The organism is Dactylosporangium sp. NPDC005572 (assembly GCF_040605515.1).
Lineage (GTDB): Bacteria > Actinomycetota > Actinomycetes > Mycobacteriales > Micromonosporaceae > Dactylosporangium.
This window is the reverse complement of the sequence record NZ_JBEXCY010000001.1, coordinates 115343-173013: the sequence shown is the minus strand read 5'-3', so window position 1 is coordinate 173013 and position 57671 is coordinate 115343. Positions and strand designations below refer to the sequence as shown.

Below are 57671 nucleotides of genomic sequence, written 5' to 3'. Positions count from 1 at the left end.
TCTTCGAGGACGTGCCGTGGCGTGAGGCGCAGGAGGCCGGGCTGATGTGGGTCCCGGTGCGCAAGCCGCACGAGAACGCCTACGACGAGCACTGGCTCCAGCGCGGCACGTACGGCGAGGTGGAGCACGCCGATCTCGGCCGTTCCCTGCGCTACCCGTCCAGCAAGTGGGTCGCGACCGGGACCGCCTGGGGCGCCCACCGGCCCGCGCCGCGGCTGGACCAGGACCGGGACCTGCGCCTGAGCGTGCGCCCACGGGTGATCGAGCGCGTGGCGTCCACCGGACCGCAGCCGCGCTCCGTGCACGGGCTGCCATGGGCCCTGCAGGGCATCCGGATCCTCGACTTCACCTGGATGCTGGCGTCGGCGGGCGCGACCCGCTTCCTGGCCTCGCTCGGCGCGGACGTCATCAAGGTCGAGTGGCACAAGAACCTCGACCCGCGCCGGGGAGGTGCCCCGGTCGGTGGCCGCGAGGCGCGGGAGAAGGCGACCGGTCCGGTGCCGTCCCGCTGGCCTGCCGACCTCGGCGGTCCGGTCGGGGCACAGTACAACAACAAGAACCCCGGCAAGCGCGGCATCTCGATCAACGTCAAGCACCCCAAAGGCCTGGAGCTCGCGCGCCGGCTCGTCGGCGAGAGCACGGTCGTCGCCGAGGGCTTCTCGCCCGGCGTGATGGAGAGCTGGGGGCTCGGCTACGACGAGCTACGCAAGATCAAGCACGACATCATCTACGCGAAGCAGTCGGGGATGGGCACGAAGGGCGTGTACGGCCGGTTCCGCACGATCGGCCCCGTCGCCCAGGCCTTCGCGGGCACCTCGGAGATGAGCGGCCTGCCCGACCCGTTCCCGCCGGCCGGCTGGGGTTACTCCTACCTCGACTGGTTCGGCGCCTACAGTTTCGCGCTCGCGATCCTGAGCGCGGTGTACCACCATGACGTCACGGGGCAGGGCCAGGCCATCGACGCCTCGCAGAGCGAGGTGGGCCTGTTCATGACCGCCGTCCCGACGCTCGACTTCCAGGTCAACGGCCGCGAGTGGCGCCGCGCGGGCAACCGCTCGCCGTACGGGCAGGCCGCACCCGAGGGGCTCTACCGCACCAGGGGCGAGGACCGCTGGATCGCGATCACCTGCCAGAGCGACGACGACTGGGTGGCCCTCGCCAAGGAGGCCGGCCATCCCGAATGGCTCGACCACACGGACTTCCGTACCCTCGAGGCGCGCCAGGCGCACCGTACCGCGCTGGACAAGCTGGTCGAGTCGTGGACCACCGGCGAAGAGTCCTTCGACCTGATGGAACGGCTGCAGGCCGTCGGCGTCGCGGCCGGGGTCGCGCAGACGACCAGGGACCGGGTCGAGAACGACCCGCAACTGGCGGCACTGGAGTGGCTCACCGAGCTCGACGCGACGAACTTCGGCCACTGGCCCGTTGCCGCACCCTCGGTGAAGATGGGCGACACCCCGCAGTACGCGGGCGGTCGGGTCGGCCGGGGCGCACCGACGTACGGCGAGCACAACTACGAGGTGTACGCCGAGCTGCTCGGTCTGTCCACGGACGAGGTCGACGAGCTCGCGGCGCAGGAAGCGATCTGATGGGCGGCGCGGCGCTCGGGGGCGCCATCCGTGGCCGGACCGCGATCGTCGCCGCGGGGAACTCGGCACAGGGAACGATCCCTGGCCTCTCCGCGGACGAGCTTGCCGTCGAGGGCCTGTGCATCACCCTGGCGGAGTCCGGCATCGACAAGTCGGCGATCGACGGCCTGATCACCTGCAAGTCGTACGGCGGCTTCGGTATCGACACCGAGATCGGACGGCTCGCCGGGCTGAACCCGGCGTACAGCGCGACGCTCGACTACGGAACCTGCAACTTCTCGCTGCACCTGGCGTGTGCGGTCATCGACGCGGGGCTCGCGAGCGTGGTGGCGATCGTCTACGGCACCAACCAGCGCAGCGCCGGCAACAGGTTCAGCCACCCGCTCGGGCGCCAGGACGAGGCGTCGGTCTACGGGTTCCTCAACGTCGCCGGCCCGGCCGCGATGGCCTTCCGCCGGCACCAGCACCTGTACGGCACGACCGAGGCCGACCTCGCACGGATCGCGGTATCGCAACGGGCGTACGCGGTCGACAACCCGCTCGCGATCTTCCGTGACCCGCTGACGGTGGAGGACTACCTGGAGATGCCGTACCTGGTCGCGCCCCTGCGCCGGCCGGACGTCTGCATGATCTCCGACGGTGCCGCGTGCCTGATCGTCGCGCGGGCCGACCGGGCCAGGGAGCTGACCGGCCGGCCGGTGCACGTCATGGGCATCGCCCAGCAGACCGGCCTGCGGGACCGGCAGAACGCCGACCAGTGGATGCGTCCCTGGATCCGGCAGGTGGCCGAGCGCGTGTACCCGGCCGCCGGCATCGGACGGGACGGCATCGATGCCCTCTACATCCAGGACCCGACCAGCGTCTGGGTGCTGCAGATGCTCGAGTACTACGGCTTCGTCGAGGCCGGCGGCGTCGGGGAGGCGTTCGCCCGCGGCGACGTCGGGTTCGGCGGGAAACTGCCGCTCAACACCAACGGTGGACAGCTGTCCGAGGCCTACATGTGGGGCTTCCTGCATCTCTGCGAAGCGGTCCGCCAGCTCCGCGGCGATGCCGGCCCACGCCAGATCGAGGGGCTGCGCACGGCGCAGTACTGCTCGACGTTCGGCTTCATGAAAGCCGCGAGCACGATCCTGAGTACGGAGGTGGCCTGACCATGCACGGCACGCCCGAGGTACCGCACGACTCGCGCTTCTGGTCCGAGGCGGCCGAGGGCCGGCTCGTGTTCCAGCGGTGCGACCGCTGTGCGTACCTGCGCTGGCCGGCCGCCGGCGTCTGCCCGGAGTGCCTGGACCGGGGATTCCGCTGGGAGGAGGTGGAGCCGGCGGGCACCGTGTGGTCCTATGCGGTCTACCACCGCGCGTACTCGCCGGCTCACAAGGACCGCCTGCCCTACAACGTCGCATTGGTCGAGCTGACGTGCGGTGTGCGGTTGCTGAGCACCCTGGTCGGGTTCGACCAGGACGACGACCCGATGGGTGCCGCCGTGACGGCGAGGTTCGAGGCCGTGGGCGACCATCCAGCCGTGCCGGTCTTCGGGCCGGCTGGGTCCGGCGGCTCGGGAGGTGCCGGTCGGACCGGCACCACGCTCAGCCGAAGGTGAACCCCTCGTAGCCGCGCTCCACGGCGGCCTCGCAGTGCGCGCGGTATGCGGGAATGCCGCCGGCATACAGCTGGTACGCCCGCGCCTTGCCGGGGATGTTGGAGCCGAACGCCCACGATGTCGCGTTCTCCAGCGCGGTGCCACGGACCGTGGAGGACACGTGGCTCAGCCACGCCGCTTCGGCCGCGGCGGTGGGTTCCACCCACCGGCGACCGTGCTCGGCCATGTGCCGCAGGCACGCGGTGACCCAGTCGACCTGGATCTCGGTGGCCCGCGGGATGTTCCCGGTGGTGCTCTGCGGGCCGCCGACGAAGAACAGGTTGGGAAAGCCGGCACTCTGCAGCCCGAGGTGGGTGCGCGGACCGGCCGCCCAGTGGTGGGCGAGCCGCGCTCCCCCGCGCCCGCGGATGTCGATTCGGGTGATGGCGCCGGTCACGGCGTCGAAGCCGGTCGCGAAGACGGCGACGTCCACCGGGTAGGTGCGTTTCGTCGTCGCGATCCCGTGCCGGGTGAAGGCCTGGATCGGCTCGCGTGCCAGCGGTACCAGCGTGACGTGATCCTGGTTGAACACCTCGTAGTAGCCGTCCTCCAGCGGCGGACGCTTCATGCCGAACGTGTGGTCGTCGGGGATGAGCAGTTCGGCCACGGCCGGGTCGGTCACCCGGTCGCGGATCTTCCCGCGCAGGAACGCTGTGACCGCCGCGTTGGCGTTCTGGTCGGTCGTGATGTCGCGGAAGTTCGCCAGAAGCATCGTCAGGCCCGGGCTGTCGTAGAGGTGCTGGAAGTGCGCCAGCCGCTCGCCGGGGTCGACCTCCAGTGCGGACAGGGGCAGCGGCCGGTGCACGAACCCGCCCGGTGACGCATGGCAGGCGCGGTAGATGTCGTGGAACGACCGCCGTACCTCCCGGTGCCGCGACGCCGGCAGCGGCCGGTTGTTCAGCGGTGTGCACCAGTTGGCCGTGCGTTGGAACACCACCAGTTCGGCCGCGACGCGGGCGGCGTGCGGGATCAGCTGCACGCCGCTCGATCCGGTGCCGATCACCGCGACCCGCCGGCCGCTCAGCTCGACGGCTTCGGGTGGCCAGCGCGCGGTGTGGTGCCACACGCCGGCGAAGTCCGCCAGCCCGGGGATCGCCGGCAGGTACGGCTCCGAGAGCAGGCCGACGGCGCTCACCAGGAACCGTGCCCGCAGCTCTTCGCCGTTCGCCGTCGTCACGAGCCAGGCCGCGTCGGCCTCGTCGTACGCCGCCCCGGTGATCCGCGTCGCGAGGTGGATGTCGCGGCGCAGGTCGAACCGGTCCACGACGTGGTTGAGGTAGCGCTCGGTCTCGGGCTGGGCGGCGAACTCCTCGCTCCAGCGCCACTCCTCGAACAGCTCGCGGGAGAAGAAGTAGCCGTAGCTGTAGCTCTCGGAGTCGAAGCGAGCCCCCGGGTACCGGTTCCAGTACCAGGTGCCGCCCACCCCGGAGCCGGCCTCGCAGAGGCATACCGACAGGCCGGCCTCCCGGAGCCGGTAGAGCTGGTAGATGCCGCTGATGCCTGCCCCAACCACGATCGCGTCGTACATCCGGCCGCCCACCCGACCCCAAGTATGGAATTTCTTGTCACTACTATGTTAGACGATTATTGTAACATGCTATGGACATTGGTGTGTCCCTGCTGTGGTGGCGTAGCCGACGAGGACCCGGCGATCACCGAACGCTGAGAGGTGTGCAATGAGCCGACCTGATCCCATGCTCCTGCCCGATCCGGAACCGCGTGAGCGCGTCTACCCGGTCATCTCCGTCGACGACCATCTGCACGAGCCGCCGGACCTGTTCGACGGTCGCCTGCCGAGCCACCTGCAGGAGCGGGCACCGGCGCGGATCGAGGACGCGTCCGGTGCCCAGTGGTGGTCGTACGAGGGCAACCTGCTTGCTGAGAGCGGCCTGGAGAACGTCGCCGGTCGCGACCCGTCCAGCTGGACACGGGCGCCGTTGCGTGACGACGAGATGCGCCGTGGTTCGTGGGACATCAATGCCCGCGTGGCGGACATGGACATCGACGGCGTCTATGCGCACACATGCTTCCCCTCCGGCGTGTTCGGTTTCGCCGGTCGCGTCCTGTCGATGAGCAAGGACCGGGAGCTCGGTCTGGCGACGCTCCGCGCATACAACGACTGGCATCTGGAGTACCTCGCCGGCACCCACCCGGGCCGGATCATCCCGATGCAGCTGGTGTGGGTCACCGATCCAGCGGTCGCCGCCGCTGACATCCGAAGGAACGCCGAGCGCGGCTTCAAGGCCGCGACACTGCCCGACCTGCCGCAGCACCTCGGGCTTCCGCGCATCGGTGACCCGTACTGGTACCCGGTGCTCGAGGCGCTCGAGGAGACCGAGACGGTCGTGTGCATCCACCTCGGCGCGGCCGGCTGGGTGCTGGATCCCCTCCCGAACCGGGAGCGGAACCTCGACCCGAAGCTCGACTACACGCTGGCCGCGCTGTTCCCGGCGTCGTCGATGGTCACCGGCATCGAGTGGACCTTCTCCGGCGTGCCGGCCCGGTTCCCGAACCTGAAGGTGGCGCTCTCAGAGGGCGGGATCGGCTGGGTTCCGATGGCGGTCGACCGGCTGGACTACATGATGGACCACTCGGGCGCCCAGCTGCACAGCGAGTGGAAGTCCGAGCTCAGTCCGAGCGAGACGCTGCTGCACCACTTCTACTTCTGCATGATCGACAATCCGTCGAACCTCGACGCGTACAAGATGATCGGCAGCGACCACATCATGGTCGAGACGGACTACCCACACTCGGACTCGACCTGGCCCGACACGCAGAAGCTGCTGTCCGACCGCTTCTCCGCACTGCCGGGGGACGACGCCATCAACATGGCGTACCGTACGGCCTCGCAGTTGTTCGGTCATCCCGTGCCCGAGTCGTGGCTCGCGACCACCGCGGTCCACGGCTGAACCGCACGTGATGGTGTGATGGCCGGGGTGATCTGGCCAGGACCGGAGAGCGACAGGATGTGATGGACTTGTTCACGGCACCCATCGAGACCGTCATCGTCGATGGGTGCCCGATCCGCTTCCGGCAACTGGGGTCACGGGAGGGGGAGCCGGTCGTCCTCGTCCACGGCGGCGCGGCGCACCATGGCTGGTGGAGTGCAGTAGCGCCGCGGCTCGCGCGCCGCCGCCACGTCATCGTTCCGGACCTCAGCGGTCACGGGGACAGCGGCCACCGGGGGAGCTACACCGGTGAGGCCTGGGCGGACGACATCATCGGAGTCCTCGACGCGACGGCAGCCGGGCCGGCGACACTGGTGGGGCACAGCATGGGTGGCCTTGTGGCGATCTGTACGGCGGCGCGTGCACCTGACCGGATCCTGAGCCTGGTGCTCGTCGACACCCGGATACCACTCCGCCGGCTGCCTCCTCCGAACCGTCTGCCGCGGTGGTATGCCAGCGAAGAGGAGGCACTGGGCAGTTTCCGGCTGCGTCCCGCGGGGTCCGTCGCCGACCCCACGCTCCTGCGCCGGGTGGCGAGGGCCGGTCTTCGCCACGACGAGCAGGGCTGGCGCTGGAAGCTCGACCCCAAGACTCGGCGACTCTTCACCGACGACATTGTGGAGGCTGCCCTCCTGTCGTTGCGCTGTCCCGTCGGCTACGTCTACGGCGAGCACAGTGAGCTGGTCGACGAGGAGGTGGTCGACCACGTCGCGAGCAAGCTGCGGACGGCGGTGCCGCGGGTGCGGGTACCGCGCGCCTTCCACCACGTGCCGCTCGACGACCCCGACGCGTGCACTGCAGCGATCGAGGAGCTGGCCGCTCCGCGCCGGCTCCGGCATGAGGGTCAGCGAGGGACGACGGCCTGACCGAGCTCGTCCCAGTTCGCCCTGACGGCGGAGACGACCTCGTCGCTGCCCAGCCACTCGGGACTGCGCAGCAGCTGGGTGGTCTCCCGGTATCGGATGTAGCGCTCCGGGTCCTGCGCCATGTACGCGGCGAGGCGGTCGGAGAAGTCCGACGAGCTCGGGTCGACCTGGCGCGCTTCGCCGTCCACGGTGTACTCGACGCCCGGGATCCGGTGGTCGAGCGTGTTCGAGCTGTTCCAGCAGTACTTGATCAGGGCGTCGGCCTTCGCGTAGAAGCGCGCCGGCAGCCCGGTCAGGTCGCCGGCGGTCGCGCCCAGGTGGGCGCTCAACTCGTCGCGAAGATCTCGAGTTTCGAGCGCGGCGGCGGTCATGCCCTGGCCGTAGACCGGGTTGAAGCCCATCCAGGCGTCCCCCACGACCAGGAAGCCCTCGGGGCGGTTCGGCTGCCCGGCGAAGTCCCGGAGCCGGCTGCGGGTGTCGCGCCACATCGAGATGGGTTCGGGAAACTCGACGTCGGCCAGGGCCTTGTCGAGTTCGGGGACCCCGATCGAGGAGACGAACTCGCGCAGCGCCGCCTCCTTGCGCGGCGGGTTGTCACCGGCCGATCCCTGCACCGTGAGGATCCACCGGCGTTCGCCCTCCACCACCCACATCGCCATCGCGCGGGAGGCTGAGGCGGCGCTCAGTGCGCCCTCCCCGAAGGGCGTGACGGCCAGGGCCTGGAAGCCGGGTGACCAGTTCTCGGGCACCCGCAGGAAGGTCGACGAGTAGCCCCAGTGGGCGTTGACGATCTCCTCGGTCGGAGCCGGGTACCCCAGCTCTTTCAGCCACTCCACCGCCTGCGAGAAGCGGCCACTGGCGTCGATGACCAGATCGGCGCCGACCTCACGGCCGTTCCTGGTGCGGACCCCGGTGACCCGTCCGCCCCGCGCCACCAGGCCGGTGACCTCGACGCCGGACTCGTAACGAACTCCGGGCAGCGCGTCCGCCTTGTCCCGCAGCGCCTTTTCGATCAACGGCCGGCTGGCCATGAGGAACTCGAGCGTGGACGTGAAGCGCGGGGACCAGCCGACGCGGTCCAGCCGCATTACGTCCCCGGCGGAGTCCAGCCGGGCCGCGCCCATCGCGAAGGCGTGTTCGGAGAAGCCCGGCAGGAGCTCGTCCATCGCTTGCCGCCCGGCCGCCAGCAAGGCGTGGAAGTGGGCGCCCTGCGGTACACCCTTCCGGAACACGGGTTCATCAGGCAGCTGGTCCCGGTCGAGCAGCAGCACCTCGGCGAAGTGTGGTGCCACCGCGGCGGCGGCCAGGGTGCCGGCGATGCTGCCGCCGATCACCAGGGCGCGCCCAAGGGGTCCCTCGCTGGTAGTCATCGGACGCTCCCGCTATTAGGTATCGACAACGCTGCGAGCATAACAAGCGAGCATTACAAGCGACAGGGCGACCGGGTGGTGGCACCGATGCTCGACGATCAGCTCGCCCGGCTCAGGGGGAGCTGGACCACCAGAGGTTCGAACGGCTCACCTTCGGCGTAGACGTCGTTGAACAGCGCGACGCCTTCGGCCGTCAGCGCAACGTCGTCGCTGCCCCAGATCTCGGTGCCGTCGTGGTCGCCGAGACGCTGCAGCGTTCCCGTCACCAGCGGGACGCGCGGTGCGCCCTCCCGAGCCTGCGGATCCTCGATGCTCAGCACCGCGCTGCTCCCGTCGATCTCCAGCCAGGGATTGGCGACGCGGACGAACAGCATGCCGAAGTGCCCACTGAACCGGACGTCGCCGCGGAATGCCCACACCCCGGCACCGCTCCTGCCGGCGTCGTGCTCGTAGAAGAGGTCCCCGGTCCCGACCGGCGCCGCGCCGTCACCTACCGACCCCTTGCCGTCGGGCATCCGGCGGACGTAGTCCACGAAGGACCTCTTCAGTCCCCACCGCAGGCCGTGCACAAGCCCCTGACGCTCTTCCTTGCCGGCTTCCATGGATGCTCCCCTAATCGAGTTCGGCTACCATGTTGGCACGACCACAGACGGCCCGGGAAGGCTCATTGGGATCACCCCGCCGCCGGGTGCGTCGTCGTCGGCCCGGCCAGACCGGCGTCGCTGACCACCGGGTCCGGTTCCAGACCGGGGGTCTGAGCACCGTCGTGGGGGATCAGCAGGGCCGCCCCGGCGGAGAGCGCCATGGCTGCCGCCAGCACAACGAAGACGGCGACGTAACCCACCCCGTCGAGACCGGCCGGCCCCGCGTACGCCGTCAGGATGGCTACCGTGGTGGCCGCCCCGAGTGAGCCACCGAGCGTCCTGATGTTCGTGTTCATGCCGTTCGCCACTCCGGTCTGACCAGCGGGTACCGAGGCCACGACCACGGCCGCGACAGTGGAGAGGATCAGCCCGTTGCCGACGCCCTGAACGACGCACCAGCTGACGATCATCCACCACTCGCCGTTCCAGGCAGCCATTGCGGCGAACGACGCGCTGCTGATCAGGCCACCCGCAACGAGCAGGCTGCGGGAGGAGAACAGGCGGTAGAGCCGAGCGGTGCACAGGCTGGTGAGGAAGGCCGCGAGCGCGATGGGCGACATCAGCAGGCCCACCTCCGAGAGCCTCGCACCGATCCCGACGCCGCTGTCCGGCGGTGCCTGGATCAGCCGCGGGAGCCCGGCCGCACACCCGAACAGCCCGACCCCGGCGAGGAACGCCACCAGGTTCGCGGTCCAGACGCCTCGAAGGCGCATCATGCGCAGGTCCACGAACGGCACCCGCGCCCGCCGCTCCTGAGCAGACCAGCCCAGGCCGAGGATGAGACCTGCGCCGACCAGGGCCAGAACCATCGGCGACGTCCATCCCAGGAAGCTGCTCCGGCTGATCGCCAGCAACGCGCAGACCAGGGCGCCGGCGAAGAGGATCACCGGCAGGACGCCGAACCGGCCGGTGCCCGGAGCTTGCGAACCGGACGGTGGCAGCACCAGCAGCACGCCGACCAGGGCGACCATCGCCAGACCCATCGGGAGGAGGAACAGCGCCGTCCGACCCATCCCGACCAGGATCGGGCCGGCCAGCACGATCCCGACCGAGAACGCGATGGAACCCACCGTCGCCAGGACCGCCGCTGCGTAGCTGAGTCGATCCGGGGGCACTCCCGCCCGCAGCGCCGAGAAGGCGACTGGAACGGCGCCGCCGCTGATCCCCTGCACGACCCGCATGGCGATCTGCCACCCGATGGTGGGCGCCAGGGCGGAGCCGAGGCAGCCGAGCGCAAGCACCAGGAGCACCACAGCGAGGATCCGGCGTTGACCGTAGCTGTCGCCGAGCCGCCCGAGCAGGGGAGTCGCCACGCCTGAGGAGAGCAGGAAGCCGGTGATCAGCCAGGTCGCGGTGACCTGGTCGGTGTCGTAGCCGGACTGCAGTCCCGACAGCACGGGAACGACGACAGACTGCGGCAGGTTCACCGCGATCACGACGAGCGCGAGCACAGGGAAGACCGCACGGGAGCGGGACCGTGGGTCGGTGGTCCTGAGCAGGACTCCTCCAAGAGTTGAAGTGAGCTACTACACCACAATAAGACCACAACAGTGATGTAGCGTAGCGGTCATGCTCGACACCCGACCGCTTGCTGGCGTCACCGTCGTCGGCCTGGAACAAGCCGTGGCGGCTCCGTTCGCGACACGGCAGCTGGCCGATCTCGGCGCCCGGGTGATCAAGATCGAACGGCCCGGAGGTGGCGACTTCGCCCGCGGGTATGACCGAGCCGTCCACGGGCTGTCCAGCTACTTCGTCTGGCTCAACCGTGGCAAGGAGTCACTCACCCTCGACGTCAAGGCTCCTGAGGGCCGCGAGGTGTTGCGACACCTGCTCGCCCGGGCTGATGTCTTCGTGCACAATTTGGGTCCGGGCGCGGTGGACCGGCTCGGCTTCGGCGTCGACGCACTGGCCGCGCTCAATCCGAGATTGATCGGCTGCGCCGTCAACGGATACGGAAGCACCGGGTCGTGGGCCGACCGAAAGGCCTACGACCTGCTCATGCAGTGCCAGACCGGCCTGGTCTCGATCACGGGTGTCCCGGACTCGGGAGCACGGGTCGGCATTTCCGTGGCTGACATCGCGGCCGGGATGTACGCCTTCTCGGGCGTTCTCACGGCGCTGCTGGCCCGGGCTACCACCGGCGCGGTGCAGCCGGTCGAGGTCTCGCTGTTCGACTCGCTGGCCGAGTGGATGAGCCAGCCGGCCTACTACACGGGGTTCACCGGGTCCCAGCCGCCTCGACTCGGCACGCACCACGCCACCATCGCGCCGTACGGCGCCTACACGGCCATGGACGGACGGGAGATCCTGTTCTCGATCCAGAACGACGTCGAGTGGCGGGCGCTCTGCGCGCAGTTCCTCGACGATCCCGCGCTGGCCGATGACCCCAGGTTCCGCACCGGTGCCGACCGTGTCGCGCACCGTGCCGAGCTCGACGGGTACATCGCCGATGCCTTCGCCCGGCGCACCAGCGAGGAGGCGGCCGAGCGCCTGGACCAGCTGCGTATCGCCAACGCGCCGATCAACCAGGTCGCCGACTTCCTGGAGCATCCGGTGCTGCGGGAACGGGACCGGTGGCGCAAGGTGCAGGCCCCCGGTGGGGAGTTCCAGGCGCTGCTGCCCCCGATCGGGCTGGCCGGGAGCGAGCCGGTGATGGGCAACGTGCCCGACCTGGGCCAGCACACCGACGCCCTGCTCGCCGAGCTCGGCCTTGGCCCCGATGCGATCGCCCGCCTGCACGGCGCCGGCGTTGTCTGAACCGACACCGTCAGGAGGAGAACAGACCCATGGGTCGCCTGGAAGCACTCGACGAGCACGAGCGCGCCGTCGTCAGCACCGTCGCCGATTTCGTCGACAAGCAGGTCAAGCCGGTGGTGCAGCAGCTGGAGCACGACAACGTGTACCCCGAGGCGCTGATCGAGCAGATGAAGGCGCTCGGTGTCTACGGGCTCGCGGTGCCCGAGGAGTACGGCGGCGTCGCGGTCAGCATGCAGTGCTACGTCCTGGTCACCGAGGAGCTGGCCCGTGGCTGGATGAGCCTGGCCGGCGCGATGGGCGGCCATACGGTGGTCTGCAAGCTCCTCAACCAGTTCGGTACACAGGAGCAGCAGGACACCTGGCTCCCGCGCCTGGCCACGGGGGAGGTCCGAGCGACGATGGCGCTCACCGAACCGCACGGCGGATCTGACCTGCAGGCACTGCGGACAAGTGCCAAAGAGGTCGACGGCGAGTACCGCGTCAACGGCGCCAAGACCTGGATCAGCAACGCCCGCCGGGCCGGGCTGACCGCGTTGCTGTGCAAGACCGACCTGACCGCGCAGCCGGCCTCGAAGGGCATCTCGGTGCTGCTCGTCGAGCCTGGGGAGGGGATGACCGTCTCGCGGGACCTTCCCAAGCTCGGCTACAAGGGCGTTGAGAGCTGCGAGGTGGTCTTCGACGACTACCGGGCTCCGCTGAGCAACATCCTGGGAGGCGTGCCCGGCCTCGGGTTCGCACAGATGATGAAGGGCCTGGAGACGGGTCGGTTGCAGGTCGCGGCGCGGGCGCTCGGTGTCGGTCGGGCGGCTTACGAGGATGCCCTGTCCTATGCGCAGACGCGCGAGTCCTTCGGCAAGCCGATCTGGAAGCACCAGTCGGTCGGGAACCTGCTGGCCGACATGGCCACCAGCCTGGAGGCCGCGCGTCAGTTGACGCTCTATGCAGCGCGTGAGTTCGACGCCGGCCGCCGGGTCGACATGGAGGCCGGGATGGCCAAACTGTTCGCGTCCGAGACGGCGATGAAGATCGCCCTCGACGCCGTGCGCGTGCACGGCGGATACGGCTACTCGACCGAGTACGACGTCGAGCGCTACTTCCGTGACGCGCCCCTGATGATCGTCGGCGAGGGCACCAATGAGATCCAGCGCAACGTGATCGTGGGCCAGCTGGTCTCACGGGCGCGAAAGGGCTGAGGCGATGGTCGCCGACGACGCTGGAATCGTCGTGGTCGGGGCCGGCCTGGCCGGCCTGCGCACGGCTGAGGGGCTGCGCCGTCACGGGTGGGAGGGTCTGGTGACCATCGTCGGCGACGAGGTTCACCTGCCGTACACACGTCCTCCGCTGTCGAAGAAACTGCTGCTCGAGGGCGGTGACCACGCCAGCGTCGAACTCCGTCGGCGCGACTCCGAACATCCTGTGCAGTGGCGGCTGGGGCGTCGGGCTGTCGCCTCCGACCTCGACGGGTGCTCGGTCACCCTCGACGATGGGGCCGTGCTTCGATATCAAGGGCTGGTGGCCGCCACCGGTGTCCGCGCGCGGCGCCTGCCGGAATCCCTTGGTGGCCGCAGGGCCGTACTGCGCACGCTGGACGATGCCCAGGCGCTCAGCGGACGACTGCGTCCGGGCGCCCGGGTGGTCGTGATCGGTGCCGGGTTCATCGGCTGCGAGGTAGCGGGTACCGCGCTCTCCCGCGGCTGCGCCGTCTCGGTGGTGGCGATCGACGAGCTGCCCATGGTGGCTCCGCTCGGGCCGCTCGTCGGCGCGGAGCTGCGGCGTCGGCACGCCGCCGCCGGTGTGAACTTCCATCTCGGCACCGGCATCATCTCGGTCGACGAGGGCGGCGTCGTGCTGTCGGACGGCACCCGGCTTGAGGCAGACGTCGTCGTCGAAGCGATCGGGTCGCGGCCGGCCACCGAATGGCTCGCCGGTAACGGACTCGACCTGGCCGACGGCGTCGTCTGCGACGAGTTCCTCCGGCTCGGCGGCCGCAAGGGCACGGTCGGCGTCGGTGACGTCGCGCGGTTCCCCAACGCGTGCTACGACGCAACGCCTCGGCGCATCGAGCACTGGCAGGTCGCCGTCGACACCAGCCTGTACGCCGCGGCCGCACTGGTCGGCGACCTCACCGGCCGTCCTCCGGAGAAGCCGTTCGGCACCGTGCCCACGTTCTGGTCCGATCAGGCCTCCGTGAGCATCCGTGCCCTGGGCCAACCCGCCCTGGCCACCGACGTCGAGGTGCTGGAAGGAGATCTCTCCGGTGAGGCCGCGATCGGCTACCGCAGGGACGGCCGGCTGGTCGGCGTCCTCCTCCTGGGCCTGCCGAAGCGGATGGGCTTCTACCTGAAGCACCTCACCGACGACCTGGCCGCCACTCCGACCCGCTGAACCGAACTCACGCAGAAGAAGGGCCCGGTGGTCACCGCCGGGCCCTTCGTCTCTGTGCTGTGGTTCAGAACTCGATGACGCCGCGGATGTTCTTGCCCGCGTGCATGTCGGCGTAACCCTCGTTGATCTGGTCCAGGGTGTAGGTCCTGGTGATCAGCTCGTCGAGCTTCAGGTGGCCCTGGCGGTAGAGGTCGAGCAGCAGCGGGATGTCCCGGTGCACCTGGACGCCACCGTAGACGTTGCCGCGCAGGGTCTTCTGGCTCAGCGTGAACAGCGCGAGGTTGAGCTCGACGGTGGTGGAGGCGAACGGCGAGACCGACGTGACCACCGTGGTGCCCGCCGGACCGGTGAGGTCGACGATCTGCCCCAGCTTGCTGGCGTCGCCGACGCCCACCGAGAGGATCGCCGCGTCAGCCATGCGGCCGTTGGTGTTCTCGGCCAGCAGTTCCTTGGCCTCCTCGACCGAAGCGACCGCGTGGGTGGCGCCGAACTCGAGGGCCTTCTGACGCTTCAGCTCGACGGTGTCGACCGCGACGATGAGGTTGGCGCCGGCGTTCTTCGCGCCCTGCACGGAGTTGATGCCGACACCCCCGCTGCCGATCACCACGACGTTGTCGCCGGGCTGGACCTCAGCCAGGTACACGGCTGCGCCCCAACCGGTGGTGACGGCACAGCCAAGCAGGGAGGCCACGTTGAACGGGATGTCCTTGCCCATCTTCACGACACAGCGCTCGGAGACGACCGTGACGTCGGCGAAGGTGCCCAGGTCGCCGGTGGCGGCGATCTCCTGGCCGCGGGCCTTGAACGGCTTGGCGGCGCCGTAGTCCTGCAGCGAGGCGTTGAGGCACAGGTTGGACCGCCCGCGGGCGCAGTTGCGGCAGTAGCCGCAGGGCGGCTGGAAGATCAGGACGACGTGGTCGCCGGGCGCCACGCGGGTGACGCCGGGCCCGACCGCCTCGACGACGCCGGCACCTTCGTGCCCGCCGACCAGGGGGAGCGGGGTCGGCATGTCGCCGGTGACCGCGTGGTCGTCGGAGTGGCACAGGCCGGTCGCGTGGACCTTGACCCGCACCTGCCCGAACCCGGGCTCCGCGAGCTCGACGTCCTCGACGCTCCACTGCTCCCCGATGCCCCAAAGGATCGCTGCCCTGGTGCTCATCTAGTGCCTCTCCATTCGTCGTTGACCGGATCAGGATGAGAACTTGAAGCCGCGGTAGCCGTCGGCGGTGGCCGCCTTGACCCGCTCGCGGTACTGGGGGAGACCTCCGGCGTAGAGCAGGTAGGCGCGCTTGCGGCCCGGCACGTTGGAACCGAACGCCCAGGACTCGGCGGTCTCCTGCATCGTGCCGACGATCCCGGCGTTGACGTGGTCGATCCACTCGTCCTCGGCGGCCTCGGCCGGTTCCACGACGGTCTCGCCGCGCTCCCGCATCCCGGCCACCGTGGCGGCCACCCAGTCGGCCTGGAAATCCGTGGCCCGGGGGATCACGCCGGTGACGCTCTGCGGTCCGCCGACCAGGAACAGGTTGGGGAAGCCGGCCACGGTGAGGCCGAGATAGGTGCGGGGGCCTGCCTCCCAGTGGTCGCGCAGGGCCACGCCGTCGCGACCGCGGATGTCGATGCGGTTGTAGGAGCCGACCACCGCCTCGAAGCCGGTGGCGAAGACGATGACGTCCAGGTCGTAGTGACCGTGGACGGTCTCGATCCCGGTCTCGGTGAACCGGACGATCGGTTCCTCGCCGGTGGAGACCAGCGAGACGTGGGGCTCGTTGAAGACCTCGTAGTAGCCGTTCTCCAGCGGCGGCCGCTTCTGCCCGAAGCCGTGGTCCTTCGGGATCAGTCGCTCCGCCAGCTCGGGGTCGTGGACCCGGGCCCGGATCCGCTCGGCGATGTAGGCGGTGACGTTGTCGTTGGCCCGCTTGTCCAGGGCCACGTCGCGGAAGTTGCCCAGCGCCATGATCAGGCCGGGGGAGTCGTAGAGGCGGTCGAAGTGGGCCCGCCGCTGGTCGGCCGCCATCTCCAGCGAGGACTCCATGATCGGCCGGTGCATCGAGCCGGACGGCGACAGCTGGGTGGCGTCCCAGATCTCGCCGATCCGGCTGCGGATGTCGGCCATCCGCTCCGGGGTGATCGCGAAGTTGTTGATGGGCGTGCACCAGTTGGGGCTGCGCTGGAACACCACCAGCTGCCCGGCGTCCCTGGCCACCAGCGGGACGATCTGGACCCCGCTGGAGCCGGTGCCGATCACCGCCACCTTCTTGCCGGTGAAGTCGATGCCCTCGTCCGGCCAGAGCCCGGTGTGGGCCCATTCGCCGCGGAAGTCCGCCAGCCCCGGGGCGCTGGGGAAGGCCGGCGCGGACAGGATCCCGAGCGCGGTGACGAGGTGGCGGGGCCTCCAGACGTCACCGGAGGACGTCGTCACCGTCCACCGTGCTGCCTCGCTGTCCCACACGGCCGAGACCACCCGCTGTTCGAAGGTGATCAACCGGCGAAGGTCGAACCGGTCCACGACGTGGTTGAGGTAGCGCTCGGTCTCCGGCTGACCGGCGTACTCCTCGCTCCAGTCCCATTCCTCGATCAGTTCGGGGGAGAAGAAGTAGCCGTAGGTGTAGCTCTCGGAGTCGAAGCGAGCACCGGGGTAGCGGTTCCAGAACCAGACGCCGCCCGCCCCGGTACCCGCTTCGACCATCCGCACGTCCACGCCCTGCTGGTTGAGCGCGTAGAGCTGATAGATGCCGGAGATGCCGGCCCCCACGACCAGGGCATCCAGCGTGGTGACGGCGGACTGCGACTTCGACACGAAGGTCCTCCTGCACTGGCACCAATGTTGCTTTAGTGTTCTTGGTATCGCGCAATTATGGTAACACCATAAGAGGAACCGCCAGGCCGTCCAGCCGGGTCCGCATCGGCACGTCTGCGTATGGGGGCTAGTCCCGGCGCAGCCGCTCCCGGGTGTCCTGGATCGGCTTCCCGGCCGGGGCACTCACGACAGTTCCCGCGGACCAGGAGCGAAGCGCAGGTGGACGTCGTTGACGCCCCAGGCCAGACCGAGGTGCTCATGCGGCGCGGGTGCGTCGGGGTCGAGCTCGAACCGGGGGATTCGGCGGTGCAGCTCTTCGAACGCGATCCGCAGCTCCAGCCGGGCCAGGTGCAGCCCGACGCATCGGTGGGTACCGACGCCGAAGGCCAGGTGCGGCTTGGCCGGGCGGTCGAAGATCACCGCATCCGGGTCGGGGTAGTACTTCGGATCGCGGTTGGCCGAGCCCAGCGGCGCGTGCACCCGCTCGCCCTTGGGAATCCTGATGCCGCGGATCTCCAGGTGCTCGTCCGTGATCGTGCGGGTCGGTACCGGCGGGGTGGCCCAGCGCAGCAGCTCCTCCACCGCGGTCGGTACCTGCTCCGCGTCCTCGAACATGCGGTCCCACTGGTCCGGGCGCTGCGCGAAGTAGCGCGCGCAGCGGGCCAGGACGCTCTGCACCGTGTCCAGACCGGCCATCATCATCAGCACGGAGAAGTCGAAGAGCTGGTCGTCGGTGAGCTTCTGCCCGCCGATCTCGGCGTCGAGCATGACCGACATGACGTCGTCGTTGCGAGGGGCGGCCCGCCACTGCGGGATCTTCTCCGCCATGTAGGCGGCGAACTCCTGGTGCGTTCGGCCGCGGGCGGCGTTGTTCTCCTCCTCGGTACCCCCGGGGACGCCATGCAGCAGGACGTCGGCCCAGCCGTTCATCATTTCCAGGTCCTCGCCCGGCCAACCCATGATGGCCAGGACGGTCGCGCCCGGGAACGGCACCGCGAACATCTTGACGAAGTCCACCTTGCCATCCTCGATGAAGGCGTCGATCAGGCGGTTGCACTGCTCGCGCAGATGGTCCTCGAGCTCGGCGACCTTCTTGGGGGCGAACTGCGGGTCGAGCACCTGGCGGACCTGACGGTGCTCAGGGCCGTCGAGTTCGATCGGGATCTGAGCTTTGCGCGCGCCGGAGAGATTCAGCCCGTCGGGCTCGTTGGGGAAGCTGACCACACCGCGGTTGTTGCGGCGCAGCAGATCGGAGACGTCGTCGTAGTCGGTCAGCACCCAGCAGCCGTTGCCGCGGGCGGAGTAGCTGACCGGCTTGTCGGTCCGGCGGTCGGCCAGCTCGGTGAGCTGCTCGTCGATGGACCTGTTGGCGTAGGGGTCGTAGTCACGTCGGTAACGGGCCCGCAGGTCGTCCAGGGCGAGGTCGGTCATCGGACTCCCAATCATGTTGCCGATGTGGATCAAACCGCATTGTAAGTATGGTGACGCACAACACGCGACACGACAAGAAGACGAAAGACGGGTCAGTGGCCGGCGCCCCGGGCGTCCCCGCGGTCGGCGCGATGGCGGCGACCCGCGCCACCAGGTCGGCCGCCCGGCGCGGGGCCGGGCCGATCGAGGCGTGGTGCGAGGAGGCCGACGGGGCGGAACAGCGGCCGTGTCCGGCGTCGAGCCGGGTGCGACGGGTCATCTGATCGCGGAGCTGCTGACCACCGGCGGGAGCGGCCGGGAGATCCCGCGGACGGTCGACACGCACGTCCAGCGGATCCTCGCTGAGCTGGACCTCACCTTCCGCAGCCAGGTGGTGGCCCTGGTCGCCGGCGGAGTCCGCGGGCGCTGAGCGAGAAACATCATAGTACTCCACAGTGATCACTGCGGGTCGGCGGCCAAATGGGCCAGGTGTGCGCCGTGACCTGGCACTTCGCTGGTCGGCGTTACAAGGCCTTAATGATGCTGCAAAGAAGCTTGCAGTTGTGTTTTAGTTCGGAACGTCTTATCGTCCTCTCATCATGAGTGTGCCATCGGAAGTCCCGAACACCCGGCCGTCCACGCCTCTTTCCGGACTGCGGGTCCTCGACCTGTGCCGCGTCGTCTCCGGTCCCTTCGGCTCGCTCCTGCTGGCCGATCTCGGTGCGGAGGTGATCCGCGTCGAGTCGTTGCCGGACGGCGTGCCGAGGGCGGAGATCGACCCGACCCGCCTCAGCGAGGACGAGGCCTTCAACTGGGGTCTGTCCCGCAACAAGCACTCGGTGAGCCTGAACCTGAAGACCGGCGAAGGCCGCGACCTGGTCCACCGGCTGGTGGCGCAAGCGGACGTCGTCGTCGACAACTTCCGGCCCGGCGTCACCAAGCGGCTCGGGATCGACCGGGAGTCGTTGCTGCCGTTCAACCCGTCGATCATCACCTGCTCGTTGACCGGCTTCGGCGGCGACGGGCCATGGGCCACGATGCCCGCGTACGACCCGATCGTGCAGGCCATGTGCGGCACGATGAACTACACCCGGCTGGACCCGGACCGCCCCCCGGTGCGCTGGGGCATTCCGATCGGGGACCTGTTCGCCGGCGTCTTCAGCGCGATCGGCGTCACCGCGGCGGTGATCCACCGTGACCGGACGGGGGCGGGCCAGCACGTCGACGTCTCGATGCTCGACGTGATGCTCGCCCTCAACACCTACCGGGTGCCGCAGGCCCTGAGCTTCGGCCAGGAGCCGCTGCCGTCGCCGTTCGAGGGTGGCCAGGGCACCGTGCCGTTCGGCAACTTCGAGTGCGCCGAGGGCTGGGTCGCGATCTGCATCAGTCAGCGGATGTGGCCGGCCGCGGCCCGGATCATGGAGCGGCCGGACCTGCTGACCGACGATCGGTTCAGCACCGGGCCGGCGCGGCACGCCCACCGTGAGGAGCTCGTCGAGCTCCTGCAGGGGGTGTTCCGTACCCGCACCGCGGACTGGTGGCAGGAGCACCTCATGGACGCCGGCGTCGTATGCGGCAAGGTCACCCGGGTCGCCGACGTCTTCAAGCACCCGCAGGTACGGGCCCGCGGCATGTCGGTGGAGGTCACCGACGAGTTCGGCCGCACCGCCACCGTCGCGGGCGACGCCCTCAAGTTCAGCGACTCCACCACCTGGCGGGCCCCCCGGCAGACCGGGGCGGACACTGCGATGGTGCTCAGCTCGCTGCTGGGACTCGACGCGGCGGAGCTGGGGCGCCTCGCCGCAGCCGACGTGATCCACTGCGGCGACGACCGTGGTGGTGTGCCGCTGGTCGAGCGCTGGGCGCCAGAAGCCGAGGTGGACGTCTCCCGTCAGATCGGGCGGGCCCTGGAGGGCACGATCGTCCTGGAGATGAACGGCGACGAGCCCAGCAAGGGCTTCGCCGCCCAACTCCTGGCCGACCTGGGGGCCGACGTGATCCGCGTCGATCGGCCGTTCGGCCAGGTGATGGAGCCCTACCCGGATGTGACCCGCGAGGCGTCATTCCGGGCCGGCTTGAACCGGGGCAAGCGCAGCGTCGTGGCCGACCTGAAGACCGCCGAGGGGCGCCAGTTCCTGCTCGGCCTGGCCTCCCGGGCCGACGTCATGCTCGACAACTACCGGCCGGGAGTGCTCCACCGGCTCGGCCTGGACTTCGAGTCGCTGCAGAGCAAGAACGACCAGCTCATCCAGACCTCGATCACGGGGTTCGGCCACACCGGCCCGTGGAGCGCCTTCCCGGCCTTCGACAACGCGATTCAGGCACTCGGTGGTGGCATGAGCATCACCGTCGACCACACCAGCCCGGACGTCCCGATCCGCTGGGGCAACCCGATCGGCGGCCTGACCGGCGCGCTGTTCGCCGCGCTGGGCACGTTGGGCGCCTTGCGGCTGCGCTCGCTGCGGGGGCACGGCCAGCGCTTGGACGTCAGCCTGCTGGACGCCCAGGTGGCCCTGCTCTCGTACCGGGCGCCGCAAGCGGTCACCGTGGGCAAGGAGTTCCTCCCCGAGCCACGGCGGGGCGGCAGCGGTTCGCTGCCGTTCGGGGTGTTCCGCACTGCCGACGACCGCTGGTTCACGATCTGCATCACTCAGCAGTTCTGGGCCCGGTTCTGCCAGGCCGCGGACCACCCTGAGTGGATCGACGACCCCCGGTTCGCCACCGAGCCGTTGCGGCGGGAGCACGAGGAAGCCCTGTACGCGGCGGTCGAGCCGAGCTTCCTGAGGCGGTCGGCGGCCGAATGGGAGGCGCTGTACTTCTCGCTCAGGCTGCCGGGGGCCATGGTGCTGTCGATCAACGAGGCCTTCTCGCACTCCCAGGCGGTGGCCAGGAGAATGCGGATCCGGATTTCCGACCCGGACGTGGCCGCGGGCATCGAGGTGGCCGCCGCGGCCGTGAAGTTCGGGGCCGCCCCGGAGCCGGCCCCGGCCGGCGCGCCCATCCCGGGCGGCGACACCGCCCTTGTGGCGGCCGAGTTCGGCCTCGACGCGCCCGCAGCAGACGTCAAGGCTCCGTCGCAGCGTTGGAACGACGCCGCCCGGGAGTCCATCGCCACCGTCTGATCCGCCCCTGACCGAGCCCGGTTCCGCCGCCCGGTGGGACCGGGCTTTGGCGTGCGGGTGGTGAATGAATGCGACCTGTGGACGGCACGCGCCGAAGGAGTTGCGTTGCCGTGTGGAAGGACACCTTCACGTGAAGGACGAGGTCAAGCGCGACTGAGGATGCCACGCGCCCGGGTCACCACGGGTGCGTCGACCATCGCGCCGTCGACGACGACAACTCCCGAGGACGAGGCCTCGGCCGCCACGACGATCCGCTCGGCCCAGGCCAGCTCGGCGGCCGAGGGCGAGAACGCGGCGTTGACGGCGGCGACCTGCTTGGGGTGGATGCACAGCTTGGCGCCCAGGCCCAGCTCCCGGGCATGGGCGAGGTCGACGTCGAGCACCGCCGGGTCGTCGAGGCGGACGGTGACGCCGTCGACCGGGCCGGGCAGGCCCGCGGCGGCTGAGGCCATCACCAGCCGGCCGCGACTGTAGGCGAACGCAGACGGCGAGGCCGGGTCCACGCCCAGCTCGGCAGCCAGGTCGACGGTCCCGAGCGCCAGCCGGACCACACCCGCGGCGGCGATCTCGTCGGCTGCGGTCACGCCCCGCGGCGTCTCCACCAGGGCCAGTACCTCGCCGACGCGTGCACGGACCGCGGCGACCTGGGCGGCCGAGTCGGTCTTGGGCAGCATGACGACGGCGCCGGTGCCGGCCAGAGCGGCCAGCTCGGCGTCGTGTGTCGGAGTCCCGGCGGCGTTCACGCGGACGACGGCGGTGTTCCCCGCGCCCAGCCACGCGACGACGTGCTCCAGCGCAGCCGCCTTGACCGCGGGCGCGACGGCGTCCTCCAGGTCCAGCACGACGGCGTCCGCCCCGCTCCCGGTGGCCTTGGCGAACCGCTCCGGACGGTCGCCCGGCACGAACAGGAAGCTGCGGGCCGAGCCGGCGTTCACGCCAGCACCGCGGTGAACCGCCAGTCGAGCACCGGCCGAACCTCGCCGCCGGGGCCGCGGGAGTCCACCAGGCACCGCAGGTCGGCCAGCCCGCCACCGCCCGGCAGCGGCTCCAGGCCGGTGACGGACACCGTGGCGGCGAGCGCGTCGTCCTCGTGCACCGGGCCGACGTGGTCGCAGCCGTCCCAGCCGGTCACGGCGACCAGCGCCGGCAGCGCCCGCGTCACCTGATGCAGCGCCAGTGCGATGGTGTGCCCGCCGTAGACCAGCCGCCGCCCGCCGGCGGCCACGGCGTCGTGGTGCACCGCAGCCAGGTTGCCGGTCAGCCGGGCCAGCTCGGGCGCGCTGGAGACGACGTCGCACCCCTCAACCGTCCAGCGTGCGCCCGGTTCCAGGTCGGCGAAGTGCGGCCCCGGCACGCGCGCGCGGAAGGCCGCCAGCTTCCAACCGGCCACGGGCGCGCCCAGCTCGGCGCGGGACGGCGTCCGCCCGACGGCGTCGAGGTTGTCCTGGCGCTCGACCCGGGCGTCGGCCGAGGAGAGCGGCAGCATCGCGCAGCGCCAGTAGTCGAGCACCGTACGGCCGGCCTGGTCGGTGGTGACGATGTGCAGAGCGGCGACGCCGGTGGGCGCTCGCCCCTCGCGACGGCGATTCTCCCGCAGCCCCTCGACCGTGGTCACCGTGGACAGGGTGTCGCCCACCGCGGGGAACCGGCGGAAACACAGCCCCCGGTAGAACAGGTTGGCCTTGACGTGCTGCGTCACAGCGGTGGACTGCCCGATCGAGACGTCCCACACCAGGGCCGGTGGCGCCAGCGCGCGGACGCCCGCCACGGCCACGGCCAGCCCCTGATCGAGGCTGATCCGCAGCCGGTTCCCCACGATCGCGCGGTGCGCGGCGACCAGTCCGTCGGTCAGCGTGAGCGCGGGGGCGTCGTCGAAGACCTGGCCGATCCGCAGCTCGTCGGCGTAGGGACCGCGGACCGCCGTCACGCGTCCTCCAGGATCAGCGACGCCGCGTGCCAGGCCAGCGCCTGCGTCGGTGCCGAGGTGTTGCCCGAGGGCTGGTGCGGGAACACCGACGCGTCGACCACCCGCAGCCCGGTCGTGCCCCGCACGCGCAAGCGCTCGTCGACGACGTCGTCTGAGCCCGGGCCCATCGCGCAGCTACCCAGCGGGTGGTAGCCGGAGGCGCCCTGGAACAGGCCGACCTGCTCGAAGTCGGCCTCGGTCCGAACGCCGGGGCCGGGGATGCGCTCCTCGGTGATCAGGTCGGCCACCGGGCCGTTGCCGAACAGCTCGCGCACGCGCCCGCCGACCTTGGACAGGATCCGGCGGTCCGCCTCGGTGTCGAGGAAGTTGGGCTGGATCGCCACCGGGTCCTCGGGGTCCGGGCCGGTGATGTGGATGTGGCCGCGGCTGGTCGGGCGGAGCGGGTATGCGGCCAGCATCAGGCCCGGCTCGTCGTCGACGGCGAGCTTGTCGTTGTGCATCGTCTTCCCCTTCATCGAGAGGGGATTGAAGAAGCCGCAGGTGTCCGGACGCTCGGACGTGGGGTCTGCCTTGAAGTAGACCAGGCAGGTGGCTGAGCCGGCGGCGATGATCCCGTCCCGGCGGACCAGGTACTTCGCCCCCTGGTACATCCGCTTGGCCCGGGTGTTCACGAGCGGGTTGAACCCGCCGGCGGCGCCCGGCCGGATCCTGTACATGAACCGCAGTCCGCGGTGCTCGTTGAGCTTCTCGCCGACGTTCGGGCTGTCCACGACGAGCTTCACGCCGGCCCGCGCGAGCACGTCCGCCCGCCCCACACCGGAGCGCTCCAGGAGCGTCGGGGTGTCCAGCGAGCCGCCGCAGACCAGGACCTCCTTACGGGCCCGGATCTCGATCTGCTGCCCTTTGTGCCGGGCGAGTACGCCGACCGCGCGGGTGCCGTCGAAGCGGATCCGCCCCACCTCCGTTGCGGTGGCCAGCGTGACGTTGCCGCGTTTGAGCGCCGGCCGCAGGAAGGCGCTGGCGGCGGTGACGCGCAGCCCGCGCCTGGTGGAGAACTGCGTGTAGCCGGTGCGCTCGTCGTCGGAGCCGTTGATGTCGAGCACGCGCTGCACTCCGGCCGCGGCGCAGGAGGCCATGAACGCCTCGGACACCGGCTCGGTCGGTGCGGTGAGCTCGACGCTCACCGGGCCGCTGCCGCCGTGCAGGTCGGAGGCGCCGAGCTGGAAGGACTCCAGGTGCTTGTAGGCGTCCAGGAAGGTGTCCCAGCCCCAGCCGGGGTTCCCCTCCTCGACCAGGCGGTCGAAGTCGCCGGCCCAGCCGCGGTTCCAGACCAGACCGTTGATGGTGGTCGACCCGCCGACGACGCGGCCGCGCCACCAGGCGTCGGTGACGTTCTCGGGCCCGAACGGCCCGGCGGTGAACTTCTTGGCGTAGCGGTCGGAGTGCATCGTGAAGAAGAAGCCCTTGGGCACCAGGTGCATCGGGTTGCGGTCGTGCCCGCCGGCCTCGATCACCAGAACGGTGGCTCGGGACCCGGCCGAGATCCGCTCGGCCAGGACCGAGCCGCCCGCGCCGGAGCCGATGATGACGTAGTCGAACTCCATGGCTCCTCCGAACTCAGGCCGGGACTGCGTCGAGGGTCAGGGCTGCGACCCGGTCGAGGTGCTGCGTGGCGGTGCCCAGCGTCAGACCGTTGGTGCTGGCCCGCTTGAAGTACAAGTGGGGCGAGCCCTCCCAGGTGAAGCCGAGGCCGCCGTGGAGTTGGATCGCCCCGGCGCTGACCGCCTGGTAGGACTCGCTCGCCACGGCCTTGGCCAGCCCGGCCGCGAGCTGCGGGTCGTCGTTGCCGTCCTGCAGTGCCCAGGCGCCGTGGTAGGCCGCCGACCGGGCGGCCTCGACCGCGATCAGCAGGTTCGCGCAGCGGTGCTTGACCGCCTGGAACGCGCCGACCGGCTGGCCGAACTGCTTGCGCGTGCTGACGTGCGCGACGGTGACGTCGAGCATCCGCTGCGACCCGCCGACCGACTCGACGGCCAGCAGCACCGAGGCCACCAGCGCGGCCCGCTCGACGGCGCCGACCGCCTCGGTGCCGGAGGCCAGCAGCCGTGCCGGCGTCGCGGCGAAGGAGACCGCGGCCTGCCGGCGTGTGAGGTCGAGTGTGGTCAGCGCGGTGCGGGTCAGGCCCTCGGCGCCTCCCGCCACGGCGAACAGCGCCAGGCCGGCTGAGGTGCGGGCCAGCACCAGCAGTGTGTCGGCGGCGGCGCCGTCGGGGACCTGGGCCACGTTGCCGGTGAGCCGCCAGCCGCCGTTCTCGGTGGCCTCGACGGTGACGGCATCCTCGTCCAGGACTCCGGTGGCGAGCGGCGCGACCAGCGTGGCCACGCGCTCGCCGGAGCACAGCGACGGCAGCAGCTCGCGTTTGGCGTCCTCGTCGGACAGCGCCACCAGCGTCGGCATGGCCAGGGCGAGGGTGCCGAGCACCGGCCCGCAGACCAGGGCCGCGCCGAGCTCCTCGACGACGACAGCCTGGGCGACCAGTCCGACGTCGTCGCCGCCGTACGCCTCGGGGACCGCCAGGCCGAGGACGCCGATGTCGGTGCCCAGCCGGCGCCAGAGCGCCGGGTCGTGGCCGAGCTCGGACTCCATGTGCTCGCGGACCAGGACCTCGGGGGAGACCTCGGCGCAGAACTCGCGCACCGTCGAGCGCAGCTCGACGATCTCGTCGTCGAACTCGAACTCCTGCGTCATCGGGGGATGTCCTTCCAGGCGACGCCCTTGTCGGCGCGCAGTTCCTGCGGCAGCTTGAGGACGCGTTCGCCGATGACGTTGCGCATGATCTCCGAGGTGCCGCCCTCGAGCGTGGTGGCGCGGGAACGCAGGTACTTGCGCTGGATCGCGGCCGGGCCGGACTCGTCGTCCGGAGCGTCGAGCGAGTAGGTGTCGATCAGGGTGCCCTCGGGGCCGAGCAGTTCCAGGCAGAACTCGTAGACCGCCTGGGTCAGTTCGGAGTTGAGCAGCTTGATGATCGCGCTCTCGGCACCGACCACCCCCTTGCTGGCCGCCACCCGGGCCCGGTCGCCGGTCAGCCGCTGCGTCTCCGCCCGGACCCAGAGCCGGACCAGCCGGTCCCGCAGCACCGGGTCGTGGCGCTCGGGGTGAGCCGCCCACAGGGCCAGGGCGTCGGCGATCACGCCGCTGCCGCGGGCCGCCACGCGGTCGCCGAGCGAGGTCCGTTCGTCGCCGAGGGTGCTGTTGGCGACGATCCAGCCGTCACCGACCTCGCCGAACCGCTGGCTGTCAGGGATGAACACGTTGTCGAGGAACACCTCGTTGAACGCGGCCCGCCCGGTGATCTGGCGCAGCGGCCGCACGGTGATTCCCGCGGACCGCATGTCGACCACGAAGTAGGTCAGGCCCTTGTGTTTCGGCACGTCGGGATCGGTGCGGGCCAGCAGGATCGCCCAGCGGGAGAGGTGGGCCAGGCTGTTCCAGACCTTCTGGCCGTTCACCTGCCAGCCGTCGCCGTGGCGGACCGCACGGGTGGCCAGGCCGGCCAGGTCGGACCCGGCGCCCGGCTCGCTGAACAGCTGGCACCACTTCTCCTCGCCGGTGGCCAGCGGGCGCAGCCGGCGCGCGGCGAACTCCCGGTCCGCGTAGCGGCGGATCGTGCCGGCCACGATGCCGTAGCCGATGGTGTTCACCGTCCGGGGCTCGGGCCCGCCGGCCTCCCGCATCACCCGGTTGGCCAGCGGCTGCAGGGCGCGGGGTGCGTCCAGGCCGCCGAGCCCGACCGGGAAGTGGACCCAGGTCAGCCCGGCGTCGTACCAGGCGCCCATCAGCTCCGGGAGCGGCGTCGAGGTGGGCGGGTGCTCGGCCACCACCCGGCGGGCGGTGGCCTCGACCAGCTCGGCGTCGGGCGTGGTCGCCGGCGATGCGGTCATCGGGCTCCTAGGTAGCGACAAGGGCGACGTTGAAGAACTACTTCAACATAACATGAGAATCATATGCTGGGTTCAGGCGAGGTCGGTGTCCCCGACCCGCTCGCCCGGGGTGAAACGGACCGGGATCTCGAACGGCCCCACCACCGAGGGGGTCTGCGGGTGCTGGTGCCACGCCACCTCGCCGGCCGGGCGCAGGTCGGGCAGCCGCGTGACCAGCGCCGTGAACATGGTCACCAGTTCGGCCCGGGCCAGGTACGAGCCGAGGCAGAAGTGCCGCCCGGCGCCGAACGCGAGGTGCGGGTTGGGAGAACGGTGGATGTCGAAGGTGTCCGGGTCGGCGAACATCTCCGGGTCCCGGTTGGCCGCGCCGTAGTAGCTGACCAGCTTGGTCCCCTTGGTCACGGCGACACCGGCGAACTCGGCGTCGCGCGTGGCGGTGCGGCGCTGGAACACGATGGGCGGGTCGAACCGCAGCATCTCCTCCACCGCCTGCGGCACCAGCGACGGGTCCTCGACGAGCGCGCGGTGCGCCTCGGGGTGCTGGAACAGTCGGTTCATGCCGGTGGCGAGCACGTTGCGCGAGGTGTCGCTGCCGGCCGAGACCAGCAGCTGGAAGTCCAGCTGGAACTGGTGCTCGTCGAACGGGATGTCCAGGACCTCCGCGTGGGCGATCTTGGTCAGCATGTCCTCGCGGGGCTCAGCCATCCGCTCCCGGTAGGCGTCGCTGGCCCAGGAGTAGAGCGTCGAGATGGCCTCGGCACCGATGCCGTAGGACGGATCGGTGCCCCGGGCCAGGGTGGCCGCGGCGTCGAACATCACCAGCGACTGCTCGCGCGGGAGGCCGATCAGGTCCGCCATGACGAAGCTGGCCATCCGGCCCGCGATGTCGTCGACGAAGTTGCACTCCCCCTTCTCGATGACGCGGTCGATGATGTCGTTGACCAGCCCTTCCAGCACGTCCTGCTGGGACCGGACCGCCATCACGCCGAGCTCTGGGCTGAGCAGCTTGCGGTGCGGGGTGTGGTGCGGCGGGTCGGAGAAGATCAGGTGCTGGTGGGTCGCGTCCCCCTGCACGGCCGTGTCGCTGATCAGCGTGGTCGGGGCGTTGCCATAGGTGTCCGAGTCCGTCTCCAACGCCTTGACGTCCGCGTACCGGGTGAGGGCGTAGAAGCCGGGGCCGCCGTCGTGCTCCGCGTGCCAGTGCACCGGGTCGTTCTCACGCAGCCATTTGTAGAGCTCGTAGGGCTGTCCCACGACGTAGTGGGCGGGGTCGAGCAGGTCGATCTCCATGCGGCACCTCGATGGCGGGTCGGACGCACACAACTGTGGTTCTACTTATCCTGTAACCATCATGGTCTGGCCGCAAGAGCAAGGCTGCATTATGGTTTGCTTCGAATAGAGCTGCCTTCGACCATCACAGCGACGTGCCCGCCAGGAGGACTCCGGTGACCGCAACGATCCCCACGACCCGTACGTACCGGACGCACAACCCCGCCACCGGTGAGACGCTGCGCGAGTACCCGTTCCTGAGCGGCGATGAGCTGGAGGCCAAGCTGGCCCTGGCCCACCAGGCCTATCTGACCTGGCGCGAGGTGCCGATCGCCGAGCGCGTCGCGCTGTTCGTCAAGGTGGCCGACCTGATCGAGGCCAGGCTCCCGGAGCTGGCCCGGCAGGCCACGCTGGAGATGGGCAAGATCCTCCCGTACTCCCTGGGCGAGGGGGCCGGTGCGGTGAGCATGTTCCGCTACTACGCCGAGCACGGCGAGGCCCAGCTCGCCGACGAGGTGATCGAGTCGGCCGGCTTCTCGAAGCTGGTGCTGCGCCGCGAGCCGGTCGGCGTCGTCCTCGGGATCGAGCCGTGGAACGCGCCGCTCTACCAGGCGATGCGGGCCACTGCCCCCAACCTGATCCTCGGCAACACCGTGATGGTGAAGCCGGCCGAGATCTGCCCCGGCTCGACGCTGATGTTCGACGAGATCTTCCGCGAGGCCGGCTTCCCCGAGGGCTGCTACCAGACCATCCTGGTCTCGACCGACCAGGTTTCGACGCTGATCGCCGACGACCGTGTCCGGGCCGTGACGCTGACCGGCTCCGACCGTGCGGGCTCGGCCGTCGGCGAGCAGGCCAGCCGGCACATCAAGCCGGTGGTCCTGGAGCTGGGCGGCTCCGACGCCTTCATCGTGCTGGACTCGGCTGACGTCGACCTCGCCGCCGGCACCGCCGCCACCTGCCGTCTCGTGCTGGGTGGGCAGGCGTGCGCGCTGCCCAAGCGGGTCATCGCCACCGAGGGCGTCGCCGACGCCTTCACCGAGCAGTACGTCGCCGCGTTCGCTGCTCAGGTGGTGGGCGACCCGTTCGACGAGACGGTGACCGTCGGCCCGATGTCCAGCCAGGCCGCGGCCGACCTGCTGCAGGAGCAGCTCGACGACGCCGTTGCCAAGGGCGCCACGGTACTGCTGGAGGGCGGCAGGATCGACGGGCCGGGGTCGTTCTTCAAGCCCGCGGTGATCACCGGCGTCACCCCGGAGATGCGGCTCTACCGGGAGGAGGCGTTCGGCCCGCTCGGCGTGGTCTACCGGGTGGCGGACACCGAGGCCGCGGTGCGGCTCGCCAACGACAGCCCCTACGGCCTCGGCGGTGCTGTCTTCGGTGAGGCCGAGGAAGCGCTGGCGGTGGCCGGCCGGCTCGACACCGGCGGCGTCGGGGTGAACACCTTCCTGGGCTCGCCGACCGAGGCGCCGTTCGGCGGCACCAAGCGCTCCGGCGTCGGTCGCGAGCTGGGCGGCCGCACCGGCATCGACATGTTCGCGAACCTCAAGACGTACGGCTTCCCCGCCTGAACCCCGTCTGAACCCGGCCCGCCCGGCCCACCGACGAGACGGGCCGGGCGGGCCGACCCGATCCACTGCCGCAGCAGGCCCTGCGCACCGAGGAGCGTTCCGATCAGCACCCGTCGCACCGTCTCACCCCGTCGCCGGTACACCAAGGCCGAGCTCGACGCGCTTGCGCTGCACTACCGCACCTGGGGCAGGTGGGGGGCCGGCGACGAGGCCGGCGCGCTCAACCACATTACTGCCGAACGGGTGGCTGCGGCGGCCGCGCTGGTGCGCACGGGCAGGACGTTCTCCCTGGCCATCCCGCTCGACCGCAACGGACCCATGCCCTCCCGGACAGCACGCGTGAACCCTCAGCACCAGATGTACAAGCACGGGGGTGACCTGCTGGCCGACTGGGAGAACGCCCGGCACGGCATGCAGTCCACCGACGACGGCATCTACATGCCGTTGCAGTGCGCCACCCAGTGGGACGCCTTCTGTCACGTCTTCTACGACGGCGTCACCTACAACGGGCACGGTCCCGAGAGCGTGACCAGCCAGGGCGCGGTCCACAACAGCATCTCCCAGGTGGCCGACCGGGTGGTCGGCCGCGGTGTCCTGCTCGACTTCCCACGGTTCTACGCCGTCGACTGGCTGGAGCCCGGCGACGCCATCCAGGACGTCGACCTCGAGGCGTGCGCGAAGGCCCAGGGCGTCGAGATCGGCCCGGGCGACATCGTCCTGATCCGCACCGGCCACATGCGCCGGCGCAGGGCCGAGGGGCAGGAGCACTGGGGCGACTACGCCGCCGGTCCCGCGCCCGGCCTCGGTGTCAGCAGCGCCGACTACCTGCTGCCGCGGGAGATCGCCGCGGTCGCGGGTGACACCTGGGGACTGGAGAGCGTGCCGAGCGAGTCCCTGCCCGAGGCCAAGTTCGCCCTGCACGTGATCTTCCTGGTCAACGCCGGTGTGCTGATCGGGGAGATCTGGGACCTCGAGGAACTGGCCGCGGACTGTGCTGCCGACGGCGTCTACGAGTTCTTCCTGAGCGCACAGCCGCTCACCGTGACGGGGGCGGTCGGATCGCCGCTCAACCCGATCGCTGTCAAGTGACCGACCCCCCAGGAGGGACCACTATGCCGGACTACCGGTTCATCACCTACGAACTGCTCGACGAGGGGACCATCGCCCGGATCACGCTGAACCGGCCGCGCTACCGCAACGCCCAGAGCCGCAGCCTGCTCGTCGAGCTGGACGAGGCGATGCTCCGGGCGGAGGCGGACGACACGGTGCGCGTGGTGATCCTCGCCGGCAACGGCATGACATTCTCCTCCGGCCACGACATGGGCACGCCGGAGCGGGCGGTGGAGCGGGCCGAGGGACCGCAGCAGCACCCGACGTTCCAGCTCAACGGGGCCACCAAGGTCAGCGCCGAGAAGCGCATGGTCCAGGAGTGGCACTACTACTACCAGAACTCGCTCCGGTGGCGGAACCTGCGCAAGATCACCGTCTGCTCGGTGCAAGGGCCTGTCCACGCGGCCGGCTTGACCTTCGCGTGGTCCTGCGACCTGATCGTCGGTGCCGAGGGCACGACGTTCTCCGACCCCGTCGGCACGCGGCTGGGCATGTGCGGTGTCGAGTACTTCGCCCACCCGTGGGAGTTCGGCCTGCGGCGAACCAAGGAGCTGATGCTCACCGGCGGGAGCGTCAGCATCGACGAGGCCCATCGGATCGGCATGGTCAGCCAGATCTTCCCGGCCGGCGAGCTGGTCGAGCGGACCCTGGAGTACGCCCGCGAGATCGCCAAGAGGCCGACCATGACCGCCTTGATGATCAAGGAGGCGGTCAACCAGACCCAGGACAACATGGGCTTCTACAACTCGCTCCAGGCCTGCTTCAGCCTGCACCAGATCAACCACGCGCACTGGGCCGAGATCCACGGCGGGCGGGTGGCGCACGCGACGATCGAGGACGGGGCCGTGGACTGGCGCAAGGGGGCCGCATCGGCCAAGCCGGACCAGGACCCGCTGGCGGCGGAGGCGGCCCGATGACAGCGTCGTGGACCGATCGGGACGCCGACTGGACGCCCGACTACGCGAGCCTGATGCGGCTCGACGGCCAGGTGCACGTCGTCCTGGGTGCCGGCTTCGGCATCGGGCGGCAGACGGCGCACGCGCTGTGCGCCTTCGGTGCCACGGTGGTGTGCGTCGACCGTGACCAGGAGCGGGCCGAGAAGGTGGCGGCCGAGGTCGGCGGCATTGCCTGGACGGGCGACATTACCGACCGTGACTCGATGGCGGCCCTGTTCGACTTCGTGGACGAGCGGTGCGGGCGCCTCGACGGCGTCGTCGACATCGTCGGCCTGTCGATCTACAAGCAGGTCCAGGACCTGTCCGACGACGACTGGCTGTTCCACGTCGACATCGTGCTCAAGCACGCGTACCTGGCGATCAGCTATGCCGCGAAGTTCTGGGAGCGCACCGGCACCGGAGGCTCGATGGCCTTCGTCGCGTCGGTGGCCGGGTTGGGCAGCTCGCCCAAGCTGGCCGCGTACGGGGCGATGAAGGCGGCACTCATGTCCTTGGTGCGGACGTCAGCGGTGGAGCTGGGTCCGCTCGGGGTCCGGGTCAACGCGGTGGCGCCGGGCACCATCCGGACGCCGCGCCAGCAGGCCAACCCGCGCTGGACCCCTGAGCTCGTGCAGGCGAACATCGACAAGACGCCGCTGGGCAAGCTGGCCTACCCGTCGGACATCGCCGGTGTGCTGCTGTTCCTGCTCTCGCCGCTGTCCGGGCACGTCACCGGCGAGTCGATCGTCGTCGACGGAGGTAACCACGTGCTGTTCAACGTCAGCTCGCCCGAGCCGGAGCGCAAGGCCTGAGACGGGCGACGACCGCGGGCCCGGACGCCAGCGATCATCGCTGCCGTCAGCGCACGGTCAGGGGATCGAACGCGTCGCCCGCGGCGTAGACGTGGTTGAACAGCCCGACGCCGGCCTCGGTGAGCTTCACGTCGGTGCCGGACCAGCCGCCCTCGTCGTCGGCGGCCAACCGCAGCGTGACCAGGTCAAGCCGTGGACCGCCGCCGTCCTCCGTCAGCGGATCGTCGACCGAGAGGACGGCAGGGGTCCCGAGCCTGATACGCGGGTTCGCCAGGCGGACGAACAGCAGGCCGCCGTGGCCGCCCAGCCGGAGGTCGCCGCGGAAGGCCAGTACGCCGTCGTCGCTTCGGTCGGGGTCGGCCGGGTAGACCACGAGCTGTGGGTCGTCCGCAGTGAGGGTCGCGCCGCCGGAGACCGAGGCGCGACCGTCCCGCAGCCCGGCGAGGTACTGGAAGAAGCTGGTGCGGACGCTCCAGCGCAGCTCGCGGCACTCGAGCTGAGCCAGCGGGAACGCTCCGCCGGGCGCGGTCAGGGTCCGGGTTACCTCGTCCAAGGGCATGGGGCACGACCTTCCGCGCGTCTGCGATGGTGGTGCATAATAACAACACAAGTTGAAGTTCGTTGAGGAGTGCAGTAGTGGATGTGACCACCCGGCAGGGCACCTTCCGTGGCGCACCGACGAGCAGCGGCTGGTCCTTCAAGGGGATCCCGTACGCGGCCGCCCCCATCGGCGAGGCACGGTTCGCGGCGCCCCGCCCGCCGGAGCCGCACGACGGCGTCGCCGACGCGACGCAGTACGGCGCCACGGTCTCCACCCCGCCGCAGCGATCGGCTGTGATGGACGCCCTCCTGCCGGACCCGAGACGTCCCGGGCCCAACGGCCTGAACCTGAACGTCTGGACCCCCGACGTCGCGGGCCGGGCGCCTGTCCTGGTCTTCGTGCACGGCGGTGGATTCGCCACCGGAGCCGGCTCGACCACCGCCTTCGACGGCACGGCGTTCGCCCGGGACGGCGTCGTCGCGGTGACGATCAACTACCGCCTGGCCGCCGAGGGTTTCGGGTTCTTCCCGGACGCCGTCGCCAACCGGGGTCTGCTCGACGTCGTCGCTGCCCTGCAGTGGGTCCAGGCCGAGATCGCGGCCTTCGGGGGCGACCCGGCCCGGGTGACGATCTCCGGGGAGTCGGCGGGCGCGATGGCCGTCTGCACGCTGCTGGCCGTGCCGCGGGCCCAGGGGCTGTTCCGCCGGGCGATCTCGCAGAGCGGCACCGCCCACCACGTCCACACCGTCGAGCGGGCGCGGCTGGTGGCGGCCGAGCTGGCCAGCGAGCTGGGGACCGAGCCGACGGCCGAGGCGATCGCCGCGGTGCCGGAAGACCGGCTGCACGAGGCGAGCAACGCCGTGATGAACCAGTTGACCTCCGGCCAGGACCCGCGGTTCGCCGGCTTCACGCGACTGACGTTCCAGCCGGTGGTCGACGGCGACATCCTCCCTGAGCACCCGTTCGCGGCCATCGCCGCCGGCGCGTGTGCCGACGTCGACCTGCTGATCGGCGCCAACGCCGAGGAGTACGGCCTCTTCGTCGCCCCCACCGGGATGTGGGACAAGCTGACCGAGGACGCCCTGCGGGCCACCACCTCGCGGATCTGCCCCGACCCTGACGCGATGATCGCGACCTACCGTGCCCGGCGGCCGGACGCCGGCCCGGCCGAGCTGTTCGTCGCCATCCAGTCCGACTGGTTCTGCGTCGCCCCCACCGAGCGGCTCGCCGCCGCGCGCCGGTCGGGCACGTACGCCTACCAGTTCGCCTGGCGGCCCTCGACGTACGACGGTCGGGTCGGCGCCTGCCACACCCTCGAGGTCCCGTTCGTCTTCGACACCCTCGACGATCCCTGGGGCGTCGAGCTGCGTGGGACCGACGCCCCGCAGGCCGTGGCCGACGAGGTGCACGCCGCCTGGGTGGCGTTCGTCCGCGACGGCGACCCGGGGTGGCCGGTCCACGGCGTGGCCGGGACGGTCCGCCGCTTCGGGGCGCCGAGCGCGACGGTGAGCGATCCGTGGGCGGAGGCCCGCGAGGCTTGGGCCGGCCGGGACTTCTGACGCGATGCTGGTCCTCGACGCGCAGCCCGGACAGGTGGCTTGGGAGCGAGGTGTTCGGTGAGTGACTTCGTGCGGATCGAGACGCGAGGCCCGGTCCTGCTGGTCACGCTGGACCGCCCGGAGAAGCGCAACGCGATGAACGCCGAGATGACCCTCGCCCTCGATGTCGCGTTCGACCGGCTCGACGACGACCCCGCGCTGCGGGTCGCAGTGCTCGCGGCCGAGGGGCCGTTCTTCTGCGCCGGCACCGACCTGCGGACCGGTGCCGGGCCGCACACCGAACGGGGCGGGATGTACGGCGTGATCCGCCGCCGGCGGCGCAAGCCGCTCGTGGCCGCGGTCGGCGGGCCGGCGCTGGGCGGCGGGTTCGAGCTGGTGCTCGCGGCCGACCTGGTGGTGGCCGCCCGCGACGCCTGGTTTGCGCTGCCCGAGACCACGCGCGGACGCGTGCCCGCGGCCGGGGGCCTGTTCCGGGCGCCGGACCGGCTGCCGCGCAACGTCGCCGTCGAGCTGATGCTCACCGCCGGAAGACTCGAGGCGGAGCGGGCCTACCAGCTCGGGCTGGCGAACCGGCTGACCGAGACGAAGGACGTGCTCGCTGTGGCGCTGGACCTGGCCCTGGCCACATGTGTCGGCGCGCCCGAGGCGGTGGCCGAGTTGTTCACGGGGCTGCACGCGGTGGCGGCCGCCGGCGACGAGGCCGGCTGGGCGGCCACGCGCACCGCGATGACCACACTGCTGAGCTCGGACGACCGCACCGAGGGCAACGCCGCCTTCGTCCAGCGCCGAGCCCCGCGCTGGGTCCCCGACGACGACGTCCGCAGGACGGTACTCGGGTGAGGCAGCAGCGACGCGGCCGGTCGATCGCGATGACGCCCGACGAGGTGGACGCCTTCCTGGCCGCCGAGCGGGTCTGCCGGGTGGCCACGATCAGCGCCGGCGGGCACCCCCACGTGGTGCCGCTCTGGTTCGTCTGGGACGGCTCAGCCCTGTGGCTGAACTCCGTCTTGCGCAGCCAGCGGTGGGCCGACCTGCAGCGGGACCCTCGAGTCTCCGTGGTCGTCGACGCCGGGGAGGAGTTCGACGAGCTGCGCGGCGTCGAGCTGTCCGGTGCGGTGGAGGTGGCCTCGGAGGTGCCCCGGACGTCCGAGCCGCGACCGGAGCTCGCCGGTGTCGAGCGTCGTTACGCGGAGAAGTACTCCGGCACGCCCGACTTTGTGGCCGACGGCCGGCACGCCTGGCTCCGGATGCGCCCCGCCCGGCTGGTGAGCTGGGACTTCCGCAAGAACCCGGCGCTGAAACCGCGCCGGAGTGGTTGACGTCACGCCCGGGTCCAAGCATGATTGCAGAATAATTAGAAGACGGCTAATTCTTGGCTAGGACATTACTAGAGCCGTCAGCCGTCCGGCCCGCGACGATGCGTCGCCTGACCCGAGGTAGCCGTGGACACCTTCTTGCCCTTCATCGTCGCCGGTCTGGTGACCGGCTCGGTCCTGGGCCTGGCCGGCACCGGCCTGGTCCTGACCTACAAGACGTCCGGCATCTTCAACATCGGCCACGGGGCAATCGCTGCCGCTGCCGCGTTTGTCTTCTACTGGCTTCACATCGACCACGAGCTCAGCTGGTGGCTGGCCGGATTCATCGCCGTCTTCGTGTTCGGGCCGCTGTTCGGCCTGGTGATGTCCGAGGTGAGCCTCAAGCTGAGCAACCAGCGGCCGGCACTCAAGGTCGTCGCCACGGTCGGCATCGTGCTCGTGGTCCAGGGGCTGGCCACCGTCAAGTACGGCTTCAACGCCCTGCGGCCACCGCCGTTCCTGCCCAAGGCGGCCGTGATCGTCCGCGTCGGCGGCGTCAACATCACGTACGGCCAGCTCACCATCGTGGCGATCTCGCTGGTCGCCGTGGCGTTGCTCTACTACTTCTTCCGGGTCAGCCGGACCGGCCTGGCGATGCGGGCCGTGGTCAACGACCCCGACCTGGTCGCCCTGCACGGCACCAGCCCGCAGGCGGTGCAGCGGCTCTCCTGGAGCATCGGCGCCTCGTTCGCGGCGTTGTCCGGCGTCCTGATCGCCCCGACCATGGGCATCGACTCGGTGACCATGACCTTCCTGGTGGTCCAGGCGTTCGGCGCCGCGGCAGTCGGCGCCTTCTCGAACATTCCGCTGACCTACGTCGGTGCGCTGGCGGTCGGCGTGGTCTCCAACGTCATCACCAAGTTCTCCATCGACGTGCCCGCGCTGGGCGGTCTGAACACCGCGCTGCCGTTCATCCTGCTGCTGGTCGCGCTGATGGTCATCCCCAAGCGCAAGCTCGACCTGCCGCCGCGCTCCGAGCAGCCACCGAAGATCCCCTACCACGGGCCGACCAGCACGCGACTGGTCGCCGCCGGCCTGGTCGTGGTGTTCCTGCTGGTCGTGCCGACACTGTTCACCGACCAGCTGACGTACCTGACTGTCGGCCTGACCCAGGCCATCGTGCTGTTCTCGCTCGGCCTGCTGGTGCGCACGGCCGGCATGGTCTCCCTGTGCCAGGCGGTGTTCGCCGCGATCGGCGCCGTCACCTTCGCCCAGGTCGCCGAGGCCTGGGGCCTGCCCTGGCTGGTCGGCGTTCTGCTCTCGGCGCTGATCGTGGTGCCGGTGGCGGCAGTCCTGGCGCTCCCGGCGATCCGGCTGCAGGGCCTGTTCCTGGCCCTGGCCACGCTGGGCTTCGGTCTCTCGATGGAGGGCTGGGTCTACCAGAAGGAGTGGTTCTTCGGTACCACCGGCACCGGCCGCCCGATGCCGCGCCCGGGCGGCATGGACTCCGACGAGCGCTGGTACTACGTCGTGCTGGCCTTCTTCGTGGTCGCCGCCCTGCTGATGGTGGCGATCCACACGAGTCGGCTGGGCCGTACGCTGCGGGGCCTGTCCGAGGCGCCGCTCGCGGTTCGCATCCTGGGCCTGAACACGAACCTGCTCAAGCTGATCGTGTTCTGCATCGCCGGGTACTTCGCCGGCGTCGGCGGGATCCTCTACGGCAGCACGGTGAACTACGTCGTGCTGGGGGACCCGTACTACGCGGCCTACTACTCACTGGTGCTGGTGGCGACGCTCGCGCTGATGCCGTTCCGGGAACCCTGGTACGCAGTGGTGGCCGTGATCGCCGCCCTGATCCCGGCGTTCTGGCACAGCCCCAACGCCCAGCCGTGGCTGAACGTGGTGTTCGGCTTCTTCGCCATCCTCATCGCCACCCAGGGCGGTGCCGACACGCTGCCGCAGAAGGCCCGCGACTGGATCGACCGGCGGTTCGGCCGGAAGCGGGACACCGGTCCGCTGGTGGCGGTCGAGTCCGACCCCTGGACGATGCCGTCGAACGCCAGTGGCCTGGAGATCCGCGATCTGACCGTCCGCTACGGCGGCCGCACCGCCGTGGACCAGGTCAGCATGAGGGCCCCGGTCGGCCAGATCACCGGTCTCATCGGCCCCAACGGCGCCGGAAAGACGACCCTGTTCAACGCGGCCAGCGGCCTGCTCACCCCGGCCACCGGGTCGGTGCTGCTGCAGGGCCAGGACGTCACCGGTCTCAACGCCGCGGCGCGTGGCCGTCGCGGTCTGGGGCGGACGTTCCAGTTGATGCAGCTGGCCGATTCGCTCACGGTGGGCCAGAACGTCGCCCTCGGGGTGGAGTCCGGCCTGGCCGGCTCCAACCTGCGCGGCCAGATCCTGGCCACCCGGTCGGAGCGCCGGGCGACGCTCGAGGCGGCCGAGTACGCCATGGAGCTGTGCGGCATCAGCGATCTCCGGAACGTGAACGCGGGGCAGCTCTCGACCGGCCAGCGGCGTCTGGTCGAGCTGGCCCGTTGCCTGAGCGGCCCGTTCGACACGCTGCTGCTGGACGAGCCGTCCTCCGGCCTCGACCCGGTGGAGACGGCGAAGTTCGGGGAGACGCTGACCCGGGTGGTCCAGACCCGCGGCTGCGGCATCCTCCTGGTCGAGCACGACATGGCCCTGGTACTGCGGATCTGCACCGACATCTATGTCCTGGACTTCGGCAAGCTGCTGTTCCGCGGCACCCCGGAGGAGGTCCGGACCAATCCCATCGTGCAGGCGGCCTATCTCGGCTCGGAGACCGAGAACCGGGACGACCTGATCGACCAGATCGAGGAGGCGGTCCGATGACCGACCAGCTCACCCGGGCCGGGGCGAACGGCGCCGCCGCGGCCAGATCGCAGGCCCCGGCACTGGAGCTGCGCAACGTCAACGCCAGCTACGGCACCACGATCGTGCTCAGGGACGTCTCGCTGAGCGTGGTCCCCGGCTCGGTGACCGCGCTGATCGGCCCCAACGGCGCCGGCAAGACCACGTCGCTGCGGGTGGCCTCCGGGCTGATGCGACCCACCGGCGGCCAGGTGCTCGTCGACGGGGTGGACGTCACGAAGTATTCCGCCGCCCGCCGGGCCAAGGGCGGCATGTGCCACATCCCCGAGGGACGCGGCGTCTACCGGAACCTGACGGTGCGCGAGAACCTGCTGATGCAGGCCACCTCCTCAAGCCCCAAGGAGACGATCGAGATCGCCGCCTCGGTCTTCCCCCGGCTGGGAGAGCGCCTGACGCAGAAGGCGGGCACCCTCTCCGGCGGCGAGCAGCAGATGCTCGCGCTGTCGGCGGCGTACGTCGCCAATCCCAAGCTCGTGCTCGTCGACGAGCCGTCGTTGGGCCTCGCGCCGATCATTGTGGACGTGGTCTTCGACTTCCTCAAGACGCTGCGTGAGAAGGACGTCGCCCTCCTGCTGGTCGACCAGTACGCCCTGCGCACACTGGCCATCGCCGACCACGCCTACGTCCTGCGGCGCGGCGAGATCGCCTACGACGGCGCCGCCGCCGGCCTGCTGCAGGGCAACATGTTCGAGAAGTACATCGGCGAGGGTGCGGCCTGATCCGGCGCCGCGTCCGGTTCGCCCGGCTGCCCCGGATGGGACCCGCACCTGTGGTCCCATCCGGGGCATGGCGTGGGACGGCACTCACGTGGCCGAAGAGCCCGCTCGCCGCTCAGATCGAGAGCCCACCATCGGCCACCAGGATCTGGCCGGTCACGAACGACGCGTCGTCCGACAGCAGGAACGCGACGACGCCGGCCACCTCGGCCGGCTCGGCCACCCGCCCCATCGGGATCCGGGCCAGCAGACGCGCCTGCTTGTCGGGCTCGTCCAGGAGGCGGTCGATCATCGCCGTGCGCATGTGCCCCGGTCCCACCGCGTTGACCCGGACGCCGTCGCGGGCGTGGTCCCGTGCTGCGGCCCGGGTCAGCCCGAGGACGCCGTGCTTGGCCGCCGCGTACGACGCCACTCCGGCCGCTTGGACCGTCGTGCTCGTGTACGACGCGACGTTCACGACGGCGCCCCGCCCGGCCGGCACCATCACCGCCAGTTCCGCCCGCTGGCACCGGAACACCGCGTTGAGGTTCAGCTCGATCGTCGAGAGCCACAGCTGCTCGTCGTACCCCGACGACGGCTGCGGCGACGGGCTCACCCCCGCGTTGTTCACCGCCCCGTCGAGCCGCCCCCAGCGGTCCACGGCCGCCGCCACCAGCCTCGTCGGCACCGCGGCATCGGCCAGGTCCCCGGGGACGGAGAGCGCCTCGACCCCGTGCTCGCGTGCCGCCGCCGCGACCGCCTCGCAGCGATCGCGTCGACGCCCGGTCAGGACCAGGTGCGCCCCTTCCGACGCCAGCCGCAAGGCCACGGCCTCACCGAGCCCGCTCGTCGCGCCGGTGACCAGCACGACGCGCCCGTCGAACCGGCGCACTCAGCCGACCAGCCGGATCGCCTGCATCGGGCACATGTCGACGGCCGAGGAGACGGCGCCCTCGTCGGCGCCGTCGAGCTCGGCCGAGGTGTACTCCTCCGAGGCCGCACCGCGGTAGGCGAGCTGTCCTTCGTCGTCGAGGGCGAACAGGTTGGGTGCGGCGAACGTGCACTGGCCGTGGTTCTCGCACCGGTCCAGGTCGACGGCGAACCTCATGCTGCATCTCCTCAGCTCGTAGTGCCCGTGCCGCGCATGCGACGGCGACCACGTCGCCATTGACGTCAGTTGTACCCGACGGCACCATAAGTCAACAACTAGAACACCACAGGAGCGAGGGTGCCGTCAGAGACGACGGCCGGGAGGTGATCACGGGTGCGAACGAAGGCCGCCGTGCTGTGGGAGGTCGGGACGCCCTGGTCGGTCGAAGAGGTCGAGCTGGCCGACCCAGGACCGGGTCAGGTGCTGATCAGGCTGGCGGCGACCGGCCTGTGCCACTCCGACGACCACGCCGTCACCGGCGATGCGCCGGTCGGTCTCCCGATTGTCGGCGGGCACGAAGGCGCCGGCGTCGTCGAGGCCCTCGGACCCGGCGTGGACCGTGTCGCTGCCGGCGACCATGTGGTGCTGGCATTCAACTTCCCCTGCGGCCATTGTCGCTACTGCGCCGGCGGCCGATCAGCGCTCTGTTATGTCGCCCGCCGCCGGTTGGCGGGTAAGGCCTATCCCTCCCCGTTCAGCCGGGACGGCCGGCCGATCTCGGCCATGGGCGGACTCGGCACGTTCAGCCAGTACACCGTGGTGCCGCAGGAGAGCCTGGTCCCGATCGACAAGGACGTCTCGTTCGACGTCGCCGCCCTCCTGGGCTGCGCGGTCACCACTGGGTGGGGTGCCGCCGTTCACCTGGCCGGCGTGCGGCCGGGGGAGCACGTCGTCGTCATCGGGTGCGGCGGCGTCGGGATGAACTCGCTGCAGGGCGCGCGGACGGCCGGCGCCGACATCGTTGTGGCCGTCGACCCGAACCCCTACAAGCGCGAGCAGGCCGCGACCTTCGGCGCCACCCACGCCGTCGCCGACATTCCTGCGGCGAAGGCACTGCTCGAGGAGCTCACCCACGGACACCTCGCCGACGTCGCGATCCTCTCGGTCGGTGTCGGCAGCAGCGCGTTGGTCGGCCAGATGATGACCACTGTGGGCCTCGACGGTCGCGGCGTCATCACCGCGGTGACGCCGGGCGCGGCCGACGCCATCGAGATGTCTGTTGTCGGCTTCACGCTCTCCCAGCAGACGCTGCGGGGGAACGTCTACGGCGGCGTCAACATGCACCGGGACATCGGCGTCCTGCTCGGGCTCTACCGCCGCGGGAAGCTCAACCTCGACGAGCTGGTCACCCGCCGGTACGCGCTCGAGGACATCAACCAGGGTTACGCCGACATGCACGCCGGGCTGAACCTGCGCGGCGTCGTCCAGTTGTGAATTGGCGCGGGAGATGACCACCGCCTTGCTGGGAGTCAGGCTCCTGACCCGCAAGGCGGTGATCGACGGCGCCCTCAGTACCCCAGCGCCTCGACGCGGTCGCCGTCGGTCTCGTCAGGCTTGTCGCCGGGCTTCACCCAGCCGATCGGCTCCTTGCGGTTCGGGTCGAAGTCGAAGCCCGGCGTCTCGAACACCTCCAGCGGCAGCCGCGGACGGTCGCCCGGGCCGTAGTGCTTGCCGTCCAGGGGCCAGTCGAAGCCTTCGAGGTCGTCGGTGTCCTTGCCGAGGATCTTGCCGCTGCGGTCGAACTCCTCCAGAACGGCCGGCAGTCCGAAGCGCTGCACCGGGCAGACCTTCATGCACACCGAGCAGCCGGCCGTCTTGCCCATCACCGGGAGGCAGCGCTTGGTGTTCAGCTTGGCCTTGACGACGCCGCGGCTCTCCTTGCGAACGGCCGGGATCGCGCCCGCCGGGCAGCGGCGCACGCAGATCTGGCACTCGTTGCAGACGCCCTCCAGGCCGTAGTCGACCGGCTGATCGTGCACGAACGGGGCGTTGGTCGACATCACGTGGATCCGGCAGCGCGAGCCCGCGTGCGGTGTCAGCAGCTGGCCGTTGAGGCCGAGCTGCCCCAGGCCCGCGGCCACGGCGTAGGGGATCACCATCGACTCGCCGACGAAGCCCTCGGGGCGCGCGGCGTAGCCCTGCGCACGGATCCACTCGGCCAGCAGGCGCATGCGGTCCTCCAGCCCGGCGTAGGCCGAGAGGGCGGCCTTCTCGGCCCGCAGCGACGGCGACATCTGGGTCGAGTCGAAGTTCTGCTCGATGATTCCGACGATGATGGTCTCGCCGACGCCCATGCCGTGGTACTCGGCGTAGTTCCACTTGATGTCGTACGCGGTGACGCCGACGCCCGAGAGCCCGAGCCGGGCCGCTTCCTGCTTCATGGCGCGGGTCAGCTCCTCGGGCGTGACCGGTTCGGCTGCCGCCGTCGCGCCGGGTTCACGGTTCGACCTCGCCCGCTTCCGGGCCGCGCCCTGGACACGCGGCGAGGTCGACAGCAGTGAGATCCACATGTGCCCGGTGGGGCTGTTCTGTCCGCGCATCTCCGGGTGCAGCCGGATGAAGTCGTGCAGCGGCACCTCGTCGAACGCCTGCTGCTGGCGCTCAGGGAGCAGTTCGATGCCGGGGCCGGTGCGCAGGGCCTCGGCCGGGGCGGGAACCGGCGTCGTCCAGGGCCGCGTGTGCGGCGTCCGGCGGCGATGCGCCCAGATCGGCAGCCGGGGGATCCACCACATCTTCGGGCGGTACGGGAGCGCCTTCTTGGCGACCGGGTAGAGCAGCTCGCCGAACTCGTGGCCCCAACGCAGCAGCCTGAGCTGCAAGGCGTTGCGGTTGAAGCGTGGCGCCATGGCGACCGTCCCCTCGTTTCGTCTTGTGGTTTCCCTTGCTTGCTACAATAATGCTACTGTGGAGGTCAAGTAGAGTTGTGATGCTTATGGAGGTCGGCATTGGAGCTGGCGGAGCGGGCAGAGCGGTTCTATGGCCTTGATGAGGAGCTCCTGCGTGACCCATGGACGCTCTACGCGGACCTGCGGGAGCACGCGCCGGTCCTGCGGGTCGGGCCGGTCGTCGTCGTGACCCGGTACGACGACGTCAAGGAGCTGTTCCGGAACACCGACGGCTTCTCCAACAAGCGCTGGACCGGCAGCCGGGTCACGCAGCGCCGGGCGTCGCTCGCGCCGGACGAGGTCGAGAAGTACGACTACCTGATCCGCCTCGACGTCAACCACATCGGCCAGAACGACCGGCCCAACCACACGCGGCTGCGGAAGTTCGTCAGCCAGGCGTTCTCCCGGCGGGCGATCGACAACCTGCGGGAGCGTGCCACCGCCATCGCCAACGACCTGTGCGACGAGATCGACGCCTCCGGTGACGATCCGTTCGATCTGTCCACGCTGTCCTGGCGGCTGCCGTTCCTCGTGGTCTGCTCGATGCTCGAGGTGCCCGACGCTGAGATCGCGACCTTCCGCTTGTGGGCCCTGGAGATCCGTCGTGGCCTGGGCACCAACTACGACAACCTCGACGCTGCGTTCGACGCCACGCAGCGTCTGGAGGCCTACGTCCTGGAGCTGATCCGGCAGCGGCGGGCCCGGGGCGTCGGCGCCGGTGACGATCTGGTCAGCAACCTGGTGGCCGAGGACCTCGAGGGCACGGCCCCGCTGACCGATGCGGAGCTGGTCGCGATGTTCGCGGTCATGCTCACCACCGGCAATGCCAACGACATGATCTCCAACGCCGTGATCGCGCTGGACGAGCGCCCGGACCAGAAAGCACTGCTGCGGCAGGACCCGGCCCTGTTGCGCCCCGCGATCGAGGAGTTCCTGCGGTTCTGCCCGTCGGCGCACGGGGTTCACCGGGTCGCGGTGGGCGACCAGGAGATCGCCGGGTTCCCGGTCCGGGCCGGGGAGACCGTGCGGCTGGTGGTCGCGTCGGCCAACCACGACCCGGCCCGGTTCGCCGACCCAGACCGCCTCGACATCACGCGCAAGGACGCCCAGCACCAGCTCGACTTCGGCTTCGGTATCCACACCTGCCTCGGGCAGTGGTTGGCCCGGCTGGACATCGAGGTCGGGCTGCGGGTGCTGTACGAGCGCTACCCGGACCTGCGGGTCGCCGGGCCGTTCCGCTACCGCCGCGAGTACCAGTTCCGCGGGCCGGAGCGGCTGATGATCGCCAAGCACTGAAGGAGCCGGCCGTGGCCGTTCTCTCGGTGGAGCAGCGAGCCGCTGTCCTCGGTGGCACGGCCGGCGAGCTCCACGGCATCGACCTCCTACCAGGCCAGGGATACGAGGTCAGGTGAGTGCGCCCGCCACAGCGGTAGACGAGGGTTCCGGGCTGGTGCCCGGTGGCCCGGACCGTCTGGTTCGGCTGGTGCTGGCCCTGGCCGTCGGGTCCTTCACCTTGCAGCAGTGCTTCGTGACGCCGGTGCTCTCCCGGCTCCAGGTGGAGTACAGCACCGATCAGGCCACGGTGACCTGGGCCCTGATCGTCTACCTGCTCGCCGCGTCGATCGCGACACCGTTGCTCGGGCGAGCCGGTGACACCTGGGGCAAGAAGCGGATGTTCGTCGTGGCCCTCGGAGGAATGGCGGCCGGGGCGTTCGGAGCCGCGCTGGCGCCAAGCATCGGTTGGCTGCTTGCGGCCCGTGCGGTGCAGGGGGCGGCCGGGGCAGTGCTGCCATTGTCCTTCGGGATCCTGCGCGACGTCTCGCGTCCCGAGCGGCTCTCCAGCGGCGTCAGCCTGATGACGTCGACCACCGCGGTGGGATTCGGCCTCGGGCTGATCCTGGCCGGTCCAGTGGTCGACACGCTCGGGGTGCGCTGGCTGTTCTGGCTACCTGCCGGTTTCGCAACAGTCATCGCGCTGGCCGTGCTGTGGGTCGTCCCGGAGTCGGCCCCCACCCGGGCCGCTCCTCCACCGCTGCTGCCCGCGCTGGCCCTCGGCGGCTGGCTGGGAGTGTTGCTGCTCGGCCTCAGCCGTGGCGGCGCATGGGGGTGGACGTCACCGTGGGTCCTGGGGATGTTCGCCGCGTCGGCTGCGCTCGTACTGATCTGGGTCCGCCTCGAGCGGCGCGCCCGCACCCCGCTGATCGATCTGCGGATGATGCGCCTGCGTGGCGTCTGGACCACGAACCTCATCGTGATGCTGTCGGGGTTCTCGATGTTCGCCCTGTTCGGATTTCTCCCTCAGCTGCTCCAGACGCCGCAAACCGCCGGCTACGGCCTCGGTGCCACCGTCACCGAGTCCGGGCGCTTTCTGATCCCTTGGTCGGTGACGTCGTTCGCCGCCGGAATGCTCGCCACCCGGATCATCCGCGCGACGTCGGTTCGCATCGTGATCTGCGTGGCCACGGTGTTGATGGCGACGGCGATGCTGCTGATCGCCTTCCTCCACTCCACACACTGGGTGATCTACCTGGCCATGTCCATGCACGGCGCCGGCTCCGGCTCGGTCCTGGCGGCCACGGCCCTGGTTGTCGTGCGGGTGGTGCCGCCCTGGCAGGTTGGCGTGGCCAGTGGCATGAATGCCAATATCCGCCTGGTCGGCGGTGCGGTCGGGGCCACGGTCATGGGTGTGATCGTGACCGGTCATCTCACGGCCACCGGCTATCCGGCTGAGCGGGGCTACACCGTGGGCTTCGTGGTGCTCGCCGGTGTGTTCCTCCTGGCCCACATCGCGGCATACGCCATCCCGAAGGCGGGCTTCGGGGCCGGCGGGACGGTGGCGGCGGAAGCGGCGGCACCAAAACGGCAAGTTATGTATTAGTCTTGTTCTTGTGATGAGAGACCGGGACCTATTCACTGTGAAGGTCCATGGGGTACGCCGGGTGGCCGAGGGGGTTGCCGCCTTCGACCTGGTGCGCGAGGACGGCGAGCCGTTCCCGGAGTGGGCGCCAGGCGCTCATATCGACGTCGTCGTCGGCGAGGGGCTCGAGCGCCAGTACTCCTTGTGCGGCGACCCGGCCGACGACAAGACCTGGACCATCGCGGTGCTGCGGGAGCCCGGGAGCCGGGGTGGCTCCCGGCGGCTGCACGACGAGGTCGCCGAGGGCACGTCGTTGGCCGTCCGTGGCCCCCGCAACGAGTTCCCGCTCGAGTCCAGCCCCCGGCATCTGTTCATCGCAGGCGGGATCGGTATCACCCCGCTGCTGCCGATGGTGCGGGCACTGGCCGCCGTCGGCGCGGACTGGCGCCTGGTCTACGGCGGGCGTCAGGCGGCCTCGATGGCCTTCGTCGACGACCTGGCCGGGCTCGGGGACCGTGTCACGGTGTGGCCGGAGGACCAGCTCGGGTTGATCGATCTGGAGGCTCTGCTCGGCGAACCGGCCGACGGCGTCAAGGTCTACTGCTGCGGGCCCGGTGCGCTGATCGACGCGGTGGAGGCGCGGTGCGCCGGTTGGCCGCCCGGAGCCCTCCATGTCGAACGGTTCCGACCTCGCGAAGGGGCGCTGGACGGGGAGCGCGCCGGGTTTCGGGTCCGCCTGGACGCTTCAGGGCTCACGCTCGACGTCGGCCCTGACCAGAGCATCGCCGAGGTGGTCGAGGCGGCCGGCGTCGACATCATGACCTCGTGCCGGGAGGGAACCTGCGGCACGTGCGAGACCACCGTCCTCGACGGCGTTCCCGAGCACCGGGACTCCCTGCTGACCGAGGACGAGAAGGCCGCCAACGACACGATGATGATCTGTTGCTCGCGGTCGCGGACCCCACTGCTGGTCCTCGATCTGTAGGAGGAGCGCCATGAAGCTTGCCTCGCACATTGCCATCGGTGTCCGCGATCTCGAGCGGTCGCTTGCCTTCTACCGCGACGTGCTCGGGATGACGGTGATCCGTGACGCCACCAACGAGCCGCCGGCGGACGCGCTCTACGGCCCCGGGGTCGGCTCGACGCGCCGTCGTGAAGTGATGCTGAGGGTGGGGGGCAACGAGGGGGAGGGGTACGGCGACCGCGTATTCCTGGCCATCTCCCAGTCCGACGAGCTGGCCGACAACCAGCCGCTCACCCTGGAGCACATCGGGATCCATCACGTCGGGTTCTGGGTGGACGACATCCCCGCCCTGGCCGAACGGCTGCGCGCGGCCGGGTATGAACCCGTGTCGGTCAAGGACACCGTCGGCGTCGGCTACGGCGAGCCGGCGGACCAGCGGATGCGCGCGATGTTCGTGAAGGACCCGGACGGGACCGTTCTGCAGTTCGACCAGCGAGTCCACACGACTTAACAGTGGTGTTACTGTCTTGTTGAAGTTAACTCGGAGAGGTGGTTCCCGGTGGAGGACAGGCTGGCGGTGCTCGAGGCGCGGCTCCGTGAACTCGAGGACGACCGGGAGATCCGCGAGCTTCTCGCCCGCTACGGCTACTACGCCGACGCGCCCCTCGACGAGGAGTACTTCGGTCTGTTCACGCAGGACTGCGTCATGGACGTCTCCTCCGGCCGTGGCGAGGACCCGTACGAGATCGTCCGCTGGGAGGGCCTGGCTCAGATGCGCCGGTTCCTGAGTGAACGCACCGCGCAGCACGACAACGGCTTCTACGGCCGCAGCTTCCACGTCCAGGGCAACAACCTGGCGGTGAGGGTGACCGGGGACGACGCAGTGGCCAACGGCTACTCGTTCATCTTCCACCAGGACGGCCCGACCCTGAAGTTGCTCAGTGCCTCCTTCAACGAGTGGGCCTTCCGCCGTGAGGACGGGCGTTGGAAGATCCAGATGCGCAAGCGCCGGATGGCCGGCGCCCCCGACGCCAAAGAGATCCTGCGGGCGGCGGAGTGAGCAGGGGCGCGCTCGCCGGTGTCCGCGTGGTGGACCTCTCGCGCGTGCTGGCGGGCCCCTACTGCGCCCAGTTGCTCGGCGACCACGGCGCGGACGTGGTCAAGGTCGAGCCGGTCACCGGAGATCTCACCCGCTCCTGGGGCCCTTCCCGGCCCGACGGCGTCAGCGCCTACTACGCCGGGTTGAACCGCAACAAGGTTCACCTCGCGGCGGACCTCGGCACCTCCGAGGGACGGGAACTGGTGCTCGGGCTCCTGGCCGACGCCGACGTGCTGGTCGAGAACTTCAAGCCGGGGGCAATGACCCGCTGGGGCTTGGCGCCGGACATGCTGGCGGAGCGATTTCCACGCCTGGTGCACTGCCGGATCTCGGCGTTCGATCCTGACGGGCCGATGGCCGGGCTGCCCGGCTACGACGCCGTCATCCAGGCCTACACCGGGATCATGGACCTCAACGGTGAGCCTGGCGGTCCGCCGCTTCGGGTCCCGATGCCGGTGGTGGACCTGACCACCGGGCTGCTGGCCCTTTCCGGCGTCCTGCTGGCACTGCACGAGCGGGCGGAGTCCGGGCGGGGCCAGCGGGTCGACATCAGCCTGGTCGACGGGGCGATGAGCCTGCTGCACCCGGTGGCGGCCAACTACTTCATGACCGGCGCCCCACCGCACCGGCTCGGCAGCGCGCACCCGAACATCGCCCCCTGCGAGACGTTTCCCTCGCCGGCCGGCGAGGTCTACGTGGCCGCGGGCACCGACCGGCAATTCGCCGCGTTGGTCAGCTTCCTGGGCGCACCAGAGCTCGCCGACGACCCGCAGTTCCGCCGCAACGCCGACCGCCTGGCTCACCGGCACGAGCTCAATGCCGTCCTGGCCCGGCTGATCGCCGCGCTCGACCCGGATGTCGACCTGGCCCGGACGCTGATCGCCGAGGGCGTGCCCGCGACGCTCGTGCGGCCGTTGCCGGAAGTGCTCGACGCGGAGGACGTCGCTGCCCGCGGCATGGTCACCGAGCTCGACGGCCTGCGGATGCTGGGTGTTCCGGTCCGCTTGAGCCGGACCCCCGGTGCGATCCGCACACCACCCCGGCCGCTGGGCGCCGACCAGGTCGCCGTGGGCTGACCCTCCGCCCCGCCCCAGGACCCCGACGAAGAGAGCAGAGTCAGCGTGGACTACGAGAACATTCTGTACGACGTCGCCGACCGGATCGCGACGATCACCCTCAACCGCCCGGAGAAGCGCAACGCCCTGAGCCCGGCGCTGCGACGCGAGGTGATCCACGCCTTGAAGGCGGCCGAGGCCGACGACGACGTCACCGTGGTCCTCATCCAGGGAGCCGGTAAGGCCTTCTGCGCCGGATACGACATGAACAGCTACGCGGGTGGTGAGGAGCGTCCTGAGCGCCCCGACGGCTGGAACTCCTCTGCGCTGTTCGAGTCCTGGACGGGCCAGTTCCCCCGCAGCTGCCTGCGGGACTGGCTGACCATCTGGGACCTGCTCAAGCCCGTGGTTGCCAAGGTGCACGGTTACGCGCTGGCGGGCGGCTCGGAGCTGATGTCGATGTGCGACATCGTGTTCGCCGCCGAGGACTGCGTGATGGGCTATCCGCCCACCCGTGCCCAGTCCACCCCGGACATCGAGTACTTCCCCTGGAAGATGTCGATGGCCCAGGCCAAGTACTTGCAGCTGACCGGCAATTCGATCAGCGGGAAGCGGGCCGAGGAGCTGGGCTGGATCGCCAAGAGCTTTCCGGCCGAGGAGCTGGACGAGCAGGTGATGCGTGAACTGCGGCCGCTGACGCGACTGCACCCGGCGATGCTCGCCGCCAACAAGCTCAGCCTCAACCAGAGCTACGAGGCGATGGGGTTCCGGGCCGCGCTGCAGAGCGTCGTGCCCTGGTACGCCATCGCGCGTTCGTTCCGGCCGGGGGCGGGCGAGTTCCAGACCAGGGCCGCGCGCGACGGGCTGAAGGCCGCCCTCGAGTGGCGCGACGGTCCCTTCAAGGAGGAGGGGTTCGTGCTGTGAGCGCAGTGACCGAGGAGACCCGTGTCGGGGTCCGCAGCCTCAACCACGTTGCCATCGGTGTCCGCGACCTGGAGGCGTCGCTGCGCTTCTACGTCGAAGGCCTCGGCATGCGCAAGACACTGGAGAAGCCGACCAGCGACCTGACGCCGGCGCTGATGCGGCTGCCCGAGGGTACGACCGGAACCACGGTGTTCGTGCAGGGCGACTCCCGGGTGGGCCAGCTCGAGCTGGTGAAGTGGGACCTGCCCCAGAACGACGAGGGGCGCCCCAAGCGCCCCGGCGACTTCGGGATGGGCCAGCTGTCCTTCCCGGTCGACGCCGAGCACATCGGCGTGATCCACGCCCGGCTGGTCCAGATGGGTTACGAGGTCTATTCCGAGCCCACCACGACCATCGTCAAGAACTACGGCCCGGTGACGCTTTTCCTCTGCGAGGACCCGGACGGCACTCAGGTGGAGCTCATCGCGCTGCCGTCGCCCGATGTGGTCCGCAGGTTCCGCGCCCGGCTGAACCAGGAGGACGAGGGACGATGACCCAGCTCGAGACCGCTCCGGCCGTCACCGGGGAGCCGGTGGACCACCGCGCCGTGGCCGAGCGGTGGCTGACCACGCTGGAGCGCGCCCTGACCGAGCGCGACCTCCCCGGCGTCCGTGGACTGCTGTCGGCCGACCCGTGGTGGCGCGACATCTACGCGCTCACCTGGGACCTGGTCGGCATGCACGGCGCCGACGACATCGTCGGGCACCTCGCCACCGCCCTGGACGAGACGGGCTTCGGCGACCTGAGACTGGACGAGACGTGGCCGGTCGCCTTCAACGGCCGCTACATCGAGGCGATCTACCACTTCGCCACGCGTGCGTCGGTCGGCCGCGGCGTGATCCGCCTGGTCCGCGAGGAGGACGGTGAGTGGCGATCGTGGGTCGTCTCGACCAGCCTCGAGGGGCTGCGCGACTTCCCCGAGCCGGTGATCTCCGTCGACGACGCCGCCAGCGAGGCCAACAACTCGCCGTCCACTCCCGGCGCCCGTCGGTCGCTGAGCGACCTGCGGGCCGAACGACGGCAGTACCGGGACGCCGACCCGAGCGTCCTGATCGTCGGAGCCGGCCACTCCGGGCTGTTCCTGGCCGCGCGGCTGGGCCAGCTCGGGGTCCCGACGCTCCTGGTCGACCGCTACGCGCGCGCCGGTGACAACTGGCGGCTGCGCTACAACGGCCTGCTGCTGCACGACTTCAAATGGTCCACCGAGTTCCCGTACCTGCCCTACCCGAAGACGTGGCCGCTGTTCACGCCCAAGGAGATGCTGGCCGACTGGATGGAGGCCTACGTCAACCTCCTCGACCTGGACCTGTGGACCAGCACCACCGTCCACTCCGCGAGCTACGACGAGGCCGAGGCCCGCTGGAGCGTCGAGCTCGACCACGACGGCGAGCGTCGCACCCTGCGCCCCCAGCATCTCGTGTTCGCCACCGGCAAGGACGGCATCCCCTATCGCCCCGAGGTCGAGGGCGAGGAGCTGTTCGAGGGGACCATCGCCCACTCCAGCGAGCACCCCGGCGGGGAGTCGGTGCGTGGGAAGCGTGTGGTCGTCGTCGGGGCCGGGGCGAGCGCGCACGACATCGCCCAGGACGCCTACGAGAACGAGGCCGCCGCCATCACGATGGTGCAGCGCAGCCCGGTGCTGGTGTTCTCTCAGCGCAACGGGCTGAAGCTGCTCTTCGGCGCGCTGTACAACGAGAACGGCCCGGAGATCTCCACCGCCGACCTGCTCTCGGCGGCCAACCCGCTGGCCCTCGGCCTGCAGCTCGCGCCGACGGTCACCCGTCGGATCGCCGAGCTCGACGCCGATCTGATCGCCGGGATGGAGAAGGCCGGCTTCCGCACCACCCTCGGGCCGGGCGACGCCGGGCAGGCGCATCTGACCACCCGTGGCGGCGGCGCCGTCTACATCGACAAGGGTAACTGTCAGCTCATCATCGACGGCGACATCCGGATCCAGCCGGGCGAGATCGAACGGTTCACCCCGCACGGTGTGATCTACCGCGACGGTACCGAGGAGGCCGCCGACGTGGTCGTGTTCTGCACCGGCTACAGCAACATGCGCGAGGTCGTCCGACCTGTCGTCGGCGACGAGGTGACCGATCAGTTGGCGACGGTGTGGAACGTCGACGACCGCGGCGAGCTGCGGACGACGCTGCGCCACTCCGGCCACCAGAAGCTCTGGTTCATGGCCACCGGTCTGCGGCTGGCCCGGTTCTACTCGCAGCACGTCGCCCTGCTGATCAAGGCGATGAACGAAGGGATCATCGACCCGCAGATCAACGTCGACAAGAAGCAGGAGCTGGCGGGCTGAGCCCGCCGTCGTGATGGGCAGCCTGAGTGGCAGCGTCGCCGTCGTCAGCGGGGCCTCGAGCGGCATCGGGGCGGCCATCGCGTTCCGGTTGGCCACGGCCGGGGCGCGGGTTGCCCTGGTCGCGCGTCGAGCTGACGCCCTGGCCGAGGTGGCGGCCCGGATCCCGGGCGGCGCGTTCCGCGTCCCGGCCGACGTCACCGCGACCGGGGCGGCCGATGCCATAGTCCGCCGGGTCATCGACGAGTGCGGCCGCCTCGACGTCCTGGTCAACAACGCCGGCGAGGCCCGGGTCGGTCCGATCGTCGGGGCCGACCGGGAGGACTGGGCCCGGATGGTCGAGCTCAACCTCGAGGCGACGATGGCGCTGTCCTGGGCCGCGTTACCGCACCTGCTGGACGCCGCGCGCGGGCCGCGAGGCGTGGCCGACCTCGTGTCGGTCGCCTCGATCGCCGGACGGCGGGTGCAGGCCGGGGCGGGGGTGTACGCCGCGACCAAGGCGGCGGTCCTGGCCTTCAGCGAGTCGCTGCGGCAGGAGGTCACCGCCCGCCATGTGCGGGTCGGCACGATCCTGCCCGGTGCGGTGCGCACCGAGGCCGCGGTGCTCGCCTCGCGCCGGGCCGGGCGGGACACCCCCGACGCGCCGGCGCCCTACCTCGACGTCGATGACATCGCAGGCGCCGTCGAGTTCATCGTCACCCGGCCGGCCCGGATGGCGGTCAACGAGATGATCGTCCGCCCGACCGAGCAGGAGAGCTGATGGAGATCAGGCCGTTCACGCCGGGGTTCGACGCCGAGGCGGTCGCGGACCTGCGGCGCCGCGTGGCCGGTGCCCGCTGGCCCGAGCCGCAGACCGTCGCCGGCTGGGAGCAGGGCGTCCCGGAGGACTACCTGCGCGACCTCGTCGGCTACTGGGCCGACGGGTACGACTGGACCGCCGCCAACTCGCGGCTGCGGCGGCTGCCCCAGTACACGACGTCGATCGACGGGCTCGACATCCACTTCGCCCACCTGCCCTCGCCGGTCCCCACGGCCCGGCCGCTGATCCTCACCCACGGCTGGCCCGGCGCCTACCTGGAGTTCCTGGAGGTGGCCGAACCACTGGCAGACCCGGAGCGGTTCGGCGGCGACCCGGCCGACGCGTTCCACGTCGTCGTCCCGTCGCTGCCGGGGTTCGGTTTCAGCGGGAAGCCGTCCGGGCCGGGCTGGGGTGCACAGCGGATCGCCACGGCCTGGGTCGAGCTGATGCGCCGGCTAGGTTACGAGCGGTTCTACGCCCAGGGCGGTGACATGGGGTTCGTCGTCTCGCTGGCGCTGGCGAAGCAGCACCCGGAGCAGGTCCGGGCGATCCACCTGAATTTCTGGGTCTCCGGGGCCGACCCGGCGGCCGAGCTGGCCGGGTTCGGCGAGCTGACCGAGGAGGAGCACGGCTACGTGGCCAAGGCCCACAAGCTGTGGTCGCAGGAGGTCGCCTACTCGATGCTGCAGTCGAGCAAGCCGCAGACCATCGGCTACGCCCTGGCCGGCACCCCGATCGGGCAGGCAGCGTGGATCGTCGAGAAGTTCCACGGCTGGACCGACAACTCCGGCCTGCCGGAAGACGCCGTCGCCCGCGACCGGATCCTGGACATCATCGGGCTCTACTGGTTCGGCAATCTCGGGGCCTCCTCCGCCCGTCTGTACTGGGAGAGCACCAACGCCGCGGTGGCCGACCACTCGGCCGTCACGGTCCCGGTCGGCTACTCGGTCTTCCCGGCCGAGATCCTGGGGGCCTCCGAGCGCTGGGCCCGGCTGCGGTTCCCCGAGCTGCGGTACTACGCGAAGACCGGCCGCGGCGGGCACTTCGCCGCGCTGGAGGAGCCGGACATCTTCCTCGATGAGGTCCGGGCGTCGTTCCGTGCCGTCGAGGCGGCCGGCCCCACTGGGCTGTGATGGAAGCGAGGACCGCGTTGCTGGTCGGCGGCAGCGGCCCCACCGGCCCGCACATCGCCGCCGGGCTGGCCGCGCGCGGGTACGCCGTCACCCTGCTGCACCGCGGCACCCACGAGGCTCCCGAGCTGGACGGCTACGAGCACGTGCACGCCGACCCCCACTTCCGTGAGCCGCTGGACGAGGCGCTGGCGGGGCGGTCGTTCGACGTCGTCGTCGCGACCTACGGCCGGCTGCGCCTGGTGGCCGACGCCCTGGCCGGGCGCTGCGGGGACCTGGTCGCCGTCAGTGGCCTGCCCGTCTACGCCGGCTACCACGAGCCGGGGCGGCTCCAGCCGCACGGGATGCCGGTGCTCGCCCGGGAAGACATGGCCGACGTCGGACGGGCCGGGCCGGTGGAGGAGACCACCGGCGAAGGGTTCGCCCGCAAGGTGAGGGCCACCGAGCAGTACGTCATGGCGTTGCACGCCGAAGGCGCCTTCCGCGCCTCGCTGTTCCGCTACCCCACGATCTACGGCCCGCGGCAGGTCTACCCACGCGAGTGGTCGGTGGTGCGCCGGGTGCGCGACGGCCGGGACCGGATCATCGTCCCCGACGCCGGGCTGACCATCACCACGCGCTGTGCAGCGGTCAACGCCGCGGCCCACCTGCTGGCTGCGGTCGACCGGCCCGAGGCGGCGGCGGGGGAAATCTTCAACGTCGGCGACCGGGACCAGTTCACGGTGCGACAGTGGGTCGAGGTCTGCGCGGCGGCGGCGGGCGGCGCGCTGCAGCCTGTGTCGATGCCGTTCGAGCTGGCCGGCCCGGGGCGGGGGCTGTTCCCGATCTCCCACGACGCCCACCTCCTGGTGAACACCCACAAGGCAGCCGACCGGCTCGGTTACGTCGAGCCGGTTCCGGCGGCCCGGGCGCTGGCCGAGACCGTGCGCTGGTACCTCGACCATCCGCCGGACGAGGGCGCCGCCGGGAATCTGGTCGACCCGTTCGACTACGCCGAGGAGGACCGTGTGGTCGAGGCGTACCGGCGGGCCACCGCGGGACTGCTGGCCGAGCAGCCGCCGGCCGTCGTCGCCGCCCACCCGTATGCCCATCCCAAGGTCGCTGGACGTAGCGATCACCGGGACCGGTAGCCATGAGCCTGGTCAGCGCAGCGATGGCGGCCGCCGTCGGGTCGGTCATCGACTGGAAGGTCTCCTACCCGGTCGCGGCCTCGGACATTCGCCGGTGGGCGATCGCGGTGCACTACCCCGACCCGCCACCGCGCCGGTTCTGCGAGGAGACGACGCCCGGCGGCGTCGTCGCACCCGAGGAGTTCAATCCGTTCGCGTGGATGGTGGCGTCGCAACGGGAGCCGCTGGTCGCGCCGGAGCTGAGGGACACCGACCGGATGGAGAAGGCGATCGGCATCGCCGGTCCTGGTCTGCGCAACCAGGTGAACGGCGGCAACGAGGTGCGCTACGGGGTCCCGATCCGGCCGGGAGACGTGATCCGCTCCGAGACCCGGCTGGTCTCGTACGTCGAGAAGACCGGCCGGATGGGCCCGATGCTCATCTCGGTCACCGAGTCGGTGTGGACCAACCAGGACGGCGAGCGCGTGCAGGTCGAGCGCCAGACCGCCATCCGCTACTGACGGAGACGCGATGTTCAGCGTGGGCCAGGAGGTGGCCGCCGGGCCACGGAGCAGCGGCTTCCCCGAGTGGAACCGGTTCGCCGCCGTCAACGACGAGTTCGTCCCGATCCACATGGACGACGACGCCGGTCGCGCGGCGGGCTACCCGGCCGCGATCATCATGGGCCGGTTGCAGTGGTCATACGTGCACCGGCTGCTGCGCGAGTGGCTGCCGCCGGAGGGCAGGATCGAGGCGGTGGCGCTGCGGTTCCGAGCGCCGACGCTGCGCAACGCTGTGTTCGACGTGAAGGCGCGGGTGCTTGCGGTGCGGTCCGGGGCCGAGCGGGTGTTCGCCGACCTCGAGGTATGGGTGGAGGACGGCGACGGCGTCGTCTCGGCGCCGGGCACCGCCACCGTCTCCGCGCCCGCTCAGCGGTAGCCGACGCCCACAACACGCGTCGTGGATGTCCTGCCGGTCGATCAACTCCTGGAGGCGGCGGGGGTCGGCACTGTTGCCATGTTCCGAAGTTAATCGTGTTGCTGTTATGATAAAATCGTGCTCAACTATCGGCTGATGGGTCGCAGCGGGCTGCGGGTCTCCGACGCCGCGCTCGGGACGATGCTGTTCGGTGCCACCAACGGCTGGGGCGTCAGCGCCGAAACGGCCAAGGAGCTCTACGACACCTTCCGCGCCGAAGGCGGCAACTATCTCGACACCGCCAACCAGTACGCCGGCGGCGAGAGCGAGCGGATCATCGGCGGGCTGGTCGCCGGGCATCGCGAGGAGGTGGTGATCGCCTCGAAGTACACGAACTCCGCCCTGCGCAACGGCGACGCCAACGCCGGCGGCAACCAGCGCAAGAACATGGTCCAGTCGGTCGAGGGATCGTTGCGCCGGTTGAACACCGACTACCTGGACCTCTACGTCGTGCATTCCTGGGACCTGCTCACGCCGGTCGACGAGGTGATGCGCGGCCTGGACGAC

At 70.5% G+C, this 57671-nt stretch carries 52 protein-coding genes (2 of these 52 running past the window's edge); 35 read left to right on the top strand and 17 right to left on the bottom strand.

Features of this window, described 5'->3' with window-relative positions; genetic code table 11:
- The 3 genes in view from ABZS66_RS00680 to ABZS66_RS00670 are tightly spaced (at most 2 nt apart) and all read left to right on the top strand, a layout consistent with a single transcriptional unit that may run on beyond the window.
- Positions 1-1589: the 3' portion of a CoA transferase gene (locus tag ABZS66_RS00680; RefSeq protein WP_354753784.1), read on the top strand. Its footprint begins 976 nt before the window's first position; 1589 of the gene's 2565 nt are visible here — the last part of the coding sequence; its start codon lies off the left edge, out of view; it ends in the stop codon at positions 1587-1589.
- A complete protein-coding gene (locus ABZS66_RS00675) occupies positions 1589-2740 on the top strand; it encodes a thiolase family protein (protein WP_354753782.1) in 1152 nt (383 codons plus the stop codon). The genes ABZS66_RS00680 and ABZS66_RS00675 overlap by 1 nt, the downstream gene beginning before the upstream one ends.
- A 2-nt stretch (positions 2741-2742) precedes the next feature.
- Entirely contained in the window at positions 2743-3189 is a 447-nt protein-coding gene (locus tag ABZS66_RS00670; protein WP_354753780.1) for an OB-fold domain-containing protein, read from the top strand.
- Here the strand turns inward: ABZS66_RS00670 and ABZS66_RS00665 are convergent.
- The gene (locus ABZS66_RS00665) at positions 3176-4741 is read right to left on the bottom strand and encodes an NAD(P)/FAD-dependent oxidoreductase (protein WP_354753778.1); all 1566 of its coding nucleotides are present in this window, start codon (positions 4739-4741) and stop codon (positions 3176-3178) included. The two genes, ABZS66_RS00670 and ABZS66_RS00665, sit on opposite strands and share 14 nt — an antisense overlap.
- 163 nt (positions 4742-4904) lie before the next feature.
- On the opposite strand from ABZS66_RS00665, the gene ABZS66_RS00660 reads away from it, so the two are divergent.
- Positions 4905-6137, top strand: coding sequence for an amidohydrolase family protein (locus ABZS66_RS00660; RefSeq protein ID WP_354753776.1), 1233 nt, complete (start codon positions 4905-4907; stop codon positions 6135-6137).
- A 62-nt stretch (positions 6138-6199) separates the two neighbouring features.
- Positions 6200-7042, top strand: a complete 843-nt coding sequence (locus tag ABZS66_RS00655; RefSeq protein WP_354753774.1) for an alpha/beta hydrolase — start codon at positions 6200-6202, stop codon at positions 7040-7042.
- On the opposite strand, the gene ABZS66_RS00650 is transcribed toward ABZS66_RS00655, so the two are convergent.
- The 3 genes from ABZS66_RS00650 to ABZS66_RS00640 all read right to left on the bottom strand — a co-directional run bounded on the left by ABZS66_RS00650 (position 7021) and on the right by ABZS66_RS00640 (position 10507).
- A complete protein-coding gene (locus tag ABZS66_RS00650; RefSeq protein WP_354753772.1) occupies positions 7021-8412 on the bottom strand; it encodes a tryptophan 7-halogenase in 1392 nt (463 codons plus the stop codon). The genes ABZS66_RS00655 and ABZS66_RS00650 overlap by 22 nt on opposite strands.
- A gap of 98 nt (positions 8413-8510) precedes the next feature.
- On the bottom strand, positions 8511-9014 hold the full coding sequence (locus ABZS66_RS00645; RefSeq protein ID WP_354753770.1) for an HtaA domain-containing protein: 504 nt from the start codon (positions 9012-9014) through the stop codon (positions 8511-8513).
- Positions 9015-9085: 71 nt separating this feature from the next.
- Positions 9086-10507, bottom strand: a complete 1422-nt coding sequence (locus ABZS66_RS00640; RefSeq protein ID WP_354753768.1) for an MFS transporter — start codon at positions 10505-10507, stop codon at positions 9086-9088.
- Between the two features lie 118 nt (positions 10508-10625).
- Here ABZS66_RS00640 and ABZS66_RS00635 point away from each other — a divergent pair, with 118 nt between their 5' ends.
- Genes ABZS66_RS00635 through ABZS66_RS00625 form a run of 3 tightly spaced genes read left to right on the top strand, consistent with a single transcriptional unit; the run spans position 10626 to position 14198 of the window.
- Positions 10626-11813, top strand: a complete 1188-nt coding sequence (locus tag ABZS66_RS00635; protein ID WP_354753766.1) for a CaiB/BaiF CoA-transferase family protein — start codon at positions 10626-10628, stop codon at positions 11811-11813.
- Positions 11814-11842: 29 nt separating this feature from the next.
- A complete protein-coding gene (locus ABZS66_RS00630) occupies positions 11843-13006 on the top strand; it encodes an acyl-CoA dehydrogenase family protein (protein WP_354753764.1) in 1164 nt (387 codons plus the stop codon).
- Between the two features lie 4 nt (positions 13007-13010).
- Positions 13011-14198, top strand: a complete 1188-nt coding sequence (locus ABZS66_RS00625) for an FAD-dependent oxidoreductase (protein ID WP_354753763.1) — start codon at positions 13011-13013, stop codon at positions 14196-14198.
- Positions 14199-14262: 64 nt separating this feature from the next.
- Here ABZS66_RS00625 and ABZS66_RS00620 read toward each other — a convergent pair whose 3' ends face one another.
- The 3 genes from ABZS66_RS00620 to ABZS66_RS00610 form a co-directional block, all read right to left on the bottom strand.
- Positions 14263-15357 (bottom strand): NDMA-dependent alcohol dehydrogenase, encoded by a 1095-nt coding sequence (locus ABZS66_RS00620; protein WP_354753762.1) that lies wholly within the window; start codon positions 15355-15357, stop codon positions 14263-14265.
- Positions 15358-15387: 30 nt separating this feature from the next.
- Positions 15388-16998, bottom strand: a complete 1611-nt coding sequence (locus ABZS66_RS00615) for an NAD(P)/FAD-dependent oxidoreductase (RefSeq protein ID WP_354753760.1) — start codon at positions 16996-16998, stop codon at positions 15388-15390.
- 183 nt (positions 16999-17181) lie between these two features.
- Positions 17182-18429, bottom strand: a complete 1248-nt coding sequence (locus tag ABZS66_RS00610; protein ID WP_354753759.1) for a cytochrome P450 — start codon at positions 18427-18429, stop codon at positions 17182-17184.
- A gap of 226 nt (positions 18430-18655) precedes the next feature.
- Here ABZS66_RS00610 and ABZS66_RS00605 point away from each other — a divergent pair, with 226 nt between their 5' ends.
- Together ABZS66_RS00605 and ABZS66_RS00600 are read left to right on the top strand one after the other, a co-directional pair.
- Positions 18656-18838 carry a hypothetical protein gene (locus tag ABZS66_RS00605; RefSeq protein WP_354753757.1) on the top strand — a complete coding sequence of 61 codons (183 nt, stop codon included), beginning with the start codon at positions 18656-18658 and terminating at the stop codon, positions 18836-18838.
- A 169-nt stretch (positions 18839-19007) separates the two neighbouring features.
- Positions 19008-21530 (top strand): CoA transferase, encoded by a 2523-nt coding sequence (locus ABZS66_RS00600; RefSeq protein WP_354753755.1) that lies wholly within the window; start codon positions 19008-19010, stop codon positions 21528-21530.
- Between the two features lie 143 nt (positions 21531-21673).
- Here ABZS66_RS00600 and ABZS66_RS00595 read toward each other — a convergent pair whose 3' ends face one another.
- From ABZS66_RS00595 to ABZS66_RS00570, 6 genes are all read right to left on the bottom strand, one after another.
- A complete protein-coding gene (locus ABZS66_RS00595) occupies positions 21674-22465 on the bottom strand; it encodes a CoA ester lyase (protein WP_354753753.1) in 792 nt (263 codons plus the stop codon).
- Positions 22462-23457: a MaoC family dehydratase gene (locus ABZS66_RS00590; protein WP_354753752.1), complete on the bottom strand. Its 996-nt coding sequence runs from the start codon at positions 23455-23457 to the stop codon at positions 22462-22464. The genes ABZS66_RS00595 and ABZS66_RS00590 overlap by 4 nt, the downstream gene beginning before the upstream one ends.
- A complete protein-coding gene (locus tag ABZS66_RS00585) occupies positions 23454-25061 on the bottom strand; it encodes a GMC family oxidoreductase (protein WP_354753750.1) in 1608 nt (535 codons plus the stop codon). The genes ABZS66_RS00590 and ABZS66_RS00585 overlap by 4 nt, the downstream gene beginning before the upstream one ends.
- A 13-nt stretch (positions 25062-25074) precedes the next feature.
- A complete protein-coding gene (locus ABZS66_RS00580; RefSeq protein ID WP_354753748.1) occupies positions 25075-26205 on the bottom strand; it encodes an acyl-CoA dehydrogenase family protein in 1131 nt (376 codons plus the stop codon).
- Positions 26202-27398, bottom strand: a complete 1197-nt coding sequence (locus tag ABZS66_RS00575) for an acyl-CoA dehydrogenase family protein (RefSeq protein ID WP_354753746.1) — start codon at positions 27396-27398, stop codon at positions 26202-26204. Before ABZS66_RS00575 ends, ABZS66_RS00580 begins: the two co-directional genes overlap by 4 nt.
- Before the next feature lie 72 nt (positions 27399-27470).
- Entirely contained in the window at positions 27471-28688 is a 1218-nt protein-coding gene (locus ABZS66_RS00570; RefSeq protein ID WP_354753745.1) for a cytochrome P450, read from the bottom strand.
- Between the two features lie 155 nt (positions 28689-28843).
- Between ABZS66_RS00570 and ABZS66_RS00565 the strand changes: the two genes are divergently transcribed.
- The 4 genes from ABZS66_RS00565 to ABZS66_RS00550 all read left to right on the top strand — a co-directional run bounded on the left by ABZS66_RS00565 (position 28844) and on the right by ABZS66_RS00550 (position 33095).
- Positions 28844-30238, top strand: a complete 1395-nt coding sequence (locus ABZS66_RS00565; protein WP_354753743.1) for an aldehyde dehydrogenase family protein — start codon at positions 28844-28846, stop codon at positions 30236-30238.
- A gap of 243 nt (positions 30239-30481) precedes the next feature.
- Complete coding sequence (locus tag ABZS66_RS00560; protein WP_354753742.1) at positions 30482-31327, top strand: cyclase family protein; 846 nt, start codon at positions 30482-30484, stop codon at positions 31325-31327.
- Positions 31328-31350: 23 nt separating this feature from the next.
- Entirely contained in the window at positions 31351-32265 is a 915-nt protein-coding gene (locus tag ABZS66_RS00555; RefSeq protein WP_354753740.1) for an enoyl-CoA hydratase, read from the top strand.
- Positions 32262-33095, top strand: a complete 834-nt coding sequence (locus ABZS66_RS00550; protein WP_238005719.1) for an SDR family oxidoreductase — start codon at positions 32262-32264, stop codon at positions 33093-33095. The genes ABZS66_RS00555 and ABZS66_RS00550 overlap by 4 nt, the downstream gene beginning before the upstream one ends.
- A 46-nt stretch (positions 33096-33141) precedes the next feature.
- On the opposite strand, the gene ABZS66_RS00545 is transcribed toward ABZS66_RS00550, so the two are convergent.
- Entirely contained in the window at positions 33142-33654 is a 513-nt protein-coding gene (locus ABZS66_RS00545) for an HtaA domain-containing protein (protein WP_354753737.1), read from the bottom strand.
- Positions 33655-33737: 83 nt separating this feature from the next.
- Here ABZS66_RS00545 and ABZS66_RS00540 point away from each other — a divergent pair, with 83 nt between their 5' ends.
- The 5 genes from ABZS66_RS00540 to ABZS66_RS00520 all read left to right on the top strand — a co-directional run bounded on the left by ABZS66_RS00540 (position 33738) and on the right by ABZS66_RS00520 (position 40110).
- The gene (locus tag ABZS66_RS00540) at positions 33738-35195 is read left to right on the top strand and encodes a carboxylesterase family protein (RefSeq protein ID WP_354753735.1); all 1458 of its coding nucleotides are present in this window, start codon (positions 33738-33740) and stop codon (positions 35193-35195) included.
- Positions 35196-35252: 57 nt separating this feature from the next.
- Entirely contained in the window at positions 35253-36035 is a 783-nt protein-coding gene (locus ABZS66_RS00535) for an enoyl-CoA hydratase-related protein (protein WP_354753734.1), read from the top strand.
- Entirely contained in the window at positions 36032-36514 is a 483-nt protein-coding gene (locus ABZS66_RS00530) for a pyridoxamine 5'-phosphate oxidase family protein (RefSeq protein WP_354753732.1), read from the top strand. The genes ABZS66_RS00535 and ABZS66_RS00530 overlap by 4 nt, the downstream gene beginning before the upstream one ends.
- A gap of 123 nt (positions 36515-36637) precedes the next feature.
- A complete protein-coding gene (locus tag ABZS66_RS00525; RefSeq protein ID WP_354753730.1) occupies positions 36638-39352 on the top strand; it encodes a branched-chain amino acid ABC transporter permease/ATP-binding protein in 2715 nt (904 codons plus the stop codon).
- Positions 39349-40110 (top strand): ABC transporter ATP-binding protein, encoded by a 762-nt coding sequence (locus tag ABZS66_RS00520; protein WP_354753728.1) that lies wholly within the window; start codon positions 39349-39351, stop codon positions 40108-40110. Before ABZS66_RS00525 ends, ABZS66_RS00520 begins: the two co-directional genes overlap by 4 nt.
- A 112-nt stretch (positions 40111-40222) precedes the next feature.
- Here the strand turns inward: ABZS66_RS00520 and ABZS66_RS00515 are convergent, their stop codons facing one another.
- Complete coding sequence (locus tag ABZS66_RS00515; RefSeq protein ID WP_354753726.1) at positions 40223-40978, bottom strand: SDR family NAD(P)-dependent oxidoreductase; 756 nt, start codon at positions 40976-40978, stop codon at positions 40223-40225.
- Entirely contained in the window at positions 40979-41194 is a 216-nt protein-coding gene (locus ABZS66_RS00510; RefSeq protein WP_238005711.1) for a ferredoxin, read from the bottom strand. It lies immediately after the preceding gene.
- A gap of 156 nt (positions 41195-41350) precedes the next feature.
- Between ABZS66_RS00510 and ABZS66_RS00505 the strand changes: the two genes are divergently transcribed.
- Positions 41351-42451 (top strand): NDMA-dependent alcohol dehydrogenase, encoded by a 1101-nt coding sequence (locus ABZS66_RS00505; protein ID WP_354753724.1) that lies wholly within the window; start codon positions 41351-41353, stop codon positions 42449-42451.
- A gap of 74 nt (positions 42452-42525) precedes the next feature.
- Here the strand turns inward: ABZS66_RS00505 and ABZS66_RS00500 are convergent, their stop codons facing one another.
- Positions 42526-43863, bottom strand: a complete 1338-nt coding sequence (locus tag ABZS66_RS00500) for a hypothetical protein (protein WP_354753723.1) — start codon at positions 43861-43863, stop codon at positions 42526-42528.
- Positions 43864-43962: 99 nt separating this feature from the next.
- On the opposite strand from ABZS66_RS00500, the gene ABZS66_RS00495 reads away from it, so the two are divergent.
- The 15 genes from ABZS66_RS00495 to ABZS66_RS00425 all read left to right on the top strand — a co-directional run.
- Positions 43963-45198, top strand: coding sequence for a cytochrome P450 (locus tag ABZS66_RS00495; protein WP_354753721.1), 1236 nt, complete (start codon positions 43963-43965; stop codon positions 45196-45198).
- Between the two features lie 112 nt (positions 45199-45310).
- Positions 45311-46780: an MFS transporter gene (locus ABZS66_RS00490; RefSeq protein ID WP_354753719.1), complete on the top strand. Its 1470-nt coding sequence runs from the start codon at positions 45311-45313 to the stop codon at positions 46778-46780.
- Between the two features lie 61 nt (positions 46781-46841).
- Complete coding sequence (locus ABZS66_RS00485) at positions 46842-47744, top strand: PDR/VanB family oxidoreductase (protein WP_354753718.1); 903 nt, start codon at positions 46842-46844, stop codon at positions 47742-47744.
- A 10-nt stretch (positions 47745-47754) separates the two neighbouring features.
- Positions 47755-48234 carry a VOC family protein gene (locus tag ABZS66_RS00480; RefSeq protein WP_354753717.1) on the top strand — a complete coding sequence of 160 codons (480 nt, stop codon included), beginning with the start codon at positions 47755-47757 and terminating at the stop codon, positions 48232-48234.
- 48 nt (positions 48235-48282) lie between these two features.
- The gene (locus ABZS66_RS00475) at positions 48283-48783 is read left to right on the top strand and encodes a nuclear transport factor 2 family protein (RefSeq protein WP_354753715.1); all 501 of its coding nucleotides are present in this window, start codon (positions 48283-48285) and stop codon (positions 48781-48783) included.
- On the top strand, positions 48780-49898 hold the full coding sequence (locus ABZS66_RS00470; RefSeq protein ID WP_354753714.1) for a CoA transferase: 1119 nt from the start codon (positions 48780-48782) through the stop codon (positions 49896-49898). The genes ABZS66_RS00475 and ABZS66_RS00470 overlap by 4 nt, the downstream gene beginning before the upstream one ends.
- A 45-nt stretch (positions 49899-49943) precedes the next feature.
- The gene (locus ABZS66_RS00465) at positions 49944-50801 is read left to right on the top strand and encodes an enoyl-CoA hydratase-related protein (RefSeq protein ID WP_354753712.1); all 858 of its coding nucleotides are present in this window, start codon (positions 49944-49946) and stop codon (positions 50799-50801) included.
- A complete protein-coding gene (locus tag ABZS66_RS00460) occupies positions 50798-51334 on the top strand; it encodes a VOC family protein (protein ID WP_354753710.1) in 537 nt (178 codons plus the stop codon). Before ABZS66_RS00465 ends, ABZS66_RS00460 begins: the two co-directional genes overlap by 4 nt.
- Entirely contained in the window at positions 51331-53151 is a 1821-nt protein-coding gene (locus ABZS66_RS00455; RefSeq protein WP_354753706.1) for an NAD(P)/FAD-dependent oxidoreductase, read from the top strand. Before ABZS66_RS00460 ends, ABZS66_RS00455 begins: the two co-directional genes overlap by 4 nt.
- Before the next feature lie 13 nt (positions 53152-53164).
- Positions 53165-53908, top strand: a complete 744-nt coding sequence (locus ABZS66_RS00450) for an SDR family oxidoreductase (RefSeq protein ID WP_354753927.1) — start codon at positions 53165-53167, stop codon at positions 53906-53908.
- Positions 53908-55080, top strand: coding sequence for an epoxide hydrolase family protein (locus tag ABZS66_RS00445; protein ID WP_354753704.1), 1173 nt, complete (start codon positions 53908-53910; stop codon positions 55078-55080). The genes ABZS66_RS00450 and ABZS66_RS00445 overlap by 1 nt, the downstream gene beginning before the upstream one ends.
- Positions 55080-56207 (top strand): NAD-dependent epimerase/dehydratase family protein, encoded by a 1128-nt coding sequence (locus tag ABZS66_RS00440; protein ID WP_354753703.1) that lies wholly within the window; start codon positions 55080-55082, stop codon positions 56205-56207. The genes ABZS66_RS00445 and ABZS66_RS00440 overlap by 1 nt, the downstream gene beginning before the upstream one ends.
- A gap of 2 nt (positions 56208-56209) precedes the next feature.
- Positions 56210-56707: a MaoC family dehydratase N-terminal domain-containing protein gene (locus tag ABZS66_RS00435; protein WP_354753701.1), complete on the top strand. Its 498-nt coding sequence runs from the start codon at positions 56210-56212 to the stop codon at positions 56705-56707.
- 10 nt (positions 56708-56717) lie between these two features.
- Complete coding sequence (locus tag ABZS66_RS00430) at positions 56718-57125, top strand: MaoC/PaaZ C-terminal domain-containing protein (RefSeq protein ID WP_354753699.1); 408 nt, start codon at positions 56718-56720, stop codon at positions 57123-57125.
- A 117-nt stretch (positions 57126-57242) separates the two neighbouring features.
- Positions 57243-57671: the beginning of an aldo/keto reductase gene (locus tag ABZS66_RS00425; protein WP_354753697.1), read on the top strand. It continues 624 nt past the right edge of the window; only the first 429 of its 1053 coding nucleotides appear in the window; the start codon lies at positions 57243-57245; the stop codon falls past the right edge of the window.

Bases quoted from the DNA above. Each gene is read 5' to 3' on its own strand.
- ABZS66_RS00675 (WP_354753782.1), top strand. From the start codon at position 1,589: ATGGGCGGCGCGGCGCTCGGGGGCGCCATCCGTGGCCGGACCGCGATC.
- ABZS66_RS00670 (WP_354753780.1), top strand. From the start codon at position 2,743: ATGCACGGCACGCCCGAGGTACCGCACGACTCGCGCTTCTGGTCCGAG.
- ABZS66_RS00660 (WP_354753776.1), top strand. From the start codon at position 4,905: ATGAGCCGACCTGATCCCATGCTCCTGCCCGATCCGGAACCGCGTGAG.
- ABZS66_RS00655 (WP_354753774.1), top strand. From the start codon at position 6,200: ATGGACTTGTTCACGGCACCCATCGAGACCGTCATCGTCGATGGGTGC.
- ABZS66_RS00650 (WP_354753772.1), bottom strand. From the start codon at position 8,412: ATGACTACCAGCGAGGGACCCCTTGGGCGCGCCCTGGTGATCGGCGGC.
- ABZS66_RS00645 (WP_354753770.1), bottom strand. From the start codon at position 9,014: ATGGAAGCCGGCAAGGAAGAGCGTCAGGGGCTTGTGCACGGCCTGCGG.
- ABZS66_RS00635 (WP_354753766.1), top strand. From the start codon at position 10,626: ATGCTCGACACCCGACCGCTTGCTGGCGTCACCGTCGTCGGCCTGGAA.
- ABZS66_RS00630 (WP_354753764.1), top strand. From the start codon at position 11,843: ATGGGTCGCCTGGAAGCACTCGACGAGCACGAGCGCGCCGTCGTCAGC.
- ABZS66_RS00625 (WP_354753763.1), top strand. From the start codon at position 13,011: ATGGTCGCCGACGACGCTGGAATCGTCGTGGTCGGGGCCGGCCTGGCC.
- ABZS66_RS00620 (WP_354753762.1), bottom strand. From the start codon at position 15,357: ATGAGCACCAGGGCAGCGATCCTTTGGGGCATCGGGGAGCAGTGGAGC.
- ABZS66_RS00610 (WP_354753759.1), bottom strand. From the start codon at position 18,429: ATGACCGACCTCGCCCTGGACGACCTGCGGGCCCGTTACCGACGTGAC.
- ABZS66_RS00600 (WP_354753755.1), top strand. From the start codon at position 19,008: ATGAGTGTGCCATCGGAAGTCCCGAACACCCGGCCGTCCACGCCTCTT.
- ABZS66_RS00585 (WP_354753750.1), bottom strand. From the start codon at position 25,061: ATGGAGTTCGACTACGTCATCATCGGCTCCGGCGCGGGCGGCTCGGTC.
- ABZS66_RS00580 (WP_354753748.1), bottom strand. From the start codon at position 26,205: ATGACGCAGGAGTTCGAGTTCGACGACGAGATCGTCGAGCTGCGCTCG.
- ABZS66_RS00575 (WP_354753746.1), bottom strand. From the start codon at position 27,398: ATGACCGCATCGCCGGCGACCACGCCCGACGCCGAGCTGGTCGAGGCC.
- ABZS66_RS00570 (WP_354753745.1), bottom strand. From the start codon at position 28,688: ATGGAGATCGACCTGCTCGACCCCGCCCACTACGTCGTGGGACAGCCC.
- ABZS66_RS00555 (WP_354753740.1), top strand. From the start codon at position 31,351: ATGCCGGACTACCGGTTCATCACCTACGAACTGCTCGACGAGGGGACC.
- ABZS66_RS00550 (WP_238005719.1), top strand. From the start codon at position 32,262: ATGACAGCGTCGTGGACCGATCGGGACGCCGACTGGACGCCCGACTAC.
- ABZS66_RS00545 (WP_354753737.1), bottom strand. From the start codon at position 33,654: ATGCCCTTGGACGAGGTAACCCGGACCCTGACCGCGCCCGGCGGAGCG.
- ABZS66_RS00520 (WP_354753728.1), top strand. From the start codon at position 39,349: ATGACCGACCAGCTCACCCGGGCCGGGGCGAACGGCGCCGCCGCGGCC.
- ABZS66_RS00510 (WP_238005711.1), bottom strand. From the start codon at position 41,194: ATGAGGTTCGCCGTCGACCTGGACCGGTGCGAGAACCACGGCCAGTGC.
- ABZS66_RS00500 (WP_354753723.1), bottom strand. From the start codon at position 43,863: ATGGCGCCACGCTTCAACCGCAACGCCTTGCAGCTCAGGCTGCTGCGT.
- ABZS66_RS00480 (WP_354753717.1), top strand. From the start codon at position 47,755: ATGAAGCTTGCCTCGCACATTGCCATCGGTGTCCGCGATCTCGAGCGG.
- ABZS66_RS00455 (WP_354753706.1), top strand. From the start codon at position 51,331: ATGACCCAGCTCGAGACCGCTCCGGCCGTCACCGGGGAGCCGGTGGAC.
- ABZS66_RS00450 (WP_354753927.1), top strand. From the start codon at position 53,165: ATGGGCAGCCTGAGTGGCAGCGTCGCCGTCGTCAGCGGGGCCTCGAGC.
- ABZS66_RS00445 (WP_354753704.1), top strand. From the start codon at position 53,908: ATGGAGATCAGGCCGTTCACGCCGGGGTTCGACGCCGAGGCGGTCGCG.
- ABZS66_RS00440 (WP_354753703.1), top strand. From the start codon at position 55,080: ATGGAAGCGAGGACCGCGTTGCTGGTCGGCGGCAGCGGCCCCACCGGC.
- ABZS66_RS00435 (WP_354753701.1), top strand. From the start codon at position 56,210: ATGAGCCTGGTCAGCGCAGCGATGGCGGCCGCCGTCGGGTCGGTCATC.
- ABZS66_RS00430 (WP_354753699.1), top strand. From the start codon at position 56,718: ATGTTCAGCGTGGGCCAGGAGGTGGCCGCCGGGCCACGGAGCAGCGGC.